General features: G+C 34.5%; 42 protein-coding genes and 2 tRNA genes (2 of these 44 running past the window's edge). 22 read left to right on the top strand and 22 right to left on the bottom strand.

Annotated features, from left to right (window positions below; genetic code table 11):
- A protein-coding gene (locus AC1DY0_RS06290) for a GNAT family N-acetyltransferase (RefSeq protein ID WP_477187785.1) crosses the window boundary here: on the bottom strand, nt 1–967 show its 5' portion. 182 nt of this gene lie to the left of the window's left edge; 967 of the gene's 1,149 nt are visible here — the first part of the coding sequence; it begins with the start codon at nt 965–967; its stop codon lies beyond the left edge, outside the window.
- Between the two features lie 361 nt (nt 968–1,328).
- Here AC1DY0_RS06290 and AC1DY0_RS06285 point away from each other — a divergent pair, with 361 nt between their 5' ends.
- Nucleotides 1,329–1,607 (top strand): 4a-hydroxytetrahydrobiopterin dehydratase, encoded by a 279-nt coding sequence (locus tag AC1DY0_RS06285; protein WP_477187784.1) that lies wholly within the window; start codon nt 1,329–1,331, stop codon nt 1,605–1,607.
- A 60-nt stretch (nt 1,608–1,667) separates the two neighbouring features.
- On the opposite strand, the gene AC1DY0_RS06280 is transcribed toward AC1DY0_RS06285, so the two are convergent.
- A complete protein-coding gene (locus tag AC1DY0_RS06280) occupies nt 1,668–2,156 on the bottom strand; it encodes a DUF1761 domain-containing protein (protein ID WP_477187783.1) in 489 nt (162 codons plus the stop codon).
- 188 nt (nt 2,157–2,344) lie between these two features.
- On the opposite strand from AC1DY0_RS06280, the gene AC1DY0_RS06275 reads away from it, so the two are divergent.
- The 12 genes from AC1DY0_RS06275 (at nt 2,345) to AC1DY0_RS06220 (ending at nt 22,191) form a co-directional block, all read left to right on the top strand.
- The gene (locus AC1DY0_RS06275; protein ID WP_477187782.1) at nt 2,345–3,199 is read left to right on the top strand and encodes a leucine-rich repeat domain-containing protein; all 855 of its coding nucleotides are present in this window, start codon (nt 2,345–2,347) and stop codon (nt 3,197–3,199) included.
- A gap of 796 nt (nt 3,200–3,995) precedes the next feature.
- Nucleotides 3,996–7,124 carry a SusC/RagA family TonB-linked outer membrane protein gene (locus tag AC1DY0_RS06270; protein WP_477187781.1) on the top strand — a complete coding sequence of 1,043 codons (3,129 nt, stop codon included), beginning with the start codon at nt 3,996–3,998 and terminating at the stop codon, nt 7,122–7,124.
- 18 nt (nt 7,125–7,142) lie between these two features.
- Entirely contained in the window at nt 7,143–8,612 is a 1,470-nt protein-coding gene (locus AC1DY0_RS06265; RefSeq protein WP_477187780.1) for a RagB/SusD family nutrient uptake outer membrane protein, read from the top strand.
- A gap of 19 nt (nt 8,613–8,631) precedes the next feature.
- A complete protein-coding gene (locus tag AC1DY0_RS06260; RefSeq protein ID WP_477187779.1) occupies nt 8,632–10,548 on the top strand; it encodes an arylsulfatase in 1,917 nt (638 codons plus the stop codon).
- Between the two features lie 72 nt (nt 10,549–10,620).
- Nucleotides 10,621–12,528, top strand: coding sequence for an arylsulfatase (locus AC1DY0_RS06255; protein ID WP_477187778.1), 1,908 nt, complete (start codon nt 10,621–10,623; stop codon nt 12,526–12,528).
- 421 nt (nt 12,529–12,949) lie between these two features.
- Complete coding sequence (locus tag AC1DY0_RS06250; RefSeq protein ID WP_477187777.1) at nt 12,950–14,017, top strand: sterol desaturase family protein; 1,068 nt, start codon at nt 12,950–12,952, stop codon at nt 14,015–14,017.
- A 5-nt stretch (nt 14,018–14,022) separates the two neighbouring features.
- Nucleotides 14,023–14,739 (top strand): thioredoxin domain-containing protein, encoded by a 717-nt coding sequence (locus tag AC1DY0_RS06245; RefSeq protein WP_477187776.1) that lies wholly within the window; start codon nt 14,023–14,025, stop codon nt 14,737–14,739.
- Between the two features lie 348 nt (nt 14,740–15,087).
- Complete coding sequence (locus AC1DY0_RS06240; protein WP_477187775.1) at nt 15,088–16,170, top strand: formylglycine-generating enzyme family protein; 1,083 nt, start codon at nt 15,088–15,090, stop codon at nt 16,168–16,170.
- A 35-nt stretch (nt 16,171–16,205) separates the two neighbouring features.
- Nucleotides 16,206–17,468, top strand: a complete 1,263-nt coding sequence (locus AC1DY0_RS06235; protein WP_477187774.1) for a YeiH family protein — start codon at nt 16,206–16,208, stop codon at nt 17,466–17,468.
- A 271-nt stretch (nt 17,469–17,739) separates the two neighbouring features.
- Entirely contained in the window at nt 17,740–18,567 is an 828-nt protein-coding gene (locus AC1DY0_RS06230; protein WP_477187773.1) for a leucine-rich repeat domain-containing protein, read from the top strand.
- 710 nt (nt 18,568–19,277) lie between these two features.
- A complete protein-coding gene (locus AC1DY0_RS06225) occupies nt 19,278–20,198 on the top strand; it encodes a family 2A encapsulin nanocompartment shell protein (protein ID WP_116796008.1) in 921 nt (306 codons plus the stop codon).
- Nucleotides 20,182–22,191, top strand: coding sequence for a family 2A encapsulin nanocompartment cargo protein cysteine desulfurase (locus AC1DY0_RS06220; protein ID WP_477187772.1), 2,010 nt, complete (start codon nt 20,182–20,184; stop codon nt 22,189–22,191). Before AC1DY0_RS06225 ends, AC1DY0_RS06220 begins: the two co-directional genes overlap by 17 nt.
- 53 nt (nt 22,192–22,244) lie before the next feature.
- On the opposite strand, the gene AC1DY0_RS06215 is transcribed toward AC1DY0_RS06220, so the two are convergent.
- Together AC1DY0_RS06215 and AC1DY0_RS06210 are read right to left on the bottom strand one after the other, a co-directional pair.
- Complete coding sequence (locus tag AC1DY0_RS06215; protein WP_477187771.1) at nt 22,245–23,414, bottom strand: acyltransferase family protein; 1,170 nt, start codon at nt 23,412–23,414, stop codon at nt 22,245–22,247.
- A 142-nt stretch (nt 23,415–23,556) separates the two neighbouring features.
- Nucleotides 23,557–24,429, bottom strand: coding sequence for a LytTR family transcriptional regulator DNA-binding domain-containing protein (locus AC1DY0_RS06210; RefSeq protein WP_477187770.1), 873 nt, complete (start codon nt 24,427–24,429; stop codon nt 23,557–23,559).
- Nucleotides 24,430–24,761: 332 nt separating this feature from the next.
- Here AC1DY0_RS06210 and AC1DY0_RS06205 point away from each other — a divergent pair, with 332 nt between their 5' ends.
- Nucleotides 24,762–25,067, top strand: a complete 306-nt coding sequence (locus AC1DY0_RS06205) for a hypothetical protein (protein WP_477187769.1) — start codon at nt 24,762–24,764, stop codon at nt 25,065–25,067.
- Nucleotides 25,068–25,316: 249 nt separating this feature from the next.
- Here the strand turns inward: AC1DY0_RS06205 and AC1DY0_RS06200 are convergent, their stop codons facing one another.
- The 5 genes from AC1DY0_RS06200 to AC1DY0_RS06180 all read right to left on the bottom strand — a co-directional run bounded on the left by AC1DY0_RS06200 (nt 25,317) and on the right by AC1DY0_RS06180 (nt 35,203).
- Nucleotides 25,317–25,772, bottom strand: a complete 456-nt coding sequence (locus AC1DY0_RS06200) for a hypothetical protein (RefSeq protein WP_477187768.1) — start codon at nt 25,770–25,772, stop codon at nt 25,317–25,319.
- Nucleotides 25,773–26,387: 615 nt separating this feature from the next.
- A complete protein-coding gene (locus AC1DY0_RS06195; RefSeq protein WP_477187767.1) occupies nt 26,388–28,403 on the bottom strand; it encodes a hypothetical protein in 2,016 nt (671 codons plus the stop codon).
- A gap of 90 nt (nt 28,404–28,493) precedes the next feature.
- A complete protein-coding gene (locus AC1DY0_RS06190; protein WP_477187766.1) occupies nt 28,494–29,930 on the bottom strand; it encodes a trehalase family glycosidase in 1,437 nt (478 codons plus the stop codon).
- Nucleotides 29,931–30,199: 269 nt separating this feature from the next.
- Complete coding sequence (locus AC1DY0_RS06185) at nt 30,200–31,894, bottom strand: RagB/SusD family nutrient uptake outer membrane protein (protein ID WP_477187765.1); 1,695 nt, start codon at nt 31,892–31,894, stop codon at nt 30,200–30,202.
- Nucleotides 31,895–31,945: 51 nt separating this feature from the next.
- The gene (locus AC1DY0_RS06180) at nt 31,946–35,203 is read right to left on the bottom strand and encodes a SusC/RagA family TonB-linked outer membrane protein (RefSeq protein ID WP_477187764.1); all 3,258 of its coding nucleotides are present in this window, start codon (nt 35,201–35,203) and stop codon (nt 31,946–31,948) included.
- Nucleotides 35,204–36,953: 1,750 nt separating this feature from the next.
- On the opposite strand from AC1DY0_RS06180, the gene AC1DY0_RS06175 reads away from it, so the two are divergent.
- The 3 genes from AC1DY0_RS06175 to AC1DY0_RS06165 all read left to right on the top strand — a co-directional run bounded on the left by AC1DY0_RS06175 (nt 36,954) and on the right by AC1DY0_RS06165 (nt 40,733).
- Nucleotides 36,954–39,152, top strand: coding sequence for an alpha-galactosidase (locus AC1DY0_RS06175; protein WP_477187763.1), 2,199 nt, complete (start codon nt 36,954–36,956; stop codon nt 39,150–39,152).
- A 562-nt stretch (nt 39,153–39,714) separates the two neighbouring features.
- On the top strand, nt 39,715–40,092 hold the full coding sequence (locus AC1DY0_RS06170) for an ankyrin repeat domain-containing protein (protein ID WP_477187762.1): 378 nt from the start codon (nt 39,715–39,717) through the stop codon (nt 40,090–40,092).
- Nucleotides 40,093–40,193: 101 nt separating this feature from the next.
- The gene (locus AC1DY0_RS06165) at nt 40,194–40,733 is read left to right on the top strand and encodes a hypothetical protein (RefSeq protein WP_477187761.1); all 540 of its coding nucleotides are present in this window, start codon (nt 40,194–40,196) and stop codon (nt 40,731–40,733) included.
- 510 nt (nt 40,734–41,243) lie between these two features.
- On the opposite strand, the gene AC1DY0_RS06160 is transcribed toward AC1DY0_RS06165, so the two are convergent.
- From AC1DY0_RS06160 to AC1DY0_RS06150, 3 genes are all read right to left on the bottom strand, one after another.
- Nucleotides 41,244–41,798, bottom strand: a complete 555-nt coding sequence (locus AC1DY0_RS06160) for a porin family protein (protein ID WP_477187760.1) — start codon at nt 41,796–41,798, stop codon at nt 41,244–41,246.
- Between the two features lie 88 nt (nt 41,799–41,886).
- Complete coding sequence (locus tag AC1DY0_RS06155) at nt 41,887–42,912, bottom strand: helix-turn-helix domain-containing protein (protein ID WP_477187759.1); 1,026 nt, start codon at nt 42,910–42,912, stop codon at nt 41,887–41,889.
- A gap of 505 nt (nt 42,913–43,417) precedes the next feature.
- Nucleotides 43,418–44,113, bottom strand: a complete 696-nt coding sequence (locus AC1DY0_RS06150) for a pseudouridine synthase (RefSeq protein ID WP_477187758.1) — start codon at nt 44,111–44,113, stop codon at nt 43,418–43,420.
- 354 nt (nt 44,114–44,467) lie between these two features.
- Here AC1DY0_RS06150 and AC1DY0_RS06145 point away from each other — a divergent pair, with 354 nt between their 5' ends.
- Nucleotides 44,468–45,904: an MBOAT family O-acyltransferase gene (locus tag AC1DY0_RS06145; RefSeq protein WP_477187757.1), complete on the top strand. Its 1,437-nt coding sequence runs from the start codon at nt 44,468–44,470 to the stop codon at nt 45,902–45,904.
- A gap of 3 nt (nt 45,905–45,907) precedes the next feature.
- Nucleotides 45,908–46,873: an SGNH/GDSL hydrolase family protein gene (locus AC1DY0_RS06140; protein WP_477187756.1), complete on the top strand. Its 966-nt coding sequence runs from the start codon at nt 45,908–45,910 to the stop codon at nt 46,871–46,873.
- Nucleotides 46,874–47,373: 500 nt separating this feature from the next.
- Here the strand turns inward: AC1DY0_RS06140 and AC1DY0_RS06135 are convergent.
- Both AC1DY0_RS06135 and AC1DY0_RS06130 read right to left on the bottom strand, forming a co-directional pair.
- Nucleotides 47,374–47,446, bottom strand: a tRNA-Met gene (locus tag AC1DY0_RS06135).
- Nucleotides 47,447–47,481: 35 nt separating this feature from the next.
- Nucleotides 47,482–47,554, bottom strand: a tRNA-Met gene (locus AC1DY0_RS06130).
- A 117-nt stretch (nt 47,555–47,671) separates the two neighbouring features.
- On the opposite strand from AC1DY0_RS06130, the gene era reads away from it, so the two are divergent.
- The gene (gene era / locus AC1DY0_RS06125; protein WP_477187755.1) at nt 47,672–48,553 is read left to right on the top strand and encodes a GTPase Era; all 882 of its coding nucleotides are present in this window, start codon (nt 47,672–47,674) and stop codon (nt 48,551–48,553) included.
- 254 nt (nt 48,554–48,807) lie between these two features.
- Here the strand turns inward: era and AC1DY0_RS06120 are convergent, their stop codons facing one another.
- On the bottom strand, nt 48,808–49,374 hold the full coding sequence (locus tag AC1DY0_RS06120; protein ID WP_477187754.1) for a hypothetical protein: 567 nt from the start codon (nt 49,372–49,374) through the stop codon (nt 48,808–48,810).
- A gap of 74 nt (nt 49,375–49,448) precedes the next feature.
- Between AC1DY0_RS06120 and der the strand changes: the two genes are divergently transcribed.
- Together der and AC1DY0_RS06110 are read left to right on the top strand one after the other, a co-directional pair.
- Complete coding sequence (gene der, locus AC1DY0_RS06115) at nt 49,449–50,759, top strand: ribosome biogenesis GTPase Der (protein ID WP_173503664.1); 1,311 nt, start codon at nt 49,449–49,451, stop codon at nt 50,757–50,759.
- Nucleotides 50,760–51,052: 293 nt separating this feature from the next.
- On the top strand, nt 51,053–51,979 hold the full coding sequence (locus tag AC1DY0_RS06110) for a hypothetical protein (protein ID WP_477187753.1): 927 nt from the start codon (nt 51,053–51,055) through the stop codon (nt 51,977–51,979).
- A gap of 72 nt (nt 51,980–52,051) precedes the next feature.
- On the opposite strand, the gene AC1DY0_RS06105 is transcribed toward AC1DY0_RS06110, so the two are convergent.
- The 7 genes from AC1DY0_RS06105 to AC1DY0_RS06075 form a co-directional block, all read right to left on the bottom strand.
- Nucleotides 52,052–52,282 (bottom strand): hypothetical protein, encoded by a 231-nt coding sequence (locus AC1DY0_RS06105; RefSeq protein ID WP_477187752.1) that lies wholly within the window; start codon nt 52,280–52,282, stop codon nt 52,052–52,054.
- A 122-nt stretch (nt 52,283–52,404) separates the two neighbouring features.
- A complete protein-coding gene (locus tag AC1DY0_RS06100) occupies nt 52,405–53,574 on the bottom strand; it encodes a chromate transporter (protein WP_477187751.1) in 1,170 nt (389 codons plus the stop codon).
- Between the two features lie 121 nt (nt 53,575–53,695).
- On the bottom strand, nt 53,696–54,451 hold the full coding sequence (locus AC1DY0_RS06095) for a DUF2490 domain-containing protein (RefSeq protein ID WP_477187750.1): 756 nt from the start codon (nt 54,449–54,451) through the stop codon (nt 53,696–53,698).
- 68 nt (nt 54,452–54,519) lie between these two features.
- Nucleotides 54,520–55,281, bottom strand: coding sequence for a phosphate ABC transporter ATP-binding protein PstB (gene pstB / locus AC1DY0_RS06090; protein ID WP_477187749.1), 762 nt, complete (start codon nt 55,279–55,281; stop codon nt 54,520–54,522).
- Nucleotides 55,278–56,117 carry a phosphate ABC transporter permease PstA gene (gene pstA / locus AC1DY0_RS06085; RefSeq protein WP_477187748.1) on the bottom strand — a complete coding sequence of 280 codons (840 nt, stop codon included), beginning with the start codon at nt 56,115–56,117 and terminating at the stop codon, nt 55,278–55,280. Before pstA ends, pstB begins: the two co-directional genes overlap by 4 nt.
- Nucleotides 56,118–56,128: 11 nt before the next feature.
- A complete protein-coding gene (gene pstC / locus AC1DY0_RS06080; protein ID WP_477187747.1) occupies nt 56,129–57,022 on the bottom strand; it encodes a phosphate ABC transporter permease subunit PstC in 894 nt (297 codons plus the stop codon).
- A gap of 97 nt (nt 57,023–57,119) precedes the next feature.
- Nucleotides 57,120–57,671 carry the 3' portion of a PstS family phosphate ABC transporter substrate-binding protein gene (locus AC1DY0_RS06075; protein WP_477187746.1) on the bottom strand. Its footprint extends 396 nt past the window's final position, so the window shows 552 of its 948 coding nt (coding positions 397–948); its start codon lies beyond the right edge, outside the window; its stop codon occupies nt 57,120–57,122.

Raw genomic sequence — 57,671 nt, 5'->3', positions numbered from 1 at the left:
CTTTATTTATAGAATATGCAATCATATCATAAAGCATATTTAAATACAGCATTTTTTCTCTTTGAACAGTATCGTCATAGCCCAAAAAATAAGTGTCTATTGTGTTGCCATTTTTAATTAATGTGTTGAAACCAATAAGTTTACCGTCCAAAAAATAACCATAGAATAAGAAATTGTCTTTTAACGTTTCCTTGAAAATTCTAAAATGATTCTTGGTTAGAAAAAATGTATTGAAAGGTGCATTTTGGGCAACATGGTGGTATAAGTCATAAATAGTTTCTTCATACCTAATAATGTCTTCCAGGTGTAATTTTCTTTTTTCAATTCCTTCTGCTTTTTTTCGCGCTCTTTTGTATTGGTCACGATACTTTTTGATCAAGGAATCGATGTAATCCTGCTCAGAATGCCATTCATCTCGGATGGCAAAGGTCATGTTGGGCTGAATACAGTATTTATAGTTTTTTTTAAAGACATCCGACTTGAAGTTTTCTACATCTTTTAGAGTATAATCTTTAAACGTGGTGATATGCACTTTTTTGCCCATCGATTTCAACTTCAATTTCAAATCTTCAGTTGCTTTTTTTAAGGCTTTAATACCTTCAATTGAAGATAAAGAATCCGAAAAAACAAATGAGTTTTGTCCTGTGAGCATGTTATTACCTATGAGCAAAACATGTGAAGCAAAATTTTTCAAGATAAATTTTCGAACAGAAGCCTTAACGCATCGATCTCTATCGCCAAAAGATTCCAATTTATTTAAATCCAAAAATTGGGAGATTGCTATACCTACTAAATTTTGGTCCTTAAAAAGACCAATATAATGACAAATCATATTGCTGGGAGCCGACTTTTCAAGAATTTCAAAATACTCTTTGGACAAAAAAATATTTTTAGAACCTAGATCATTCCAGTTTTCTGGAAGTTGGGCATTGGTCTCGTAAATTTTATATGAAAGTGTTGTTTTCAAATTGAGTAAGTATATTTTTTCAAATTTAACCAATTTATATGGAATTGTTATTAAGTTTCTAAGTTGGATTTGGAGCAGAAACATTTCGCACTTTTTTCGGCATTGTCCCGCTATTCGTTACAATCTCCCGAAAAAAAACCGGGAGGATTTTCACTTCACACGAGCGAAGCGAACTGGCGAAGCAATCGGGGCTAAAGGGAAACATTTTGCTAGTTTGGTATTATCTAAAAAAAGAAAAACATAAATAAGCGAACTATGTTTTGAATTTTATGAATTCTGTAATTATTCTTTTTCAAAATCTTAGAAACTTGATACTTTGAATCTCAGCATCTTTCCCTAACTTTATGCAAAAGAAACGATTATGCAAACATATACAGAAGAATCAGCAAGCCCCTTTTTGGAGAATTTAAAAGAATGGCATTTTAAGGAAAATGCGATAGAAAAGGATTTTAAATTTAAGAATTTCACACAGGCACTTGGTTTTATAGTGCAGGTTGGTGTATTGGCCGAAAGGATGAATCATCATCCAGAACTTTTTAATGTATATAATAAAGTGAATATCCGCTTGAATACACACGATTCGGGAGGGGTGACAACCAAAGATTTTGAATTGGCCACTCAAATTGAAGGTTTGTTCTAATAAAAAAAGCCTTATTTCTACACAATATAGAAATAAGGCTTAATTATTTTTGGCATTGGTTTACATCCACCCACAAACCAAAGATCCTATAATAGTCAAGGTGACAATCCAATACCCAGCATGGATAAAAATATATTTCCAAGATTTTCTTTCGAATAAACCGTTAATACCAATTATTGGAAAGGCAAATAATAAGCCAGATATAAATCCGTGTAAAGCGCCATGTTTGAATGTTCTAAAGGCAGTCCCATAATCTGCCATAAAAGCTTTGAAAGAAGGAAGTGCTTCATTAATTTTCATTCCACCACCAACCATTCCTATCGCTCCTGATTGATGGATTGTTAATGACATTTCGGTTATGACAATAAAAAGAGAGAAAATATAGGTTAGCCCAAAAATCTTTAGCATATTTCCTTTTTGCAGTTCCTCTTGGGTGAGGCCAGTTTCTTTCATCCAAATGCTACCGAATACTTTTGGGTTGTACCAAACAAATCCAACTACTAATGTTGCTAATGCACTTACAAAAATTGCTATCCAATTCATTTCCATAATTTAAGGTTTTAAGGTTATACATCAAATGTAATTAATTTTTTGTTATGTATTTGAAGTCGTCTAAATTCAAATTAAGTAATATAAATAGTATATAAATAACAATAATGTGTATTTAATCGATTATTTTAGCATTTAATGGAATTTTGGCATTACTTTTGTTTTGTTAAACGTAAAAATAAAGGATTATGAAAAGTATCGTTACATTATTTCTTACAGTTGTTTTTTCGATTTCATTATTGGCAAACGTTCCTAATTCTGAGAAAAATATTTTGATAAAATTGAATCAAAGTACAAATGGTAGCCAATGGAAAGTAAAATGGGATTTGAATGCCCCAGTTTCGACTTGGCATGGTGTTAAAATTCAAAATGATAAAGTAGTTGGAATTGATCTTTCCAATAATAACCTGGTCGGTACATTGCCTACAGAAATTACAGATTTTAAAAATTTGGAAGAATTGAATCTGTTTAAAAACCAAATTTCGGGAACAATCCCTGAAAAGATTGGGAAACTGAAAAACTTAAAAGTATTAAATCTTTCTTTTAATAAGTTGTCTGGATCAATACCAAACTCCATTTGTGAAATTCCGCATTTAAATACACTGATGATTTTCATGAATCAGCTTTCAGGGGAATTACCTAATCACATTGGGGATTTAAAAGAATTACAAGTTGTGTCTTTATTTAATAATGAATTATCGGGTCCGCTTCCGGCTTCATTATATGAACTAAAGAATCTAAAAGAATTGGTCTTAAGCAGTAATAAATTTTCGGGGCAAATTAGCTGGAGCGTAGAAAATTTAAAAGCACTTGAAAATTTGAGTTTGTTTGATAATAAAATGAATGGACACATCCCGTACACCATAGCAAAATTAGATAATTTGCAAAGTGTTAATTTATCTTATAATTCTTTTTCTGGTGCGGTGTCCCAAGCTTTAGCTCAAAAAGAGGGTTTTAATCTTACTATGATTAATGAATCTGGTGTTGCATTTCAATTGGAAGTTTCAAATAATGCAAAAGGAGTTTTAGCAGCGGATGAATAAGTTATAAGTTAATATAAATAGAGTTTGTTAGTTAGTTAGTAATATTGATTTTTCATGGTTGCCAAAGCGCAGTAATTTAGTTTCTAAATTATTGCGCTTTTTTTTTGGGATACAACTTAATTGATACAATTTTTTCTTCCAAATTTGAATTTTGCCAAGCTTAGGTTTTATTTTAGGGTATTAAAAAAATGCATTTTACTACACCTACTAATATTTTTTTCAGCATAATCAATTTTTTAATAAAATATAATTTATTGATTTATAGAGTTTTGTGTGTTTGTTTAATGATGATTAACATTTTTTTAGTAAATAGTTGTATTTTTTTTTGGTGGTTAATAATTTTAACTTACTTTTGTCTATAGAAATAGTAGAGTTTAAAAAAACGATATTAACACTAAAACTAAAATTGTGAAGACAATCAAAAACATCCCTTTTTTGATCATGCAAGGATCTATCTCATTCGACACTCTTCGTCGAATGTGTTGTTGCTGTTAGAGTCTTCGATTTATTCCATTTTACATTTTTACAATGTTCAATTTCAAAATAATTTATTCAATTCGATATAAATTATTTAGACTCTTTGATCTATGGATTTTTTTAAAATAATACCCAATTCAAATACTAATACTAATCAAAAAGAAATAAAATGAAAAAACGAATGTGTTGTAGATAAAAAAAAAGCCATTTCTGCGGCAACAGAAATGGCAGGCTTAAAAAAATGTTATCGTTAGTCGGAAAATGAAAATTGATTGAAATCAGTTTTCAAACTCCTTATTTATTAAACCAAAACAAAGTAATGAAAAAAATATTATATAATCTTTTATGGATTGGCATTTTTCTGGTTTCATTCGGAATTTATGCCCAAAATACTAAACCGCTTATCCAGTCGAAACTAGACGGAACTGTAGTCAATAAAATCACAAATTTGCCTGTTGCAGGAGCTACCGTGACTATTAAAGGAACCACGCACGCAGTGTTAACAGATTCGGAAGGTAAATTTTATTTTCAAACGGGTCAAAAATTTCCTTATACCTTAGTTGTAACTTATATAGGCTATAAAAAAACGGAATACATTGCTGATGGAAGCCCTGTTACCATCAATTTGGAAGAAGACGTTCAAGAGCTCAGTGGGTTAGTAGTTGTAGGTTATGGTACTCAAAAGAGAAAAGACATCACTGGAGCCATAGCCTCTGTTCCCAAAGCAAATTTAAATCAAGTTACTTCTTCTGCAGATAATTTATTGAGGGGAGCCGTACCTGGGGTAGTAGTTACTCAAAGTTCAGGGAGACCTGGCGCCACTTCTAGTGTTCGTATTAGAGGAGGTAACTCAATTACGGCTGGTAACGAACCTCTTTATGTTGTGGATGGAGTATTGATTTACAATGACAATAATAATGGTACTGCAGGAGTGAGTAATGCAGGTGCGGGAGTCAATGTACTTTCTACGATTAATCCAGCCGATATTGAGTCCATTGAGGTATTGAAAGATGCATCCGCAACCGCAATCTACGGATCTCGTGGTGCGAATGGAGTAGTTCTTATCACAACCAAAAAAGGAACCAAAGGTTTGGATACCATCTCGTATCAGGGATATTTTGGAGTTCAATCCGTATCCAAAAAACTAGATTTACTAAATGCTTCGGAATGGGCAAGTTTGCGAAATGACGTTCAGGCGAGTATAGGCCAGGCTCCGTCATTTTCACAAGCACAAATTGAAGCCCTTAAAACTTCAGGAGGGTATGATTGGCAATCTGCTGCATTTAGAACCGCCCCAATTCAGAGTCATCAATTAACATTTTCAGGAGGGGATGATCGCTCCAGATATGCTGTTTCTGCAGGTTATTTTGACCAGGATGGAGTTGTGATTGGAACCGATTTCAAACGAATTTCTCTTCGTGCCAATTACGAGAGAAACTATTCACAAAAATTTAAATTTGGTGTGAATGTCAATTATTCCAATTCAATATCAAATGGTATAGGAACTAATGGTGGTTCAGCCGCAGGTAGACAGCCTAATCCATTAGTTGTTGCCTTGTACACACCGCCTGTTGTTCCGATTAAAAATGCCGATGGTTCTTATAATCTTACAGATAACCCTTATTCGACTGCGGTTAATGGAATTATAGGTAATCCTATTAATGATTTGGAAAACACAGTGAACGAAACCATTATTAATAGAACATTGGCTAGTTTATTTGGCGAATATAAAGTAAACAAAGAAATTACGGCTAAAGTCGCCGTTAGTGGAGATGTCATTAATACCAAACAAAATTACTATGCTCCATCTACAACAACAACAGGAGCAGGAACCAAAGGATTAGCTTCAGTTGGGGACAGATTGGTAAGTTCAGTATTGAATGAAAACACTTTGAATTACAATACTCACTTTGGAGAAAAGAACAAGTTTTCTGCTTTGGCAGGATATACGCTTCAGTATACCCAAGGAGAGGTGGTTAATGCAGGTGCAAATAAATTTGTAAATGATGCCAATACCTACAACGCTTTACAGGATGGTGTTGCGGTAAAGCCATATAGTGAAGCATTTGAAAGTGTATTGAAATCTTGGCTGGCCAGAGTGAATTATTCTTATGATGGGCGATACAACCTTACCGTATCTGCTCGTGCAGATGGTTCTTCAAGATTTGGTTCTGAATCGCTTTGGGGTTATTTTCCATCAGCAGGTTTTTCTTGGAACATTACCGAAGAAGATTTTGCAAAAGACCTTAAAGTTATAAACGACGCAAAACTTAGATTTAGCGTAGGAACTACAGGGAATCAAGAAATTGGAAATTATCTTTCTTTAGCACAAATAGGTTCAGTTAATTATGCTTTTGGAGGTACAATACAAACAGGATTGGCACCAACACGTTTGGCAAATCCAGATTTAAGATGGGAAAAAACTTCGCAATATAATGTTGGTTTGGACTTATCGCTTTTGGATAGAAAAATCAATTTTGTTTTTGATGCCTATTATAAGAAAACAAACGATTTGCTTATAAATGTCCCTGTTCCGTTGACTTCGGGTTATTCTACTGTTCTTCAAAACATTGGTGGAGTTGAAAATAAAGGTATTGAAATTGGATTGATTACCGAAAACATAAAAACCGAAAATTTTTCTTGGAACTCAAACTTTGTGTTTTCAGCCAATAGAAACGAAGTAGTCGAAATTGGAAATGGTGTCGATCAATTCTTTCCAGTGGTTCCAAATGGTTCTTTGCTGCAACAACAGCCTGTTACGGTAAAAGTGGGATTGCCTTTGGGAACTTTTTGGGGATACAAAACCAATGGGATCTTTCAAACGCAGGAAGAAATCAATACACAACCAAAAATAAACAGTCTTGCCAATACAAAAGTTGGGGACAGAAAATATGTGGATACCAATGGAGATGGCGTGATTACCGCTCTTGATAAAGGGGATCTTGGAAGTTCGCAACCAAAATTTGTTGGAAGTTTCAGCAACACTGTTGCTTATAAAAACTTCGATTTACAATTTTCTTTCCAAGGAGCTTACGGAGGCAAAGTATTTAACGCGCTGAATCAGCAATTGGAAATCTCTACTCTTGGAACCAATGCTGCCGCTACTTTATTGGATCGTTGGACTCCTACGAATCCAAGCAATGAAATTCCAAGAGCTTCAAGTTCTCCGCTGGGAATTGTTTCGGAACGCTATGTGGAAGATGCCTCTTTCTTGAGATTAAAGCTTATCACATTAGGATTTACATTTCCTAAGAGTGTTTCTTCAAAATTAGGAACCCAAAGCATTAAGTTTTATTTATCTGCTGAAAACTTGGTTACCTGGACGAAATACACAGGCTATGATCCAGAGGTAAGCTCCTATGAACAAAATAATTTATATCCCGGAATTGACTTTGGTGCTTATCCAAATTCTAGAACATTCATTTCGGGCGTGAACGTAACTTTTTAAGTAAAAAAATATTAGACGATGAAAAAGATAATAACATTCCTATTAAGTGTCACTATACTAGTATCGTGCACGGAGCTGGAGGTAACACCAGACTCCTTTATAACCGAAGAAAATTTCTTCAAAACACAAGATGATGCCGTTGCGAGTGTAACAGCAGTTTATGCCTCATTGAGCATTGATCCAGGTGAGCAAAGCCTATTTGGTAGAAATCTTTATTTCTTGACCGATATGGCATCAGATTATGCTGCCGCTGGTGTTTCTGCTACGAATCCCCAAGTAAGAGCTTTGAGTAGTTTGACTCACGACGCAACTTCAGATCGTGTTCAAGTGGCTTGGCGTCAAATTTATAACGGAATCAACAGAGCCAATATAGCTATTGACAATATTCCTAAAGTAAATGGTACGGAGGTTGTTAAAACTAGATTGATTAATGAAGCAAAATTCATCAGAGCGTTACTGTACTTTCAGGCAGTTCGTCTTTGGGGAGGAGTTCCAATCGTTTTACACGAGGCAACTTCCATTAATGTGGAGAGTCTAAAGTCAAAAAGAGAGACTGTAGATGCCGTTTATGCACAAATTATTTCGGACTTGACAGATGCAGAAAGTTTGCCTAAAACTTATGCCGCCAATGAAGCTGGGCGTGCGACTTCGGGAGCAGCAAAAGCGATTTTGGCCAAAGTATATTTGACTAGAAAAGATTGGCCAAACGCTATTCTTAAATCGAATGAAGTCATTAATGGTGGTTATGGATACGCGCTTTTCGAAAATTTCGCTGATATATTCAATAAAGCGAAAAAGAATGGGAAAGAACATATTTTTTCTGTTCAGTTCGAACCAAATCAAGCTGGGAATGGTTCTAGCGGAAGTACTTTTCAAGCGACTTCTTTTACAGGATTTACGGCCACTGAACCGGCAGATATTATCTCGGATGTTGCCTTGTTTTATGACATCTACGCAGAAGGAGATACAAGAAGAGATGCCAGTTATGTAAAACAATTGCCTAATCCTGCAACAGGAACGCTTTTTACTTTTCCTAAACCGATTTTCAAAAAATATCTGGACCTTACAAACATAGCGACACCTTCCAATGTGGCGATTAATTTCCCAGTGATTCGCTATGCAGATATCCTTTTGTCTTTAGCGGAAGCGACCAATGAACAAAGTGGACCAACAGCTGAGGCACTAGAAGCCGTGAATCAAGTAAGAAGAAGAGCTTTTGGAAAAGCAATTTCGACTCCTGATGCAACAGTGGATTTGGTAGGACTTACAAATGTGCAACTAAGAGATGCTATTCGTGAGGAGCGCAAAAAAGAATTTGTACAGGAAGGGCAAAGATGGTATGATTTAGTGCGTTGGGGAATTTTGGTTAGCGAAGTGAAAAAAGTAACTGCCAAAAACTCTGTTTCCGAAAGAAACAATTTGTATCCAATTCCTCAAAGTGAACGAAATATTGACCCAGTAGGGTTACCACAAAATCCAGGCTATTAATTACTAAATTATAAAAACAATGAAAAATATTAAAATCAGTTCAAAATTTAAAAGCCCTCAAAAAGGGCTACTAGTTACTGCTTTGCTTGTTGCACAATTTGGCTTTGCCCAAAATAAACCGGATGCAAACTATAAAGGCGTTATCGGTAAAACATTGGCGGAGTCCAAAGAATATTGGCCAGAGCCTGTAAAAGCGCCAGCTGGTGCGCCAAATGTAGTGTGGATTTTACTGGACGACGTAGGATTCGGAGCTTCAAGCGCTTTTGGAGGTTTAATTCAAACACCAACTTTTGATGCTTTGGCAAATAATGGGCTTCGATACACTAATTTTCATACCACGGCAATTTGTGCTCCAACTCGTGCGGCATTATTGACAGGTAGAAATTCAGGAAGAGTTCACGTTAGTGGCTTTTCACACACTATTCTATCGGCAGGTTTCCCAGGTTGGGATGGAAGAATTCCATCGGATAAAGGAACGATTGCCGAGATTTTAAGGGAGAACGGTTATAACACTTTTGCAGTGGGTAAATATGGAGTGACTCCTGATGAGGATGCTACAGATGCAGGACCATTTGACAGATGGCCAACAGGAAAAGGATTCGATCATTTTTATGGATTTTTAGGATCACAAACGGATCAGTACAATCCTGACTTAGTGGAAGATCAAGTACACGTAAAACCTGATGGTCGCCATTTAAACGAATTAATTACCGATAAGGCTATTAGTTATATTCAAAAACAACAAAAAGCGGCACCAGGAAAGCCTTTCTTTTTGTACTATGCGCCAGGAGCTGCTCATGCACCACATCAAGTGGAAGCTTCTTGGAGTGATGCCTATAAAGGAAAATTTGATGAGGGTTGGGACGTTTATCGTGAAAAAGTATTGGCTAATCAAAAGAAATTGGGTGTAATCCCTGCCAATGCAATATTGCCGGAACGCAATCCTATTATTGGTGATTGGAAAAAACTGACTCCAGACCAAAAGAAAGTGTATGCCAGATTCATGGAAGTCTATGCAGGTTACCTTACCTATACGGATCACGAAATTGGAAGAGTGGTTAATTATTTGAAGGAAAGTAATCAATTGGATAATACCTTGATTTTTGTTGCCATTGGAGACAATGGAGCTAGTAAAGAGGGTACTCAAGTAGGAACAATTAGCCAGAATCTATTTGCTCAAGGAGTATCTGAGGAACAAAATCTTCAGAGCAATTTAGCTAATATAGGAGAAATTGGAACTGCAAAAGGACTCAATACAAACTACCCATTAGGATGGGCACAAGCCACCAATGCACCTTTTAAAAATTGGAAGCAAGATGCACAGTCAGAAGGAGGAACACGTAATCCTTTGATTATTTTTTATCCAAAAGGGATTAAGGAAAAAGGAGGAATTAGAAACCAATACAGTCACGTAACGGATATTCTTCCTACTACATTGGAAATTGCAGGAATTAAAGCCCCTGAAAAAATTAAGGAAATTAAGCAAGACATTATTCAGGGTTCGTCTTTATATGCTTCGTTGAATGATGCCAAAGCCGAATCATTACACAAAGTGCAGTACTATTATATTTTTGGCAACAGAGCCATATACAAAGATGGTTGGAAAGCGGGCGCAGCACATGCAAATCCTTTTACCTCACCAAATACTGCCGGTAAAAATCAAGCACCAGCACCAAGCAATTTTGATAATGATGTTTGGGAATTATACAACCTAAACGAAGATTTTAACGAGCGTGTGAATTTGGCAAGTAAGTACCCTGAAAAATTAGAGGAACTTAAAAAATTGTTTGATGAGCAAGCCAAAGAAAACAATGTCTACCCGTTAATTGATTGGCAGGATGTGTTAGGCAGAAAAATCCATAACCCAACTGGTGACAAAAATCAAAATCTTCAGGAGTTGATTCATAAAGCAACGCAATCAGGCACCACCAATTAATATTTAATCTGGAATTCAGGTCTTTTTATTAGAACTTAAAAAGGCCTGATTCTTAAAATTAATGAAAAAGAAATGAAAAATTTTATATACAATAGTGTAATTAAAGACCAGAAAAAAAGTATTCTGATTGCTACTTTGCTTGTTGCACAATTTGGCTTTGCCCAAAACCAGCCAGACCCAAACTACAAAGGGGTTATTGGAAAAACATTGGCAGAATCGAAGGAATATTGGCGTGAACCGGTAACTCCCCCAAAGGGTTCTCCAAATGTGGTTTGGATTGTTTTGGATGATGTAGGATATGGGGCTTCCAGTGCTTTTGGCGGTTTGATAGAAACTCCGGTATTAGAGAGTTTGGCCAATAATGGATTGCGTTATACCAATTTTCACACCACGGCTATTTGTGCGCCTACACGTTCTGCTTTGTTGACAGGAAGCAATTCTCATAAGGTTCATGTTGGAGGATTTTCGCATACTATAATGTCTGCGGGTTTTCCGGGATGGGATGGAAGATTACCTGCAAAAAACGGAACGATTGCAGAGATTTTGCGTGACAAAGGGTACAATACTTTTGGCGTGGGTAAATATGGTGTAACTCCAGATGAAGATGCAACAGATGCCGGCCCTTTTGACAGATGGCCAACCGGAAAAGGATTCGAACATTTCTTTGGATTCTTGGGTTCAGCAACAGATCAGTACAAACCAGATTTGATAGAAGACCAAGCACACGTTACTCCAGATGGAAGACACCTTAGCGAGCAAATTACAGACAAGGCGATCAGCTATATTACTAAACAGCAAAAAGCGGCTCCGGGTAAACCATTCTTTTTGTATTATTCCCCGGCTGCAGTTCACGCACCGCATCAGGTAGCTGCAAAATGGAGTGATGCCTATAAAGGAAAATTTGACGATGGTTGGGATGCATACCGTGAAAAAACACTTGCCAATCAAAAGAAATTAGGAGTTGTTCCTGCCAATGCTGTATTGCCTGAACGTAATTCACTTATTGCAGACTGGAAAAAATTAACGCCAGACCAAAAGAAAGTTTATTCAAAATTTATGGAAGTCTATGCTGGATATCTGACTTATACCGATTACGAAATTGGAAGATTAGTTAATTATTTGAAAGAATCCAATCAATTGGAGAATACTGTTGTTTTTGTTCTAATAGGTGATAACGGAGCCAGTAAAGAAGGAACGCTGCAAGGAGCTGTCAACAGACAAACCTATGTAGTTGGAGAAACAGAAGAGCAGGTATTTCAAAATAATTTAAACCGAATTGGTGAAATTGGGACACCTCAAACGTATGCCAATTATCCTTTGGGTTGGGCACAAGCGACTAACACTCCATTTAAATCTTGGAAACAAGATGCCAATTCTGAAGGAGGAACCCACAATCCTTTGATTGTTTATTATCCAAAAGGAATTAAAGAAAAAGGGGGAATCAGAAACCAATACAGCCACGTAATTGATATTTTGCCAACAACTCTTGATATTCTTGGAGTAAAAGCACCAGAGTCTATAAAAGGAATTAAGCAGGATACCATCCAAGGATATTCATTTTACAATTCTTTGAATGATGCCAAAGTAGTATCGGATCACAAAATTCAGCACTATTACATTTTTGGGGCCAGATCCATTTATAATGATGGTTGGAAAGCTGCCGCAGCACATCACCCAAATTCAATTGAAGTGAAAGAGGCATTGGCAGACAAATCTAAAGCGAATGTTTTGAATGCTGATTTTGACAAAGATGTTTGGGAATTGTACAACATCAATGAAGATTTCAATGAAAGAAAAGATTTGGCCAAGAAATATCCAGAAAAAGTTGCCGAGTTAAAAAAACTGTTTGATGAGCAGGCCAAGAAAAACAACTTGTATCCATTAATAGATTGGTCGGATGTTTATCAAAGAAGAATACATAAAACACCAGCTACGGAAGGACAATCTGCCCAGGAATTATTGAGCAAAGCAAATAAGTAAAAACTATTTCAGAGCTGTTAAGTTTGAAGTTGACAGCTCTGATATTTAAATGAGGAGAGCAATGTTTGCTACTAATATTTTAAAATGATAATTAAATTATATAAAGAACAATTTAATTGTTCTTTAAAACAATTAAATGTTTTTAAATATTAATTAAATTTTTCTAAAGAACAATTTAATTGTTTTAAATATTAATTAAATGTTTTTAAAGAACAATTAAATGTTTCTAAATAATATTTAATTGTTTAAAAAAAATAATAATTAAATAGTTTTAAATAATAATAAATATTCACATATGAAACTGATAGATTTTATAACCATTGGAAAAAAGATTGTCGTTGGGGCGATTGTCTTTTTCGTACCGTTAGTCATTTTGGCTGGAGGCTTAGCATTAGTTAATCAACTTTTAAAATAAGAAATCATGGCATTAGATCAAAAATTAAAAAGAAAACTAACAAGAGATTTAAGTATAAGTCTTTTGATTTACAGTTTGCCGGTATTGGCAATATTCCTTTATTTTAAATTAAGCAATGGTGATGTGAGTCAGTCGCATCTTGTATTGCCTTCATTTTTAGAATTCGCAAAACCTGCATTCGAAAACATTCGAACTTGGGGATTAATCGTTTTTATGCTTGTTTTAGGAGCAGTTGAATTTGCCGCAGGTTTATATGATGACCAATGGACTGGGACGGAACGAAAAATTGACATCATTTGTTTTTTGGCACCAAAACTGCTTTTGCCACCTGTGGTTGCATTTTTTAGTTTAACCGCTTTACCATATTTAATTCCAAATTTGGCAAATGCCCTTTCTTGGGTTCCGTTTTGGGGAGGTTTTTTCTTAATTGCAATTGCCGATGATTTAACGCAGTATTGGTACCATCGCTTGCATCATCAAGTGCCATTTTTATGGCGTTTTCATAGAACACACCACTCAGCTCCTTATATGGGAATGGCGATGGCTTCAAGACAAAATTTTATTTATACAGTTCTTTTTTCCCAAATTTATTTGACGGCTACGTTGACTTATTTAGGGTTGGGATTACCGGCTTTGTTTGTTTTGGTTGTAAAAAGTTTTATCACTTTGGGTGCACATTCTAGTATTGCTTGGGACAAACCATTTTACAAATACAGAATATTGCATCCAATTGCCTGGGTTTTGGAACGATTAATTTCGACTCCGGCTACGCATCATGCGCACCATGCAGATACAAGCGGTGATGGAGTAGGGCACTTTAAAGGTAATTTTGGAAATATGTTTTTCCTATGGGATGTAATTTTTGGGACAGGTTTAATTACACGTAAATTCCCTAAATCATATGGAACGAAATCATACAAAAGTGAAGAGTGGTATGCACAATTTCTTTGGCCAATATTCAAATCCAAAAAAGAAGGAAGTCCTTTAGCAGATGGTGTGCTTGCACTGCCAATTTCTCAAAAGCAGGAAACTGTTTCAACAAATCAAAACATATACGAGCCAGTTCAATCTTAATGATTATGAAAAAAAATAAAATATTCAAAAACAGTATTACTGCAATTGTCCTGTTCGTTGCTTTGGGTGCTTTCGCGCAAAATCAAAATACATTTACGTTGCAGTTAGCTTCTTTTTCGACAAAAATTAAGGAGCAGACAAAACCTCAGATAATTGATGCCAGAAGCCCTGAAGAGTTTACAATAAACCATATCGAAGGTGCGGTTAATTTTAATTTGGAAACGGCGGATTATACTAAATATGTGGCTCAATTAGACAAGTCAAAACCGGTGTTCATCTATTCGATTGGGGCAGGAAGAAGCGGACAATTAGCCAAAGAATTATTGAAAAACGGTTTCTCGGAAGTACATGATTTAGAAGGTGGGATTGCTGCTTGGATAGGTGGAGGGAAACCTTTTTATTCCAATTCAAAAAGTAAATTGTCGTTGGCAGAATACCAAAAGATTATTTCTGATAACAATACGGTTTTAGTTGACATTGGATCTAGATATTGTGGTGCTTGCAAAAAAGTAAAGCCAGTTTTGGAAACCATCAGAACTGAATATGGAGCCAATTTAAAAATTGTAGAAATTGACTTAGAAGAAAGTCCACAGGTCATAGCCGATTTAAAAACGGTAAAGGTTTTTCCAACTTTGATTTTATATAAAAACGGAAAAATCATTTTCAAAAAAGAGGGCTTGGGAGAATTGAAAAAAGATGTTGACTTGGCTTTGGCCCAATAATAATAGTAAGATAAAAAATCATCAGTTGCTCCCGAAAGTGGCAGAGAGTGGAATTAAATTAAGTTTTTTGGTTATTTTGACCGAATGAAGATTTGAGCATTATCAAATAGCTAAAGTGAATCACATGATGAGCAATAAATGTGATTTCTTTAAATGATTGTGAAAAGCTGTTGGAAATTCGGAAGAAAGTTTTAGGTAGGTTTGGGCTTAGTTTTAATTGCATTGCACTTTCGGGGAGACGGATGATGAATAATAAAAATATGAAATGAGCATGAGTATAATTTGGTCGCTAGCACCAATTAAGATATGCGAATTACATATGACAGATAAAAAAATAAATATCTACATATGAAAATACATAGTTTAATAGCTGGATTTGTTTTGTCTGGCTTAAGTTCAGTTTTTGCGCAAGAGAGTAAAGCGGTTGCTGTTGTTGCCACAAAAGAGTGTCAAGCTTTTTGCAAGGCAAACACTTCCAAAAAAGCATTGTTGTTACAATCCATTAAGAATAATTCCAAGGGGAACGCTGTTGCTACTTCAACCAATGGTATGGTTTGGGTCGCGGCAGGGAATTTCAATATGGGAACTAATGATTATCCAGATGCAAAGCCTATTCATGAAGTAAGTGTCAAAGGATATTGGATTGATGAAAATGAAGTGACTAATGCCCAATTTGCGGCTTTTGTACGAGCAACAAATTATGTGACAATAGCAGAAAGGCCACTGAATCCAGCTGATTATCCAGGTGTGCCACTTGATAAATTGGTACCGGGTTCTGCGGTATTTTTGCCTCCTGCTGGCAAAGTACCTTTGGATAATATACAACAATGGTGGCAATATGTGCCGGGAGCCGATTGGAAACATCCTTCAGGACCTGAAAGCAATATCGAGGGATTGGAAAATTATCCTGTGGTTCAAATTAGTTATGTTGATGCGAAGGCTTATGCAGAATGGGCGGGAAAACGACTTCCAACCGAAGCAGAATGGGAGTTTGCTGCTAGGGCTGGAAGAACACCAACAAAATATTATTGGGGAAAAGATCTTAAACCAAATGGGAAATGGGTTGCGAATATTTTTCAAGGGAGTTTCCCAAATAATAATACAGCCGAAGATGGTTTTGTGGGTGCCGCACCTGTAGAATCTTTTTCAAAAAATCCTTTTGGAATATATGATTTGGAAGGAAATGTTTGGGAATGGTGTAGTGATTTATACCGTGACGATTATTATAAAAATAGCTCTGCCAATAATCCCAAAGGGCCCTCGACCAGCAATGATCCCGAAGAGCCTGGAGTAGAAAAACACGTGCAGCGTGGAGGTTCTTTTTTATGCAGCGATCAATATTGTATTCGGTATGTTGCGGGAAGCCGAGGAAAAGGAGAAACGACCAGTGCTTGTAATCACTTGGGATTTCGATGTGTTAAGGATAAATAATAAAGTTCAAGATCTAAATAAAAATTTTTAAAAAAATGTCACAAAACACAAAACAATTTGCCATTCACGAAGATTGGACGGTAGTAATCTTAGGTTTTCTGATTATTGGATTATCGCTTTCGGTTTTTCTTCTCCCAGTTCCAGTATTTAAATGGGCAAATTATACTGAACTTGTAGAGGATGTGTTTGGCTACGTTAATTTGAAAATTGTTTTACAGCAATTTATTTACCTAACGGCTATTGGAACTTTAGGAACTTTTCTAATAGGAAAGTCTGTTAAGGATTTTTTGCTGGGGTTTCCTGCCGTATATGTACTGACGGTTGTTGCATTGACAATTGCAGGTAATGGGCAGGTAAAAGCGCTTAATCTGGAAGCTGTAATTTTTAGTCTTTTTATAGGCTTATTCATTGGTAATTTCTTTACGCTCCCAACTTGGTTTCGTTCAGCACTTTCTACAGAATTGTTTGTTAAAGTTGGATTGATATTACTTGGTACCAGTGTGATTTTTTCAGATATTCTTAAGGCTGGTTTTTTAGGATTATTGCAAGCTTTAGTTGTAGTGCTGTCGGTTTGGTATTTTGCATTTTGGTTGTGCAAAAAGCTAAAAGTAGATGATGAACTCACTATGATGATATCCAGTGCCGTTTCTATTTGTGGAGTTTCGGCTGCAATTGCTACTTCTGGCGCCATAAAAGGAGACTCGAAGAAACTTTCCTATGTGATTTCTATGGTATTGATTACGGCTATCCCAATGATGATTTTTATGCCAATTATTGCAAAGTATTTTAACTTTTCAGAAGAAGTAACTGGCGCTTGGCTCGGAGGTAGTATCGACACTACGGGAGCTGTTGTTGCATCTGGTTCGCTGGTAGGAGAAACTGCTTTGAAAATAAGTACAATTGTAAAGTTTTCGCAGAATGTACTTTTAGGCATAGCGGCATTTGCGATATCCATATACTGGACATACACTAAGAATAAATCGTCTGAGGTTATTGAGTCTAAACCGACTTTGAGGATTATCTGGGAGCGCTTTCCAAAGTTCGTTATTGGTTTTATTGCTGCGTCATTGGTTTTTTCTTTTCTGGTTCCAATTGAAGTTAGGGATGCAACTAAAGACAGTTTGAAAAACCTTCAGAGTATTTGGTTCGCTTTGGCTTTTACCAGTATTGGTTTAGAGACAAATTTTAAAGATTTATTGAATTCAAATAGTAAAAAACCGTTCTATGCTTTCTTAATAGCACAAACGTTTAATGTTATCATTACTTTAATCATTGCCTTTATTTTGTTTGGCAAATGATGGAGTGTAATTAGCTGAGGAGAAAGACCAAATCCTCATGCTGTACAGTAAAATTAATTCTGTTTATCATACGGAACAGAGTTAATTGATTTTGGGTCATACTTGATTTTTTTTTTTTTGTAAGTGCAATAATTCATTTTTGAATTGTTGCACTTTTTTTTGTAAGATATATATTTATTAAATATTTTTCTGTGTTAATTTGTCGATTTTTTTTGTTGGTTAGCGAACTTTTTAATTATTTTTGAAGTAATGAATTTTTTAAACAAAGCAAATGAGTTATAAAATTACGCTACTTCTTACAGTCTTCTTTTCACTTTCCCTTTTTGCTAATGTTTCTCAGGCAGAAAAGGATGTCCTTATAAAATTAAACCAAACTACCAATGGTGCTAAATGGATTAATAAATGGGATCTTTCGTTGCCAATGGATAAATGGTATGGAGTCAAAGTTGTTGATGATAAGGTAATTTCCATAAACTTAAACAATAATAATTTGACAGGTCGTATTCCTGTTGAGATTAGTACATTGTTGAATTTACAGGAACTGAATTTAGGCACCAATTTATTGAATGGTGAAATTCCACTCAATATTGGTAATTTGAAGAATTTGCAAGTTTTGGACCTTTCGTTTAATAAATTAACTGGTTTTATTCCTGTTTCAATTTGTACTTTACCTAATTTAAAAACATTAGTACTCGATCGAAATATTTTATCGGGTGAGTTGCCTCCACAAATAGGGAAACTTTCGATGTTAGAGACTTTATCATTGTATGAAAATTCTTTTCAAGGACAATTACCTGTCTCTTTTTATGAGTTAAAATCTTTAAAATCAATATCTTTGTATTCTAATAGATTTACAGGAAAATTAAGTCCTGCAATTGGTAATCTAGTTTTGTTAGAAAATTTAAACCTTTTTGACAATGATTTTAGAGGGCAAGTCCCATTAGAATTGGAGAAATTAATCCATTTGAAAAAAATGAATATATCCTATAATTTGTTCTCAGGACTAGTTTCCAACAGATTGTCATTATTGGATAAATTAAATATGACCATGCGAAATGAAGTCGGAAACGTAGTTTCGTTACCCGTTATTAAAGGGTAATACTTCATTGCAAGGATTGAAGAGATCGAAAGTTGTTTGTTTTAATACATTTAGTTAGAATACCCTGTAAACTCATACATTACAGGGTTTTTCGTTTTTATATGTTATCCTAATTGTATATTATTTGGACAAATTAATTTCTGGATTAATAAACATTATTTGATTCTTACTCCTTTTCTTTTTTAGATGATGGCAAAAAGGCAGAATGCTCACTCTTAGCCCCGGTTGAAGTGGAAATCTTTATAAGTCTCGTCTTTTGGGACGAGACTTATAAGATTACCTTACTATACATTTATTTTCATAGGAGTTCAGTGAACTTCGTTTGTAAAGTAAAACGGGACGATGTTGACAAAAAAGCCTGATGTTTCTGCTCCAAAAACAATAATCGACCCTAGCTTATTGAATTCCCCTTCCTTTTTTAGTATTAAAATTTAATTTATTTAAACTATTGTTATTGTGGTAGTTGTATAATTGTGTTAAATTAGTGGAGAAAATAATACATTCTTTTTTTATGCAATCTTGATTACAAACAGTTTTTTGGGAGTTGTGCTTTTCTGATTAATGGTCAATGAAACTCCTCTTTAAAATTGGCTCTTTCCTTTTTTGATTTGGTTTGAAATTGCTTGACATGATTATGTACATGTTGCGTTTTTTTGAATCAACCTTGCCCGTGATTTAGTAATATTAGATATAACTTAATAAATAGAACAATGGCAGAATTAAAAAAACAGCAAACTGCGTTAGGAGACGCAGCAGCGAGACAGTTAGCAATTGCAACCCGTTCGGTTCCTCAAATGGGAACAATAACCCCAAGATGGCTGACACATCTTTTGCATTGGGTTCCTGTAGAAGCAGGGGTGTACCGTTTGAATAAAGTTAAAGATGCGACACATATCGAAGTGGATTGTTCGGCGAGAGATGAACGTTCACTTCCCAATACTTTTGTGGATTATATCGATAATCCCAAGGAGTATAATTTGGCAGCGGTTCAAACGATTGTTGAAGTGCATACCCGTGTTTCGGATTTGTACAGTAAACCATATAACCAAATTACGGAACAATTGCGTTTGGCTATTGAAACTATTAAGGAAAGACAAGAAAGCGAATTAATCAATAATAAAGATTATGGTTTATTGAGTAATGTGGTTCCTTCTCAAATTATTAAAACCAGAACAGGAGCACCAACACCAGATGATTTGGACGAATTGTTGACCAAAGTATGGAAAGAGCCTGGTTTCTTTTTGTTGCATCCGTTGGCTATCGCAGCATTTGGCCGTGAATGTACCCGTCGCGGAGTTCCGCCTCCAACAACTTCTATGTTTGGTTCCCAATTCCTAACTTGGAGAGGGATTCCGCTTATTCCTTCGGATAAATTACCGATTAAAAACGGAAAATCTAAAATCATATTGATGCGTACTGGCGAAAGCCGTCAAGGTGTAATTGGACTTATTTTACCTGGTTTGCAAGGAGAACAATCCCCTGGATTATCTGTTCGTTTTATGGGTATCAATGAAAAAGCGATTGCTTCCTATTTGGTATCGTTGTATTGTTCATTGGTAGTAACTGTTGATGATGCAATTGCGGTGCTGGAAGATGTGCAAATAGACAAGTACCATGAATACAAATACTAACAATCCTGGATTGCCGAATATTGAGGATTTGCAGCATTTAGCCAATGAGTTGTTCAGTGCTTTGCCCAACGAATTTCCAAAAGAGATTTCCTTGAGTCCAGATCATAATGAACATCCTCGTGCGACTAAAATAGCTAAAACACTCCTCACAGCCGGTAATTTAGGTCAGGTAGAAACCATTTTTCCAGTTAGTAGCCATGATACTTTAATGGCTCAATCGGGTTATGCACCGCCTGTAATTCCAAATCAGGCTGGAAGTCCTTTGGGTTTTTCACAATCTCCTCCATCAATGGGAGGTTTTGGTGGATCTCCATCGGTTGCTTCTTATGGAAATTTAGGGACTTTAGGAGTAGTTCCTAATTCTTTTTCGGGGATTCCCGATCCTAATTTTTTGGAACAGGACTTAAATGGTGTTGATATTTCAAAATATGCATTGGGAAGTGGAGACACACCGTTTGCTGTCGGTACGGGCAATAACGTGAATATGGAAAATCCGCAGACCGATTTCGCCGACATGAATTTGCAGAATAAAAAAGAAGAGTCATCCTATTTGCCATTTGAATATGAAGGAGCTTCTTTTGAAGCTGAATTAAAAGCGGCATTGGATTTGGTAAATACTAGTTTTGGGATTCCTTTGGAAAAAGACTCAGTTGGATTGGGACAAAAGAGCAGTTATTATTTTTTAGATCAAAACCCGTTTGCTTTTGATTCCAGAAAAACTGAGTTTTCATCTGTTGTGCCTATTCAACCACAATCCAGAAGCGGATGGGTTGGATCTAATTTTGATGCGAATTTGATCAAGAAAGATTTTCCGATTTTGAGCGAGACAGTAAACGGGAAACCATTAATCTGGTTCGATAATGCGGCGACTACCCAAAAACCGAAGGCAGTGATTGATCGTGTTGCCTATTTTTATGAACATGAAAATTCTAACATTCATCGGGCAGCACATGAATTGGCCGCAAGAGCTTCTGATGCTTATGAAGCCGCCCGTGAAAAAGTGAGAGTATTTCTGAATGCGGGTTCTGTGAATGAAATTGTTTTTGTTCGAGGAGCGACCGAAGGAGTTAATTTGGTAGCCGAAAGTTGGGGAAACCATAAACTGGTGGCGGGTGACGAGATAATTGTCAGCCATTTAGAACATCACGCTAATATAGTTCCCTGGAAACGTTTGGCTGATAAAAAAGGATTGGTTTTGAGAGTGATTCCGGTGGACGATGACGGACAAATTTTGCTTGATGAATATGCCAAATTGCTGAATTCTAAAACGAAGTTGGTTGCGTTTACTCAAGTTTCCAATGCATTGGGAACGGTAACGCCTGCCAAACAAATGGTTGAAATGGCTCATGCCGTTGGAGCCAAAGTGCTTTTGGACGGGGCACAGTCAGTTTCGCATATGAAAGTAGATGTTCGTTATCTCAATGCCGATTGGCTTGTTTTCTCTGGACATAAATTGTTTGGCCCAACAGGAATTGGCGTTGTGTATGGAAAAGAAGATTTGCTGAACGAAATGGAACCGTATCAATCCGGGGGGAATATGATTCAGGATGTGACTTTCGAGGAAATAAAATATCATATAGCGCCGAATCGTTTTGAAGCAGGTACCGGAAATATTGCTGATGCGATAGGCCTTGGCGCAGCAATTGACTACATTTCGAAAATAGGTATTGAAGCGATTGGACAGTATGAGCATTATTTGTTGGAATATGCCACACATTTACTCAAACAGATTCCAGGAGTACGATTGATAGGGACTGCTGCCAACAAAGCGAGCGTACTTTCGTTCACTTTGGAAGGTTTTACTAATGATGAGGTTGGAAAAGCGTTGAATAGGGAAGGGATCGCAGTGCGCACCGGACACCATTGTGCACAACCTATTTTAAGGAGAATGGGAGTAGAAACCACCGTTCGCCCTTCATTGGCTTTTTATAATACTTGTCAAGATGTGGATGTGTTTATAGAAACGCTCTGGCGATTAAAAACGGATAAATAGCAAAAACCTCAGGATTGTCCTGAGGTTTTTTCTTTGATTTTGTTGCTCTCTCTTTATAAAATAGAACTGGAGGATTGATGATGAAACTCAGGTTCGGATATTTTTTTTGTATTCTGTAAACCGAAAAGCGGTCGAACCAATAACCATCTTCTAATTAAGAATTCATATATTACCCACGACAGTAAAAAAGTTCCGATGGACATAATCGAGAATTTAAAGAAAGAATTCCATTGTAAATTCATTAAGTAATAACCCAAAAATACTGTTATCGTTTGGTGAAGGATGTAAAAAGGATATACTGCCTCATTACAGTATGTTAATGTTTTACTTGGTTTGTTGAGGTATTTTGAAGCATACCCAAACAGCGTTAGAATCCATGACCAAAAGGAGAAGACTTTGATTAAAGCTTCAGTAAAATGTCTAACGTAACTATCCTCAAAAGCGGTGATGATACACATTAGTAATGTAAAACCAATTATGCCACATTTTAAATAGGTCTTTCTGTTTGCTTCCACCGTTTTCCAGAAAGTTTCTTTTACGGAGATTAACAAGAATCCAAAAAAGAATAAAGTGATGCTATTGATAATGACAAACCAATCGCCAACCAAAGCATGAGTTTCTTTGAAAAAAGGCTCTATAAAAGCTTCGATCAGATAGAGCGGAACTATAAACCAATATAGACCGAATCTGGTACTGCTTATTTTTGTGGTAGTTCTTAGTATGAAATTATTTGGGTTGTTTCTTAAAAATATAAAAGCAGGAATAAGTACCAACGAGAATAGTAGTAAGTAAGGGATGAACCATAAATGATGCCAACTCAAGTTCCCAACGGGATATGTACCAATAAAGGCGTGCGAAGGCCAAAAGTCGAAATAACTGCCTTCGATCATTCTTTTTGAAAACTTTTCAAAATATACTTGCGGAGGCACGATAACCAACATTCCAAAAATTAACGGGAGTAGTAATTTTTTGGTTCTTTCAAAAGCGAATTGAGCTGCAGTTCTTTTCGAAAGGGCATAGGATGTTCCCATTCCGGAAATGACGAAAAGGATAGGCAGTCGCCATTGGTTTAAAAACAACATTGGATATTTAATCCATTCGTAGGTAATGTTATTTTTGATGTGCCACTCCCAATCCGGAGCTACAAAAAACATTCCCACATGATAAAAAATGAGTAATCCAAATACTATTACTCGAAGCCAGTCTAAGTCATATCTACGCATAAGTTCTAAAGTTTTTTGCAAATGTGTTAGCAAAAAAACAACACTGCAAATTCTTGTTCTGAATCGCAAGATTATGTGACGAAAGGCATTGTTCTGGGATGGTTGGCAAGATTTTGGGACAAACAACAAAGTGTTTTTATCGCTATGCAGTTGCAGTTTCGAACGATTGAATGAAGTTTCTGGAAACGGGAACGGTATCTGGGCAGTCTTTTAGTTGCACTTTATATCCTTGTGCATTTCCGGTAACCTTTTCGATGTGGTTTAGATTTAATAAAATTGATCGATGAGTTTTAATAATAAACGGAAAAGTACTCAACTGAATTTCCAAATTTTTGATAGGGATGCGTTTGATGAGTTTTTGAACTTTATCTTCTTTTTTGAGGAATATCTCAGCATAGTTTCCTTCCGCTTTGGCGTAAATAAAACTATGGCTTTCGAAAACAAATTTTTCCGATTTCACTTCTGTTTCAATAGTGACAGATGTGTTGTTTTGGATTTTCTTTGCATCAGTTATGGAGGAAGAAATACGGTCTGCTTTTTGACTATTTTTAAGTTGCTGTCTGTTTAAATTGATGGAAATGATGATAGGAGCAAGGAAAATACCAGCGATAAATGTATTGGAAATTTCTTCTATGAAATATCCCCAAGACCAATTCATGGGGTTGTCATAAATCACATCACGGATCAGAAATTGCGTGATTCCAGTAAAAAGAAGCAGAAAGAAAACTAAGATGCATTCGTTTTTGATTTTCCAGTCGTCAGTCGCTTTTGGAAACAGTTTACAGATTAATGCAATGCACAGCAATACTAATATAGGGGAGAAGGAATGGACGCAGCATATCCAAAAATAATGCATTTTCTGTTCTTGAGGGTTTACGTCAAAAGGCTGGAGCATGTAGTTGAAAAAAAAAGAAATCAAAAAAAATACAGCTGTTATTTGGAGAAGTTTTTTGCCTTCATAATAAAACGGATATGGCTGTTTCAAAAAGTTAAGAAGTGATGTTTTTTGATTCATTTTTTATTTGTCTTATGAGATGCTATAATTGCTAACCTATTTGTGTCTTGCGGAATTGTTGATTTTAGTTTAAAACAAATATATGTATAAAATCGTACTAACCGCAACAATTAATAAGCTGTCAAGCGTAGTTCATCTACCGAATAATTTATGAAAATTTTACATACTTAATTTCATTCGTAATCATTTTATTAATTAGCTTTGTTATAAACTGATAATTTAACGGTCGTTATTATATCATTTTCTTATTTTTAAAAGCTTTAATAAAGAATTCAACGAATATAGAGTTGAGACGATAAATTTAATTTAACCACATTTTAATCTTAAATAATATGGTAGTACAGTATCAAGGGGAGCAAAACGGAATCCCGACAACATTCACTTTAAGAATCATCGGGAACAATCTATCGAAAAGTAGTTCGAATTACCAAATTGATTTATTGGTAGGCGACAAACAGTTACCGACTTTTACGACATTAATTCACCAGAGTTTGTCTAATTGTTTAAAAGAAATTTACTTGTTTAGAAAACACAATGGTATCAAGTTTAATGCTTCTTCAGAGAAAGTAGCCCCTAAATTAGTTCCTTATGATTTGGTTTTATATAACGCTCACAAGCAAGGCTTGTTCGCTGCATAAAAAAATTTCTTAATTTCATAAAAAGACTGTTCATGATTTGAACAGTCTTTTTTTTGTGGGGTGGGATGGAGATTGTTTGCTAAATTTTTGATCTAAATTATTGCATAGTACAATATTTAAGAATTCAATAAATAAAAATAATTCAGATTTCTCTGGAGCTTTCAAGTAGTGGAACAGGACTCAGATCGTATTAATATGTTAATGTTAGTAATTGTACATAAATCTATATATTTTAAAGAATTCTTTGTTTTATTTCTTACCAAAATGATAGCATAATCCGTACAAAAAGGTATCCACTACATTATCAGCACCAACAATAACTCCTATATTTGGTGTAATTCTTACTTCTAGTGCCCCTCCATAGGCAAACTGAATTGTTGTATTTTCCGCATCCATTTGTTTTAAGCTGGTACCGCCCATTTTTACTGTTACAGTAACCCTTTTAAATTCTCCTCCTAATGAGCCATATATTCCATAAAATGATTTTTCATCATTCACTGTGTCAAATTGAGTTCTTTCAAACGAAACTCCATATGTTAGGATGTCAGTATATGAGACCCCTATTTCATAAGAGTCTGGTGCTGCTAATAAACTGACTTGAGTGCCTGGATAATAGTTGTCATTATCTTTAGCATATTGTTCTCTTTTTGATTGTGAGTTTGCTTGTGATGTTATTAAAATCATTAGTAATAGTAATTTTTTCATAACTATTCGTTTAAAATGTTACTAAAATCATCTTCTTTATTTTCCGATATGTGTTTTTGTAATTGTTTGTCACTAATGGAGTAGGCATTTTTAGAGAAATAATCTAAAAATTAAAAGTAAGTTCTGGGGTGACTGTTGCTTTAAATTCCTCACTCAATTATATATCTATATAAAGTTAATGTATTAATAGTCAATTACATAAAAATTTAAGTACAATTTAACTGCCTAAAATTATAAATGGTAAAAATAATTTACAAGCAGATATATTTTTTGTTATTTTATTTATTTGTGGAGTGAAAAATGTGCTTGAAAATAATAGATTAGATGTTTTTTATAAGGAAGAAGTAGTGGTATATAACGAAAAAAGCTCCAGATTTCTCTGAAGCTTGTCTTAGTAGCTCGTAATCTTGAAAAATCTAACGAGTTTCTGGAAGATTATTATAAAAAATATTTGTGTGAAATGATCTTTAAAAAAGTGATTTTTTAAATTTAAACCTACACACTTTTTTAGGATGGCGTTAAAAAAGGAATCACTTTATTGATCCATAAGATGATTTTTATTAGATTCCTTCAAGATTCAGGTAAAAATGATTAGTTCCGAACCCCAACTTTGATCTATTGAAGATTGATGTTTATCATCTCTCCGTCTTTAACAATTTTATTGATTAATGTTTTCTTGCCATCAGATACTGTAATTTTTAGTTTTTTATCGACTCTTTCAACGGTAATGTCAAAATCATGTTCAAATGCATAGATATGACGCAATTTCATCACTGGCCAGGATTTAGGAAGGCGTGGTGTGAAATCGAAACTGTGTAAACCTGTAGGACGGATGCCAAATAATCCTTCGGTGAAAATTCTGCAATACAAGCCACTTTCTGCCGAAAGGTGACGTTGATCTCCTTCTGGATAGGCTTCTACAGGGTAAGGAACATGATCGCCCAATAAACGACGGTTTGAATAATAATGTAAAAATTCAAGCGCTTTGTCTGTTTCTCCTGCTGCCAATACACCTCTCAACGCATATAAAGTTGATCGATCCCAAAATATTTTGTCACCTGCAATACTGGCAAGACCATCTTTAGTCCATAATCTTGGTGAAAATAAAGCGGCTATAGTTCCGTCTTTTCGATCATAGATACCCATTGTGAGTGGGGTACATATCCATGCTCTTAGAATGTCATTCTCTTTGTAATATTTGTAGGTCTCAAATCCTTCTACTTTAGAACCAAAATACTTTTCAATAGCTGTTCTTAATTTTTCAGCTTGAGCTTTGTATGTTTTAAGTTGAGCTTCGTCTTTTCCTAAAGCTTCACCCAAATAAACTGCTGAATTAAGTGCATCGTAGTATAAAGAAGAAGTGTTAAGGTTTGCTTTTCCGGCAGGAAGACGTCCTTCTAGTTCATCAGAATCAGAGGTTACTACACCATCAGTGTTTAATTTTCTGTGACAGTATTCAAGACACCATTCAATTAATGGCCATAATTGTTTGGCCTCATTTACATTTCCTCTGGAAAGGGCATAACGTGAAGCTCCATAAGCAATCATTGCTCCATCACCACGGTCACCGGCTCCATCCCAAATATCAGTTCCCTCTGCAACGATTGAACTTGGAATTGGTTTATATTCTTTGTTGATGAATCTTGCAAATTGGAGGTAAGCGTTTAATGATGCTTTATTGCCATATTCGTACCCTAAATAAGGAAAGAAAGGCCCAATATATTCTGCTTGATCGTTAGCCCATATAGCGGCGTAATAAGATTCTCCTCCTGGGCCGTGCATAGGACCGCCTTTGGTTTCGAAAATACTTTCTGAAGCTCTGATTTTAGCAAAGGCAAATTCTGTATTCAAAACCTGGTCAGGTGTTTCTAATACAAGTTTGTTCCATACTTCATGGATTAATTTTAAGCGTTTGTTTTTTTCTTCATCTATATTTACTGCTGGAACTTGTTCATTTGCTTTAACCCCGGAGTAGAAAACAGAAAAACTAATTGTTTCATTTGCTTGAAGATTAAAATTCCCTTGATTAAAAATATCTACGTGTAGAGCGTAACTGCCTTCTGTTCCTTTTGCTGGATCTGAAGTGTAAACAGCATTTGATTTTGGAATTTCTACCGCGCAGGTTTTTCCGGAGATGTTTTTAATGGTATAAATTTCGCAATAGCCTGCCAAGGTTGTTGATGGGAAATACTGTCTGGTTAGTTCAAGGATGTTAGCGGCTTTACTCTTAACAAGCAATGTTCCATTGAGAGTTAATGAAACTACTTTTTCTGCTGTGATAGGTTTGTAATTCACCGTTACCAAATCAAAGGCATCTTGCGCAAATTGTCGCGTAAGACTTGCGTGGGTATTATTGGGAATGGTTCTTAACATTGGCCACACTAAGCTGCGGGTGGCATGGAAGGAACCATCTGCAGCTACACCGTATCGGAGAACGCAAGAGATTTTTTTACCACTCATTTCGATATGATCATCATGGGGAATGTTGCTATTTATTTGCCAAGAAATAGAACCATCTTGATCGATTTGCCAGCGGCGGTCTTCCTGCGAAAATGATTTACTCGTTATAAAGCAAAAAGCTACAACGGCAAATAAAAAAGGTCTTCGTTTTTTCTTAAATGATTTGTTCATGAAATTTATTTTTAAATTGCTATTATCTATTATATTAGTAGCGTTTGGATGAGTAATTTTTTTTGGATAAATATTTTGCTTATTTTGTTATTACTTGCATGATGCATTTATTTTTTGTCCTGAATTTACTGGGACATCAACAAATGTATATGAATTCCCGTTATCATCTTTCTTGTGATTGGCAACAATTTTTTCATTATTTATAAATACCGTATCATAACTTCCGGAAAACATGGCTCTCCATTGTACAGGAATGTTGCCTTTGTTATGAAGCGTTGTTTTTTGACTTTCTTGTTTTAAAAATAGCACCGTGTTTAAAACGGGTAAATTGTCCACTTCGGATATTACTCCACTTTTTCCGCGATATAAAGTAGTTACCGTCTTTTTTGTGGCATCAGGTTCTATCCCCATATAGCCATGTATAATACCCTCAATTACACTATAGGAAACTTCAGGGTATTCTCTTCTTTTTGTAGTAGGATCTGTTAAGTATAAAATATATTCATAGGCTTTATCTCCAAATCCATATTTGTACAGTAAAAAAGGAAGATAAGATGAACTCTCAACATTTGCTTTTTCTGAAATAATGTGTTCAATCATTTTTTTAGTTCGGTTTGTATCTTTAAGAGCATCAAACCATAATAAAAAGAGTTCGCTGGGATCCTTACTAAATTTACCGTCACTAGTATAGATAACATTATAAGTTGAAGCCGTGCTATCCCACCAGATATTCTCTATATTTAGCTGATATTTTTCTGCTTTTCTTTCGTAGAATTCTGCTTTTTTAATATCACCGTTTAGCTTTAAGATAGAAGAGTATGTCATCAATCCACGGTAAATTGCAGCGACCAAATCTACTCCCATTATTAATTTCGGAATTCCTTCAGAATATGATGGCAGACCGCGACTACTGTGAAAAGCGTTTTTACTATCGAAAGTAACACTGGCATTTGGAAATTCTGGTCTTGTTAATAATGAGTCTGCATCTAGTATCCAACGGTCTATATATTTGGTTGCGGATTTTTCGAAGAAATTTTCAAATTCTGGTTTTTTTATATAGGCTTCATCGCCTGTCCATAAGTACAATCTCCAACAAGCGAACATTACATCAAAATTACTGCCAAGGTTATACCAAAATTCCTTGTCATTCCTATAATCTTCAGGGGCGGGTTTTCCATTTTTGTTGATTTCCCAGTACGAACACCAGTCTTTGTTTTCTGAAATGTTTTTGGCGAAAAGAGAAAGCATGTTTTTGTTTTCTTTGTTCAGTCCCAGTATTTCAGCCCCGATGCTTTGGTGTGATACATCCCGCATACAAAAAGCAGATCGGGTTGGAAGTGCGGCTTCGTACCATGGTCCAACGGGGTCATTAGAATCTCCTTTGTAACTAAGAGCCATACTCTTTGCGCGGTTAAAAGCTTGTTCCATTGCTGTGTCTGAAGACTTGAAAGTGATCGTTCCGCTTTGTCCAAGTGCATTAAAAAAGAAACAGCAATTTACAACTATAATTATAAAACCATTTTTCATGTAGCTATTTTCTATTTGAATTGTTATTTAAAAATGTGTGGGTTATTGAGAACAGATCTCGTAAACCTAGTCATTAGGTGTAATAAATCCTTAATGTCTACTTTTGGTGCCTACGTGTCATTTTAGGTTTGTGATTAAAGCTTTAAAAAGCAAACCCACACAATTTATATGGTGGGTTTGCGGACTCATCAGTTTTTATGAATTTTATCTTATAACTGATACTAACAAAATATTAAATTTAAAAAAGTGAGCGCATATAAAATGCAATCTTAATTGTATCCTGGATTTTGAGCAAGATCAGTTCTGTTCATTTCAGTTCTTGGAATTGGTAATAAATATTGTTTAGGATTGAAAATTCTAGGTTGTACTTCTTTGTAAGTATAGGTCTTTGATCCATCGCTATTCTTGATGATAGATACTCCCATCAAAGGTTTGTTTTCTGTTATTTCAGCTATTTTCCAGCGACGTACATCATAATAACGATGTCCTTCTAAGCATAATTCAACTTGTCTTTCATTGCGGATTTTATTTTCTAAGGCAGTGCCAGTCAAGCTGGCTAATGGAACTGTTATACCGGCACGTTCTCTAAGCTTATTTAAATACTCTAGAGCAATACTTTCATTTCCAAGTTTGAATTGTGCTTCAGCATAATTAAGATAAATTTCGCCTAAACGGGAAACTGTCCAAGCTTTGTTTGTTTGCCATTCTGCTCCATTAAAATTATACGTAGTGTCACAATATTTGCGGAAATTATAACCGGTACGACTATAATTCCAATTATCCCATCCTTCATGAGAATCGAGTCCATCTTTGTAATATTCTGCTACATTTGAATGTCCTGCATCATAACGATCTTGGCAGAATTCTGGGCGACCATAGCTACGTCCGTCGTATATAATATTTTTGTAAAAACGAGGATCTCTGTTTACATATGGCTTTTGAGGATCATAACCTGATGTAGGATCTGTTATGTCTTTACCATCTCCTGTTCCGAAAGCATCTACTAAAGCTTGACTAGGTGCAAATGAAGACCAACCATGAAAGCCATTTGGAGAAAGGAACGTTTCAACAAAATTATTAGCATCAGTTTTCTCAGTCAAACGAGCTAGAATGATTTCTGAATTATTGGTAGTGAAAAGATCTGCATAATTTTTGGTATAAAGATTATAGAGATTTAGATCAATTACAGCTTTTGCAGCATCAGATGCTTTTTGCCATTTTGTTACGTCATTATTTGTATTCCATTGTGGACTAGCAGCATAAAGTAAAACTGTTGATTTTATAGCAAGTGCGGCACCTTTTGTCACTCTTCCAAAGCTAGATGTGGTTAATGGTAGTAAAGCAGCTGCCTTGTCTAACTCTGTTACAATAAAATTAACAGATTCATCATATGTACTACGTGCTACTTTATAATTGCTGTTTAAATCAAAAGGTTCAGTAATTATTGGAACTCCTCCATAATCTCTAGTTAATTTAAAATAGGCATAAGCTCTTAAAAAAAGGACTTCTCCTTTTAATTGGTTACGCTTAGCTTCATCTCCAGGAACATTGTCAATCTTAGATAAAAATATATTGCAATTTTGAATGGTAGAATAGGTTATTGACCATATGTCAAATCTGCTTAAATTATCTGGCGTCGTTGCCCCATTATTAATGTTGGCTGTTCTGTAATCGTTAAATTCATTATATCCTTCATCACAAGCAGCATTTAGAGCCCAAGTACGATTTGAGGTTTGGTCCCAATTGTGTTGAGTGCTTGGTAGTACAACATAGAGTTGGTTGGCAAAAGCTTCAGCCAGTTTTAAATCACTCCATACGGTTGCATCGGTGTAAGAGTCCAATGGGGCTTTGTCTAAAGGGTTTGGTTCACAAGACACGAGGGTCGTAATTGCCATAAAAAAGGAAGCGAGTATGATTGTCTTACTCTTTATATTTACTAGTTTGTTGGGTTTATAATTTTTCATGTGTAGTTTATGTTTGTTTTTTATAAGTATCATATTTTATTTGAATCATTATTATAATTCTAGAGATAGACCTATTCTGTAAACACGGGTTTGTGGATAATTAACCCCAGTCTTGTTGTCAGTTTCTGGATCTAGGTTGTATCTTTTCATGTTATCTATAGAAAACAAATTACTTCCTCCAGCATAAAACTTCATATTTGATATTCCATATTTAGAAAGTAATTTTTCTGGTAAAAAATAAGAAATCTGTAATGATTTTAAGCGTAAGAAAGAAGCGTCTTTTAACCATAAGTCTGCATCGACATTGTTTTTAATATCATCGGAATTGAATGCTGCGGGGTAAGACGCATTCGGATTGTCTACAGTATATCTTTCGTTATATAACCATTGAGGAGGAGCTGTAATAGAACCTTGTGCTTGCGGACTTACCATTTGTTTAGCCTTTGATTGTCCAGACCAAAGCAAGTCTATAGATACTCTTTTGTATTCAGCTCTCATAGGGATACCGTAAGCTATTTTTGGCGTAGCTGATTCTTCAATTCTAACCATATCATTAGATGTGATTTGACCATTTTTGTCTGTGTCTTTTATCCAAAGATCTCCAGGTTGTACTCCTGATAAATGTGGTGAATTGTCAACTTCGGCCTGTGTATGGTATATGCCGTTGGTTTGGTAAATTAACCATGAATCAACTGCTTTTCCGGTTGCTTTTTGCCATTCTGGGACATTTGGAGATTCGTCACGAAAGACTACTTCACTTTGTGCATAGGTAAGATTAAAACCAAGGCTGTATTTAAATTCAGTACTTGTTTCTGCGAAATTAACAGACCAATCAACACCTCTGTTAAGAGATTCTCCAATATTTTCTTTTGGGAGTGATAATCCAGTGTATAAAGGTACAGATGCGTTTCTTGTTGCCAAAATATTGCTTCTTGTATTGCTGAAATAATCAAAAGAAGCGGTCAATCTGTTGTTTAAGAATGCAAAATCAAATCCAATATTTTTTGAAATTTGTTCTTCCCAAGTTATATTTGGATTTGGGGACGCACTAAGAGCAATATTACTAGATACTTTATAATCACCAAAAGCAGTGAGAGTTTTGTAGAAGTCAGATATTTGGTATCTTGTCAAGAATAAATATTGGTTCGGATTATATACGTTATCAATCCATTCCCCCATGTCGTCATTCCCCATTTTTCCCCAAGAAGCTCTTATTTTAAGTTGGTCGATTCCTTTTACATTATCTTTGAAAAATTTTTCTTCGGATATTTTCCAACCTGCTGATATTGCTGGGAACAACCCCCATTGGTTGTCTTTAGGGAAATTGAAAGATCCGTTATAACGAGTGGAAATCTCAGCAAAATATTTGTTGTCATAGTTATAGGCTAAACGACCTAAGTAGCTTTCCCTTCCGTCTTGGTATGCGCTTCCGTTGCCTTGTTGGCCTTCGGTAGATCCTGTGAAAATTTGATCTAATTGATCACTCAATAAATTTTTTCTATAGGCCCATGTTTCTGTTTTGTCCTTTGTGTTTTGCTCATATCCCACAAAAGCATTAAATCCATGTTTGTCGAATTTGCGATCGTATGCTAATTTTAAGAAAACAGTGTTTTGATTTGCAATTTGCTCGTTTTGATAAACAGATGTTTCACCAGTGCTATTTTTTACGTTATTGTAGGTGTCTGTTGTTTTGTCATAAGTATATGCATCCCATTGTTTTTTGAATTTTTTCTGACTACGAACATTATAATCAAATGCTGCATATCCACTTAACGACAATCCTTCAGTGATACGTGGTAATTTTAAGTCAAATCCTAATGTTGGATTAACAACAAGGTTTATGACTTTATCATAACCGGGAGCAGACGAAGACATTAATATTGGGTTATTCCCTCTTGAAACACCAGCAGATGGAAATCCATTTTTCCAATAAGCGGGAATATATGGATACATACTTACGGTTTCGTGCAGGATACTACCGATACCAGCTACAGGGTATAGTCTGTCTTCTTTTCGGGTAGCAATATCTAAGTTAACTTTTAAGTTTGCAGATATATTAACATCAATGTTTGATCTTAAGTTAAACTGTTTGTATCTTTCGTCGCTATCTCTAAGGTTACTTTCTTGATTTAAATATTGACCAGAGAAAAAATACTTAACTTGTTCATTACCTCCATTTACAGAGAGGGATTGATTAGTTTGTGGTGCGTCTTTTCTAAATACTTCTTTATACCAGTCTGTGCTTGTATAATTAGGATCATTACCTGCTTTATATTTGTCTATTTCGGTTTGTTCGTATTGAGGATCTGACCCTTTGCGTTGATTGATTTCATTATAGTAGGTCATGTATTCCCAAGAGTTAACTCTTTCATCCCTTCTGGTTAATTGTTGGATGCCATAATTCCCGTCATATTTAATTACTGGGGCGCCAATTTTACCTCTTTTTGTGGTAACTAAGATTACTCCATTTGCAGCTCTAACACCATAAATTGCAGCTGATGCATCTTTTAAAATGGTAACTGACTCAATGTCGTCTTGGTTTATCCTATTTAAATCACGGTCAGCAATACCATCAACCACAACTAGAGGAGATTTACCTCCTCCAAATGAATTGAATCCTCTAATTAAAATATTTGAGTTATCATCACCAGGTCTTCCTGAGCGATTATTTGCAATTACTCCAGATACACGTCCGGCTAACCCATTTGAAACGTTTGCAGATGCATTTTGGGTTAAGGCCGACCCTTTAACAACTCCAATAGCTCCTGTCGTAGCTCCTTTTTTCTGAGTACCATATCCTACAACAACGACTTCGTTTAAGGTTTGGTTTTGTTCTTCTAGTTGAATATTTATAGTGCTTGTTGTATTGGTTACAGCGACCTCCTTAGTGGTGAAACCTGTAAATGAAACGACAAGTATACTATTTGAGTCTGGAACATCTATTGTAAAATTACCATCGAAGTCAGTGGTCACCGCATTTTTTGTTCCTTTTACAAGTATAGTTGCACCGGGTAATGGTTCTCCTTTTGCGGCTGTTACTTTACCTTTAATTGTTTTTTGTACTTTGGATAAAATGTCCGAATTGTTTGTTTTTTCCAGTTTAGAAATTGACAAATTTGTTCTTGTTCCATTGCTCCCAGTGGTTGGAGTGTTATTTAATTTCAAGAAAAAGTTAATGTCTTTTGATTCTGTTGCTGCCGAAACTTGTAATGTCATGGCTAAAAAGAACCCGGATGTTAATTTGGTAATCTTCCAGATTTCAGAAGTAAGCCAATCGTTGGTTGGTTTGTCTTTGGTTATTAATTTCATAATTTTTAAAAAATGGTTTTGGTTAGTAATGTACTCTCAAGTTTCTCTTAATTTATCTCCTGTTTCCACTTTGAGAAAACAAACAAAAATGCAATGAGTGCTTACAGATTGTTCCTGAAGAAGAGATAGATGTGAGAACCAAAATTATAAATGTTTCTATACTAGTACATACCAGTACCTACTAGTTTTTTATGAAATGTTTAAAAAACATGTAAAATTTAAATTAATATGGAAAACAAAGTGGGTAATATATGAATATAATTCATGTAACGTGTGATTTATAGAAATAATGAGTTTTTCTGAATTTTTCATGACTTTAAAAAGCAACTTTAGGTTTAACCTAAAAGAGGAAAAGAAGGGTTTTATTTTTTAGAATAATAACATAAAATGAAGAAGAAAAAATATTAGGATTGCGATGTAATAATGGTTTTTTTTTGGTTTACTGAATAGCAAACTTTGCACTTTGGAAGCTGAATCATTTTTTCTTAAATGAATATAAAATGATGTTACTTTGGATCTTTTTTTTAGGAATTTTTGCTAAAAAGGGTTGTCTTTTAGGCTTTTAAAAGTGGATAATATAGTATTAAAAACAAAATTTTCAGGATGTTCATTATTGCTTAGGATAATTTTGGTTTTTCAACCATACCAGTGATTAAATTTGGTAAATATGTAAGTTTAAGCTTGTTTATTTTTTTGTTTTCTTAACTTCAAGTTTTATTTTTTGATGTTAAAATATAAGAAACGGAATAAAACGCACAATTTTATTAGTCGGTAATCTTAAAAATTGATTTTTTTAGCTGTTTTTAAAATGTATGTAGTTTAAATTGAACTGCATTTATTTATAAAAAGAAGCATAAATAGTTTTATTGGTTTTGAGATACTGGAAAACTAGGATTCTAGTTTCGAATAGTTTTGGTCTAATATTAAAATTTCATTTACTGGTAGGGTTTTTTATAACAGCCGCTATTTTCGATAAAATTAATGGGCATTATTCTTTGTTTAACATAATTGCATTAATTTTCAGAACATTTCATGATTAAAATATTGGTGATAAAATGCCCACCCGAACATATTTACAATGTCTTTTGAAAACAAATTCAAAAGGTCTTCTTGAAAACTATTTTAATACGAAGATTTGTTTTTTCTAAGGTTACTTCCAAGGGATTTATGTAACGGCTTTTGTTAAGGATGACATAGGTAATTTCTCTTTTGGTTTAATTTTTAAATAAGCTTGTAGTGATGTCTTTCAAGAGAAAGAAAAAAGAGAATACATACTTCTTATACAGTAGGCAATTTTCCAATTTCTTTTTTCAACTTTTATTCGAGTTTGCTTTTTCAAAAACATGAATTATCTGTCTGTATTTTTATAATTCTATGATTATTTTAAACTTGAATTCTTTTCATAATAATAAACTTTTCTTTGCAAAATGTATAAAACCGGTAGGTACTGGTATGGATAATAATTTCATTGTTATATTTTTGAATTTCATTTTTTATTAAATAAATAATGGAATTCAAAAATATGTCGCATTATATTGTGAATTTCATAATATAACCTTCATAATAATATTGAATTCATTCTTGTGATTGATTGTTGGATACTGCGAAAGAGATCTGTTGATGATACAATTTTCAACCCAAATCATCATAGTTGAATTCATATGTTTCTAATTTTTATAAGTGTTAATGCTAAAGAAATTTTAGAAACTAAAAATGAGAAATAATCACTAACTATTGCTAAATAATTTTTATGAAAAAAATAATACTTCTATTAGCACTTACAACCCTGTTTTGTAAGGCTAATGCGCAAGATGGTCAAATTCAGATTGAAACGGAAAGTACCGCTTTGATTTTAAAAGCAGGAAAGAACGGCTTGCTTTATCAGTCTTATTTAGGAACAAAGCTGAAAGGTAATTCGGGATATAATGCACTTTCAAAGGAAAACACGAAATCATTTGTGATAAATGATGGAAACCCGTTGGTTAATTTAAGACATCAAGCGTATCCAACATATGGAACGGACAATTTATTTGAGTCTGCGATTCGAATGACTCATAATGATGGGAATCCATCACTGGAATTAACTTATGTAAGTCATCGCACAGAAAAAATTGATGGGAATACTACTGAAACCATTATCAAATTAAAAGATCAGGTATATCCAGTAGAAGTAACGCTTCATTATAAAGCTTTTTATAATGAAAACGTAATTGAGCAATGGACAGAAATTCAGCATCACGAAAAGAAACCCGTTATGTTATATAATTATGCATCTTCGATGTTGCACTTTGATGCGGATCATTATTGGTTAACTCAATTTCATGGAGATTGGGCCAAGGAAGTTCGTATGCAGGAAAGTGAATTGACTAGTGGAACTAAAGTTATCGACTCAAAATTAGGAGTTCGTAACAATATGTACCAAACGCCAGTTTTCTTTTTGTCTCTTAATTCTAAAGCTGATGAAAATTCGGGAGAACTTGTGGCAGGAACGATTGCTTGGTCGGGTAATTTTAAGTTTGCTTTCGAATTAGACAATAAAAATTCCCTTCGAATCAGTTCTGGGATCAATCCATTTGCTTCAGAATACAGTCTTCAGCCTGAAAAAATATTCACGACGCCTTCATTTATTTACACTTTTTCAAATAAAGGAAAAGGGCAGGCGAGTCGAAACTTGCATTCATGGGGTAGAAAATACGGAATTAAAGATGGAGAAAAACCTCGTTTGACATTATTAAACAATTGGGAAACTACCTTTTTCAATTTTGATGAAAAAAAATTGACAGAGATGTTTTCGGATTCAAAAACGTTGGGTGTTGACATGTTCTTATTGGATGATGGTTGGTTTGGGAACAAGTATCCTAGAAGTGGTGATAAATCAGGTTTGGGAGATTGGCAGGCAACTAAGACGAAATTGCCTAATGGTATTGGTTTCTTGATGCAAGAAGCAGAGAAAACTGGGGTTAAATTCGGAATTTGGATTGAGCCGGAGATGGTCAATCCAAAAAGTGAATTATACGAGAAACATCCGGATTGGGTTTTAAAATTGCCTAATAGACCAGAAAGTTATTACCGTACCCAATTGGTGTTGGACTTGTGTAATCCGCAAGTGCAGGATTTTGTATTCAAAATCGTAGATGACATTATGCAAACCAATTCGGGTGTGGCTTTTTTTAAATGGGATTGTAACCGGATGATGACCAGTGCTTATTCAACTTATCTAAAGAATCAACAGTCGCATTTATTTATTGAATATACCAACGGTTTGTATAAAGTTTTAGACCGAATTAAAACCAAATATCCAAATCTACCAATGATGCTTTGCGCAGGTGGGGGAGGTAGAACGGATTATGGATTACTCAAGTATTTTACAGAGTTTTGGGCAAGTGACAATACTGATCCATACAATAGAGTGTTTATACAATGGGGATATTCACAGTTTTTTCCAGCCTTTTCAATCTGTAATCATGTAACATCATGGGGAAATCAATCTATTAAATTCAAAACCGATGTGGCCATGATGGGTAAATTAGGATTTGATATTAATGTGAAAGAACTTAAAGAAAAAGAACTTAAATACTGTCAAGATGCAGTTGCCAATTATAAAAGATTGAGTCCAGTAATTTGGCATGGTGATATGTACCGAATTATTTCTCCTTATGATGAAAGCCGTGCAGTATTAATGTATGTAAATGAGGCAAAAAATAAGGCAGTGTTATTCTCTTACACGCTTCATCCGCTTTATGATCCGCAATACAATTCTGTTCGTTTTCAAGGTTTAGATCCAAATAAAACTTATAAAATAGAGGAAATAAACTTGATGCCGGAAGCAAAAAAATCTCTTGAGGAATCTGGGGATTCCTTTACGGGAGATTACTTAATGAATGTTGGTTTACGCGTTTCTTCATCTAAGGTAGAAACGAGTGTCGTTCTTGAGATTACGGAAATATAGATAAAGTAGGGTCGTCTCTCATGCAATAGTTTTATTACTAAAAAAAGCTTCAGATTTCTCTGAAGCTTTTTTTAGTAGCCCTAATGAAACAATTCTCGAACCGTTTTGTGGATGATTTAAAGATATTGAAAGGACAAAATGATTAATTCAAAATTTTTAGGTTTAAGAAATGTTGAGTTAATACACTTATGATACCGCTTAAAAAAAGTTTTATTGAATTATTAAGTTTTAGAAAAAGAAATTACCCGATAGCGAACTGACGAAGTAAATCCGCCATCGTACTCGAAGATATATCCAAGCGTTTTGGTATGCAAATAAAATGTAGGCAAAAAACAACTACATATCTGAGTTAAACTAATACATTCCAAATTAAACTGATTTTTATACTCCTATGCTTTTTTAGATTAATTCATAAAGTCAATAAAACAATTGAAATTGTTAATTAAAAGTTAATTTTAAGTACTATGTGATACACAATACCTTTTTTAGGATATATATTTGCATAGGATATTATTATATGATCCAAACTATTTAATCAATCATCAATCAAAAATTAATTATTATGAAAAAATCAATCATTTATTTAGGAGTTGCTTTAATCAGTGCAACATGTACTTTATCAGCATCAAATCTGTATTCATTTCCGAATACTTTAAATGAAGTTAATTCCTCTGAAACAGCGTCTCCATTGAGCATTGCTATCTGCAAAGGAGATGTAAACATTGTTAAAAAATTTATAGAGTATGGTACAGATGTAAATGAAGTATCAAACGGAATGACTCCTTTAATGGTGGCTTCCCGTTACAACAAAACCGAAATTATTAAACTTTTATTATCAAAAGGAGCCATCCTTAATGCAAAAGATGAAAATGGATTTACTGCATTAAAATATGCAGAGTTATCTAATGCTCATGAAGCCGTCGAATTTTTAAAACAATAAATAGTATAAAAATTAAATGAGACATTATTTATAAATGGTGTCTCATTTTAAATCAATCAATCAATCAATCAATCAATCAATCAATCAAAAAACCATTAATCATGAAAAATTCAGTTTTAATCTTAGGAGTTGCATTAGTGTCATTTTCAAATATTTCTAATGCAGAAAACACAGTTAACTTGCCATACCATTCATTTGAGAACATCATTGTGTCAGATGGTACTACCGAAATACAAAACAATGAGACAGGAAAATTTGAAAGACCTTTTTTAGCCGAAGAAGCTGAGGTATTCAATCCTGAATCAGTAATTGCCTATAATCCGAAAACAATAAAAGAAATTATTTCCGAAGACAATAAAATTGTAGAAGTTGCAGTTTCTGATGATTTAGATTTTATGGAATATGAAGAATCAATGCGGGAAATAATTGCTCAATCCGATTTAATTATAGAGAATACGTCTTCTGATAGAATCTATCCGCTTTACATCGAAAGAACAATATCTGATGAAATAACAGAGATGGAATTAATTATTGAAAGTAATGTTACAAACGAGGTACAATCATTAGACTTCCAAAAAATCAATAGTGATTCTATTATGATTAATTCAATTAATACTAAAAAGTTTCTTGGGATGAATTAATACTGAGAACTGTAAAAGTAATTTATTATTTAAGGGGATTTTAAACATTTTTATGAAAGACGACCTGTAACCGCCTGCGTTGCAAACGCAACGATTAAACTTCTAATTTAAACAGGTACTCGTTTCAAACGAGTACCAGTGGGAGGTATAGTAAGTTTAGGATTAAAAATTATATTTGTATAGTTAAACAGGATTTATTTAATAACCTGTATAGTCATTTCAGGACGAGTCAAAAGCATAGATAAAGCATAGATAGTGTATGGATAGTGTATGAAAAATAGGGGAGTAATTTTTAGAAGCATACATAAAACAATTTAAACGAAAAAAGCTCCAGATTTCTCTGAAGCTTTCTTAGTAGCTCTAACGGGACAATTCTCGAACTGTTTTGTGGATGATTTAAAGATATTGAAAGGACAAAATGATTAATTCAAAATTTTTAGGTTTCAAGAAATGTTGAGTTAATACACTTATGATACTGCTTGTAAAACTTTTTTATTGAATTATTAAGTTCTAGAAAAAGAAATAACCAACAGATAATTGAAATACTCCGTTTTTATTTTTACTGGAAGAATTCTCTAAATTATTAATATCAGTTAATCCCAGATTATATCTTGCACCAAAATTAAGTCCGTTGTCAAGTTTATAGCCTAAGCCAAAATTAACACCAAAATCAAAAGTATTAAACGAATCTTTTACATCTGTCTTTTCATTTTTAGCAGAAAGTAAAAAACCTATTTGCGGTCCAGCTTCAATACTCAATCCTTTTGTTAAATAATATTTTCCCATTAAAGGAATGTTCAGATAACTTAAGGCAATTGTATTATCATTGAAACTGTATCCCTGACCAGAATACATTAATTCAGGTTGAAAAGAAAATTTATCGGAAATTGGAATTTCTGATAAAACACCAAAATTAAATGATGTTACGGCATCAATACCTTTTGTATTATCTCCGCTGATAGATGCAAAGTTCAAACCTCCTTTAGCACCAAATTTAATTTCTTGGGCATTAACATTTGCAAATCCTAAAACTGTAACAACAGCTAGTAATAAAATTTTTTTCATAAAAATTGTTTTGAATTATTTGAAGCCAAAATTCGTTTAAGAAAAATTAAAAAAGGTTTCAAAAGCTTAAAACTGTATAAATTGGCACCTATTTGCTGGTATTTTTATATTCATTGGGTGTCTGACCAGTAACTTTTTTAAAGGCTTTATAAAAAGTTGTCTTTGAAGTAAACCCTGATTCTAATCCCATCGCCAACAAATTATAGTTTTCATATTCAGAATTTGAGATCATTTCCTTGACAGCTTCAACCCGGTATTGATTAATGTAATTGGCAAAGTTATCTCCTGTTATTGTGTTTACGATTTGTGAAACATATCCAGCGCTTATGCCTAGTTTTTCAGCGACTTTTTCTCTGTTTAATGTACTGTCAGTATAAATGTGATGATCTTTGCAAAGAAGTTCTAATTTTTGAAAATAAAGATTATCTGCCGTGATAGATTCCCTATATTCTTCTGGGGTACTATTTTCTACAATTTGCAGATTGCTATACGAAAGAGCTAAATCTGTATTTAGAAAATTATAAACAGCATCTTTGTTTTTGGCCAGTTTGTATTTGTAAATGCCTATATAAGCTGTCCAATGAATTATGAATGTTGCAGATAAAGCCAGAACGCTCATAGTGGAAGAAATGTCATATTGAAAAAATAAGCCGGCTAGACAGGTAATAAGCCAAGCGAATAACAATGATGAAATAATTGTTATTAAGATAATTATCCATTTTTTTTCCTGTGAATTTTTTATGCGTCTTATCATAAAATGAGAGTAAAACGACAGGAATGGGATGAATGTAACTGCTAAAATAAGATGAATTAGACCAAGTGTATTGATTAGATCGAGGCCTGACTGCGGAATAGTATAAATTCCCGCAACATAATCAAGATCTTGTATAATATTAAGGATAGCGGAATAAACAAATGGAATGAAACACAAATAAAATTTTCGCTTGTTTTTTACAGTATCATCAATCCGGTTTGTGATAAACAGGAATAGGAAAGCAGGTATTAGAAATACCCACTCGATGTGGTCAAAAAAGCGTAGAAAAGGATAGAGAGTAAATGCATCTTCAATCTCAAAAACATGATTCAGTAAAATAATTGAAAGTGTAAATATCAAGTATGCCAGATATTTATTTGAATTACTATTGAATAAGGAAGACTTTAAAATAATTAGGCCTAAGACTATTCCCTGAAAAATCGCAATATTTAAAAGTGTTGTATAAATCAATTTTTTAATATAAAAGTTGTTTTTAAGATTCGCTTTGGAATATCATGGTAATTAGTCATTTTTTAAAACATAGTTTATTTCATACGAATTGATAAGGCGAATTTATATTAATAGTGATGACTTTTCTTAAGGGATTAAGAAATGATTAACTAAAATGATCCGCTCCCCGAAGAGTTCTCGTGTAAGCTGTGCGAATGTTTCCTGATTTTGCAACAGCAATCTGAATTAGATATTAATTTATAAACTTAAATAAACGAAAAAAGCTTCAGATTTCTCTGAAGCTTTTTTTAGTAGCGGGAACAGGACTCGAACCTGTGTCCGCTAATCTTTATACTGAAAACTATTGTTTCAAAAGACAATAATAATTTAAAACAATAATTGACAAATTGTTATTCTATTTATACTTACTCAAATCTAGATTAAGAATAGTACCTACTCTGCTAAACTCTTCATTAATCTTTGCATTCAAGATTAGTTGTTCATTTTTTATTGGATGATTAAAAATTAACTGATGTGCATGAAGCATCATTCCTTTTAGCTCATAATTCTCCAACCATAATTTATTTTGTTTGTTGCAACCATGTGGACGACTTCCTAAAATGGGATGAAAAATATGTTTGAAATGTTTTCGTAATTGATGCATACGTCCAGTTTCAGGAATCGCTTCAACCAAACAATATCGAGATGTTGGTTGATTATTAAATTCTAACTCAACTTCGGCATTTTGCAAACGGTGAAAGTATGTTATTGCATTTTGTTTAATGTCATCATCATTGGTTAAATCATAATCAATCGTTAGTTCTTCGGGTGACCAACCACGTAAAATTGCTAAATATTTTTTTTCGACTTCGCGTGTGGCAAAGCGATCATTCATAATTTTCAAAACCTCTTTATTCAATGCAAATAGCAAGACACCAGAGGTTTTGCGATCTAAGCGATGAATAGGATAAACGTGTTGCCCTATTTGATTTCTCAATTCTTGAATAGCATAAACTTTTGCATCGCGCGCATAAAATGATTTGTGAACCAACAATCCACTTGGTTTATTAATTGCAATAATATATTCATCTTGGTAAAGAATTTCTAACATTCGGCAAAAATAAAAGAGATTTAGATTAAAATCACTTTTATGACTTATTTATTTCTATACTTCTTTCCACAGCTGGCGCGAACGTCCCGATCGTGAACGCAACGAGATGTTGACAAAGAGGGTTAAAACGAAAAAAGATCCAGATTTCTCTGAAGCTTTTCTAGTAGCGGGTAATCTTGAAAAATCTAACGAGTTTATTGATGATTTTTATAAGATTGTTTGTGTAAGTGAGTATTTTTAAATTAAAATGTTATTCTTTTTAAATAAAAAGAAACTGAATATGATATATTTGCGATTTTATGTAGGTTTCAGTAACCAATTTAGCCCATTTGAAAATCTTAATAAGCCTATACTATGCTTTTTAATTCTTTAAACTTTGCAATATTTTTGCCTCTAATATTTATACTTTATTGGTTTGTAGCGAAAAAATCTTTGAAACTTCAGAATATTCTACTTTTAAGTGCAAGTTATTTTTTTTACGCTTGTTGGGATTGGCGGTTTTTATTTTTACTTGTTTTTTCGACTTTATTAGATTATTACACGGGAATTAAAATGTCGGAAGCAAAAAATAAAAATAATAAAAAATTTTGGTTTTGGTTAAGCATATCTATAAACCTCGGATTTCTTGGTATTTTTAAATACTATAACTTTTTTGCCAATTCCTTTGCTGATGCAATTTCCAATTTTGGTTTTTCAGTAAGTCCATGGGCTTTAAAAGTGATTTTGCCTGTCGGAATATCCTTTTATACTTTTCACGGGTTATCATATGTGATAGATATCTATAAAGACCGAATAAAAGCTGAGAAGAATTTTGTAGATTACTCTCTGTTTGTAAGTTTCTTTCCTTTGTTAGTAGCTGGTCCAATTGAACGAGCAACTCATCTTTTACCACAAATAAAAAGCGAAAGGAATTTTGACTACTCAAAAGCAGTTGATGGATTGAAACAGATTTTGTGGGGATTATTTAAAAAAGTAGTAATTGCTGACCAATGTGCAGAATACGTCAATACAATCTTTAATAATTCGGCAGAGTATTCAGGAAGCACTCTTCTTGTAGGTGCAGTCTTTTTTACATTTCAAATTTATGGTGACTTTTCAGGCTATTCCGATATCGCTATAGGTACTGCAAGGCTTTTCGGAATTGACTTATTGAGGAATTTTGCATTTCCATATTTTTCTAGAGATATTGCTGAATTTTGGAGGCGGTGGCACATCTCTTTATCAAGCTGGTTTAGAGATTATTTATATATTCCGTTAGGGGGAAGTAAAGGAGGAATGTGGATGAAAATTAGGAACACTTTTATAATATTTCTTGTAAGTGGTTTTTGGCATGGAGCAAATTGGACTTTCATTATCTGGGGATTACTGAATGCATTGTTTATAATGCCTTCAATAATTTTTAATACCAATAGAACTAACCTTGACATTGTGGCTCAGGGAAAATGTTTTCCAACGATTAAAGAAGTATTCTCAATGCTACTCACTTTTAGTTTAACTGTTTTTGCATGGATTTTCTTTAGGGCAAATGATATACATTATGCATTCTCTTTTATTTCTGGAGTATTTTCATCAACGCTATTTACGATACCAACTTTGAGGCCTTTTAATCTATTTATGTTGGTTATTATATTTTTGACAATAGAATGGATGGGGAGGGAACAACAATATGCCATTGCGAAAATGGGGATGAAATTTCCTAAAGTCATAAGATGGGGATTGTATTATGCAATTGTTATTGCAATTATATGGTTTAATGGTAAAGAACAGCAATTTATTTATTTTCAATTTTAAGTTATGAAGAAGTTTTTTAAAAACTTATTGATTTTTTCGTTTATCCTAATAGTTCCAATTGGAACTATTGATATATGGCTTAGAAATATGAATACTCTGCATAAAGAAAAGCTTAATGGTTTGCATAAGAATTCAATAAATATTGAGGTTTTAATATTAGGAAATTCACATGCAAATTATGGAGTAAACCCCAAGATGTTCTCTTTGGAAGCTTATAATTTAGCTAATGTTGGCCAAAGTATTTATTTCGATAGGCGATTAACAGTTTCAAATATAAAAAGTTTATCGAAGTTAAAATATGTATTTATAAGTGTTGATTATCATACGTTGTATTTTTCAAGTCAAGGGGAAGTTTTAGATTTATGGTCTTATTATGCTAGTGGAATTAGATACAAGAAGAATAACTATTTAAAAGAGGATATTTCTCCTTTTCTTTTTGGATACACCCCTAAAGTTTCTTTCTCTTTGTTTAAAAAAGCAATTGACCGAAAAAAGAAAAAAGTTATTGATTTTGATGTTGAAAACGGGGTTAAAATTACCGATTCAATAGTCAAAGGTTTTATTCCATTTACGGGGAATTCTACTTCCTTTAATGAAAAACATTATGAATCTAGGGCGGAAAGCTTCTACAATAGTTATAGAACATCGGATAAAAAAGAAGTTCTTATTGATTTGGAACACTTTATTCAGGAATTGAAAAAAAAGGGTGTTACTCCAATACTTTTTGCCACACCAACTTTTGGAGATTATAATGTTTTTTTGAATAAACATGTTATCCTTCAAAATACAAAATACATAAATTACTTAACTGCCAAATATAATCTCGAGTATTGGGACTATTCAAATTCAGAACGTTTTAAAAAAGAAGATTTTTATAATTGTGACCATTTAAATATAAAAGGAGCAAATGTATTCTCTAAAATTCTAAATGATAGGTTGGTTAATTACATATCTAAAAGGTTGCCTTAAAACCAAAACCCCGCTTTTCGAAGTCTACTTTAAAACAAATGTTCTTAAAACTCTTATGCGATGGCGAATGTATACTGACTTAATGCCCGCAAAGTTGAGATGTAAAGAGCATCGATTAAAAACAAGAAAACCTAATACTGGATATGATTATGGAATTAGGTTTTTTACTTTCTAATCAATTTGTAATTATCATGGCTCAGGCAATCCTTATAAAGCTTTCGGATACATAACAGGCATCTGGATTTTGCTTGTCTTAGATTTTTAGCACCTTATCCACAATCGTATTATTTCGATGATTGTTGCGGTAGAGGAGATATTGAGAATAAAATAAGGTTTTAAAAATTAGTGTTTCCAGAAGGTTTGTCCATTAGGCCACAAAATAGAGAATATCTAACCAAAAAAGTGAACGGTATTTTTGAGTTAATTCCACTGTTTACGGGAGGTGATGAAAATGATAAACATAAAAAAAACCCATCAAAAAGTTGATGAGTTGTTCTTAGTAGCGGGAACAGGACTCGAACCTGTGACCTTCGGGTTATGAGCCCGACGAGCTGCCTACTGCTCTATCCCGCGATGTGCGTTTTGTAATCTCAATAAGGCTACCTTAGTAGCGGGAACAGGACTCGAACCTGTGACCTTCGGGTTATGAGCCCGACGAGCTGCCTACTGCTCTATCCCGCGTTGTTTCGGGTGCAAAGATACGCCGAATTTTGATAAATCCAATGAAAACTTTAAAAAATGTTTTATTTCCTGTATTGACTTGATATGACTACCTTTGCAGCATAAATTTAAGTAGAAATGTCACATAAAGCAGGTTTTGTAAACATCATAGGGAATCCAAACGTTGGGAAATCAACGTTAATGAACGCCTTTGTTGGTGAAAGATTATCAATTATTACGTCAAAAGCACAAACAACACGTCATAGAATTCTAGGAATTGTAAACGGGGAAGATTTTCAAATGATCTTGTCTGATACGCCTGGAATCATCAAACCGGCCTACGAAATGCAGGAATCGATGATGAATTTTGTGAAGTCCGCTTTTGAAGATGCCGATGTTTTAATCTATATGGTAGAAATTGGTGAGCAGGAATTGAAAGACGAAGCTTTTTTTAATAAAATTATCCATTCTAAAATTCCGGTTTTGTTGTTGTTAAACAAAATTGACAATTCGAATCAAGCTCAGTTGGAAGAGCAAGTTGCTTTTTGGACTGCCAAAGTACCAAATGCAGAGATTTATCCAATATCGGCGTTGCAGAATTTTAATGTCCCTGAAGTTTTTCAAAGAATTATTTCATTGTTACCAGAATCGCCAGCGTATTACCCAAAAGATCAATTGACGGATAAGCCGGAACGTTTCTTTGTGAACGAAACTATCCGTGAAAAAATATTATTGAACTACAGCAAGGAAATTCCATACGCAGTAGAAATTGTAACCGAAGAGTTTTTTGAAGATGAGAATATCATCCGCATTCGTTCTTTGATTATGGTGGAACGCGAGACTCAAAAAGGAATCGTTATTGGACATAAAGGTGCTGCTTTGAAAAAAGTTGGAATGGATGCCCGTTTGGATTTGGAGAAATTCTTCGGGAAGCAAATCCATATTGAATTGTATGTGAAAGTGAATAAAAACTGGAGAAGCAACGCGAATATGTTGAAGCGTTTTGGTTATAATCAATAAATGTTGATTCGGTAATTCGGTTATTTGTTTAATCGAATGTTGGAATGTAAATTTAAAGTAAAAAAATATAAATCAGTATTGGAATTTGTTCTAATGCTGATTTTTTTTAGCCCAGATCGAAATGGAAACCCCGCAGTGAAAAAAGGTTGTTGTTCCTGTGGTTGCTGAGCGACCGGAGGAAGCTCCTGCAAGCGCATTGGAACAACTCCTTTTTTGAACGAGGAGTTGTAATGGAGAGCTGGATTGGCTACTAATTATTCGGATTCTAGGATTTCTAAAAATACTTTTTCGATATCGTTCATTTGTTTTTCTCCGTTGCTTCGAATTTGTTTGGCGATGATGTAGAGTAGGAACCAAGCGAAAACCATGAGAGACATCACAACGAAATCGCCTGTTGTGTTTTTTTTTAGAATATAGTCGGAATAGGCGATGCCGCAAAAAATGATGAATGTTCCCGCTATCATGAAATGCAAAAACATGAAGAATGTCCATAAATCGGGGTCAGGTCCAAATAATCCTCGGATGTGGGTTTGATTGTCGCCTTTGGATTCCATTTCGAGATGCAAATGTGGTGACCAATAGGCTTTTTTGGAGCCTTTGATGTTGATCCAGATGTGGTATTCTTTTATTTTTAGAATGAAATCCGGGGAATTGGTAGTGGTAAAATGAATGAATTTTTGGCGTAGTGAATCGATGTCCTGATTGACTTCTTTATAGAATCGCAAACGCAAACGGATCTCATTATTGGTGTCCATAAAATTAGAAATGAAGCGGTTAAGTGAACAAGCAGTGGCGAATATACCAAAAAAATTGATATTCATGGTTTTAAACACTACCTTTGCAACCCGAAACTGGAAAGCAGTATTCGGGAGAAATAAATATTTGAATTTATATTATGAACAATATTGTTGCGATAGTAGGAAGACCTAATGTAGGGAAATCAACCCTTTTTAATAGGCTGATACAAAGAAGAGAAGCTATTGTGGATTCGGTTTCTGGGGTAACCAGAGATAGAAACTACGGTAAAAGCGAGTGGAACGGAAAAGAGTTTTCTGTGATTGATACGGGAGGATACGTTCGTGGATCGGATGATGTTTTTGAAGGTGAGATACGTAAACAAGTAGAATTGGCTATCGACGAAGCCGATGTTATTATATTTGTGGTTGATGTTGAAGAGGGGATTACCCCGATGGATGATGTTGTTGCCCGTTTGTTGCGTAAAGTGACTAAGCCTGTTTTATTGGCTGTAAATAAGGTAGATAATGCCATGCGTGAAAAAGACGCTCTTGAGTTTTATAATCTTGGTTTAGGTGAATATTTCACATTTGCCAGTATTTCGGGAAGTGGAACTGGGGATTTATTGGATGCTTTAATTGAAGCTTTTCCTGTAAAACCAGAGCCTGTTCAGGAAGAAGTGGTTTTGCCACGTTTTGCTGTAGTAGGTCGTCCAAATGCAGGAAAATCAAGTTTTATCAATGCATTGATTGGTAAAGAACGTTTTATGGTAACTGATATTGCGGGTACTACTCGTGATGCTATTGATACAAAATTTGACCGTTTTGGTTTTGAATTCAACTTGGTGGACACGGCAGGTATACGTCGTAAAGCGAAAGTGAAAGAAGATTTAGAGTTTTACTCTGTTATGCGTTCGGTGCGTGCAATTGAGCATGCAGATATTTGTATTTTGGTTATTGATGCTACTCGTGGATTTGAAGGACAAGACCAAAGTATTTTTTGGTTAGCCGAAAAGAACCGTAAAGGTGTTGTAATCCTTGTGAATAAGTGGGATTTGGTTGAAAAAGATACTATGTCAACTCGTGATTATGAAGAGAAAATTAAAAAAGAGTTAATGCCATTTACGGATGTGCCTATTCTTTTTGTTTCGGCTTTGACCAAACAACGTTTGTTGAAAGCATTGGAAGCGACTGTTCAAGTTTATGAAAATAGACAACAACGTATTCCGACTTCAAAATTCAACGAATTCATGTTGAAAGTGATTGAAGCATATCCACCACCTGCAACCAAAGGGAAATATGTAAAAATTAAATATTGTATGCAGTTGCCAACTCAAACACCACAGTTTGTGTTTTTTGCCAATATGCCACAATATGTTAAGGAACCTTACAAACGTTACCTTGAAAATAAGATTAGAGAAAACTGGGATTTCTCAGGGGTTCCAATCGATATCTATATTAGAGAGAAATAAAAGTAGAAGGATTTGTTTTAGTTTATGAGTTATAAAGTCATATTGAGAACATAATCTTTTGGAATTAATAAAAAAAACCGCTCAGATTTGAGCGGTTTTTTTGTTTTCAATAATAAACTATTTTGGAATTGATAATTTGAAGTTTTTTTTAAATAACTATAATGAAATCAAATTAGGAACTTTTTTTAATAAGGTATTATGGCTATAAAAGTTTTAATTTTGTGTTTTTAAACATTATAATTATGTATTTTAGCATTGTTTTGGATTAAAATTGTTTTAAAAATAAAAAAATTATGAAAAAAATTTTACTAGGAGCTATACTATTATTTAGTGCAATAAGTTGTTCAGAAGATAGTGCGAAACAAGATGAGGTTGCTAACCAAGAAACTTCTATGAATATTCAACTTAGTGCGCAAAAAACGAATATCACTGGAAAAGACGTAAAGCGAGGGATACTTCCTGTTACTGTTAATTCGGTTGTGATTAATGTTGATCCATGGACTAGTGCAAGTGTGGGGCAAGGGGTAATTGACGGAACTAGACTTCCAAGCATCTTTAATTTTAGTGTTGTTTCAGATGATACTGTTGGTGCTTTGGACGGATTCGAAATAAAAAATTTCAGTACTGGAATTTCATTATTTACAGTTAGTGCCAGTTCTACCACCAATGGGGAAACTATTAATTATGGTTCTTTTACAGGTGAATCTAGTACATCATCTGTGAATGATTTATTCATAAAATGGGAAGCAAGACCTGTTGCCATTAAATACACTTCTACACCACAAACAATTGATGTAATAGCGGGAATCAATACTCCGGTTTCATTTACATTAATACCAGCAAATGGTCGAGTAGTATCGGTGTTTCAATTATCTGATGAATTAAAGGATTGGAATTATACGGCAAAGGTGCAAACAAATTTTAATGATGTACTTAGTGCTACAGATTTTTTTGATATTGATAAAACTCATAATGCTGTCACTTATATTGATGGCGTTAACACTTATCATGGTGCTATACTAAAACATATTATTATTATTTTTGATGATAAGGGCGAGAAAGTAGCTGAATACCCTGTTGCTATAGATGTGACAAATGGAGAAAGCAATAATACGATATACACTATACTTTCGGATCAAATTCCAGAAAGCAATAAATTACAAACAACGATATTAGTTCCTGATTTCAAATCACCGCCAGCAAGCGAAAAAGATATTTAATTAGTTAAACAGAAAGTCCCGATTTTATCGGGACTTTTTTTTTGTCTTTTTCTTTTCTGTAAATACGATTTCTTAGTGCACTAAATTTTTCTTAGAGTTATCTTGATACCAATCTTTAAATTTTTTATTTGTTTTGTATTCCTCATCATGCAAAACGGTGAAAATCAAAAATAGCAGTAAGCATACGCCAATAAAATAAAGCCCCATTAAAACTGGGAAAAAAAGTTTTGTTTGGCATAGCACCGCAAAAACTACAAGGTAAATTGTAGTTAACCACGACAGTTTAATTGCAAAATTTTTCATGACCTTAACTTTTCTATTAAAGTTACGGTCTATTTTTACAAAATTTAGTTAATTCATCATTAATCAATTCTTAAAATTGGATTGATAATCTAGTGGAATTTAGGACTACTTTTTTTATAAAATTATATCAGTTTGAGTAAAACTCCCAAAAGAGCAGCAATACAGATTATATGGGGTTCTTGTATTTTTTTGACATAAATCAAAATCAGAACTGTTCCTGTTGCTATCAGTGCCGTGGGTATATCTACAATTGTTCGGAGGGAAATTACTATTACCGCACCCACCAAAGCACCAATTACTCCAGCAGTTATTCCGTCAACAAATGCTTTGATGCTCTTGTTTTGTGAAATCTTTTTGAAATATGGTGCAGGAATAACGGTGAATAAATAACAAGGGAGAAAAACGCCCAAAGCTGCAACGCTCGCACCAGTAAATCCCGAAACTAAATAGCCGATGAATCCCACAGTGATTACGACGGGTCCAGGGGTAATCATTGCTACAGCCACGGCATCGACAAATTGATTTTCTGTTAACCATCCATGCTCGTTGACCACTCCAGCATGTAAAAAGGGAACAATAGCCAATCCGCTTCCAAAAACAAATGCTCCAGCTTTAATAAAAAACCAAGTAAGGTCTCCTAATTTTCCAAGTTCTATCGCTGAGAATCCAGCTGTTGAAAGAAAAAAGAAGGAAGCAGTTTTAGGACGTTTAATCCATTCTGGTGGTGCTTTTACGATCATGTAGATAAAACCCAAAGCTACAAACAAAAGCAATTCTTCTTTTTGGGTTACAGCCGTAAGAATGGTCGCGACAATGTAAAATATCCAGAGAAGCCAATTGTTTTTTATAGCAGAAATTTCAAATTTGCTAATGGACTTCATAGTCAGTTTATACGAACTCAAAACAATTATACCAATTACCGCAGCACTTATACCATAAAAAATAGCTTGCATCCATGGCAAACCACCATACGCTTGGTAGGCAATGCCTAATAAAACTACCATTATAAAAGAAGGGATAACAAAAGCCAATCCAGAAAGGGTAGCTCCTAAAACACCAAAGTGTACAAATCCAATATAAATCCCCAATTGTGCTGCCAAAGGACCTGGAGCTAATTGGGACAGTGCCAATCCTTCTTTGAAGTCGGAGTCGCTAATCCATTTTTTATCCTCGACTAAGTCGCGATGCATGTAACCAACCAAAGCCACAGGGCCACCAAAGCCAGTTGTGCCTAGTTTGAGGAAATATTTTAGTAAATCAAATAAGGTGTAATTAAGTTTTTCTGTACTCATGTTTTTTTTTGTTTTTTTGAATGGTTTGGTTCAAAAGAAAAGACATTGTATTTTCATAAAAAAAGAAACAAAAGAAAAACTTATAGATCAACTTTACTTTGGAGTTGGACTCCTTAAAATCTTAATTGGCTTGTATTTTGTGCTTTTCTTTTAGTTTTATTTTATGGAAAAAGGTAAACCTAATAATGTCTCTGTCAAAATAATCAACACCACTCGCGCGTTGTTGGAAACTGTTTAAATAACCCAATTCTAATGCTATATTTTTGTTGACACCATATTGCAAAGCAGCGTAAATCCTGTTTTGGTCAAAAGGGTTTTTAACGACATTTTCTCCAGCATTGATCATCAATTCATCATATACAATGGCTTTTAAATACTGATGTTCCTTTTTCCAGCAGGAATATTCCCCTTGAAGACGGTATCTGAATCTCCAATAGTAAGTAGTTCCTGGTAGCAATCCCTGTTTATCGGCATTGTGAAAAAAACGTTCTTCCATTTGAAAGCGTTGATTTAGGGTAAAGCTGCCATATTCCTGTTTCCAAGTAATGTCCTGCTGACCTCTGTATTCAGGTACTCTAAAATCATAAGTGACTTCGGGAACTTGGGTTGCAACGGAGAAATATGCATATCCGGCACCCACTTCGATGTTGTTATTAATTTTATAACGTCCCTGAATCCGCATTTCATATAAATTTTCTTCAACAGGATTCATGAAAATCCGATTGTCAAATTCAGTATGAATGGACCATTTATTATTTAATGTCAATTGGTTGTAGTATCGTGTCCAAAGTAAACTTTGATGATCTACATTTTTTTCGGTCTGTGCTTTGGAAACAAAGCATACTAACAAAAGGCAAAAGATTCTGATGGTTTTCATGAAGTCTATTTCGGTTTTTGGCAAATGTACATAAACTCTATAATTTATATAGAATTTATTTTTTACCACTAAACCAAAAAGCCTTTTACATAGTCCTTGGTTAGTTTTTCTTTTGGATTCAAAAGAACTTCTTCCGTTGGACCGAATTCTATAATCTCTCCCATATATACAAAACCAATGTAATCCGACACTCTTCGGGCTTGACGCAAAATGTGTGTGACAAGTACAATCGTGTATTTGTCTTTTAATTGCATAAATAATTCTTCTATAGCTTGTGTTGAGATTGGATCCAATGCCGATGTTGGTTCGTCTCCCAAAATAATTTCAGGTTCAATCGCCAGTCCTCTAGCTAAACATAATCGCTGCTGTTGGCCAATGGATAATCTCGTAGCAGGAGATTTTAGTCTGTCTTTTACTTCGTCCCAAAGATTAACACCACGAAGGTATTTTTCAACAATTTCGTCTAGGGATGCTCTGTTGTGGTTTCCATGAATACGTTGTCCATAGGCAATATTGTCATAAATGTTCATTGGTAATGGGAAAGGTCTTTGCGACAGTAAACCCATTTTTTTTCTGATGTGGGTGACTTCGGCCTTTGGATCGTAAATGTTTTCTCCGTCTACTAAAACTTTACCGTCTACGCGAACATCATTTTGACGGTCGAGTAATCGGTTCATGGTTTTAAGCAAGGTCGTTTTTCCACAACCCGATGGACCAATTAACGAGGTCACTTTCTTGTCTGGAATGTCAAGATTAATGTTCTTTAAAATATGGTTTTCACCAATGTGAACATTTAAATTTTGGATACTTATGTGTGGCTGAATGATCATATTTTATTTTTTGAAAGATTTTTGCTTGCTATTTTTGCAACAATGTTGATAATTAAAACAATAATGGTAAGGATAACTGCTGCGGCATATGCTCTATTTTGAACCTCTTGAATAGGACTGCTCAATTGGAAAAATATGGACAGTGGCAAAGTTGCAGCGGGTTGGTCAAGGGAAGTTGGGATGCTATCTGTAAAGCCTGCTGTAAAAAGTACGCAGGCGGCATCGCCAATAGCTCTTCCGAAAGACAATAATATGGCTGTGATAATTCCAGGAATGGATTGTCTTAATATAATTTTTGCAGTTTCATATCGTGTTCCCCCAAGTGCAAAAACAGCGTTGCTCATGTCTTCTGGAACAACTCGAACTACTTCATCTATGGCTCGCACCAGGATTGGGATTATCATTAATGTTACTGTAATAATTCCCGCCAACAATGAGGTTTTTAGTCCCATATAGACCATAATGGCAAATCCAAAAGCGCCATATACAATTGATGGAATACCAAACAGGATATCATAACTCAATCGGGTAATCGAAGCCAAAGTTGCATTTCTTTTGGCATACACATTAATGTAAATAACAATTGGAAGACTAATTAAAAGTCCCAATAAAGTAGAACCTATAGTGATATAAATCGAACCCACTATGGCATTTAGAATACCGCCTCCTTTACCAATGTAAAAACCACCTTCCGGAATTTTCGAAACCATATCCCAACTCAAGGAACCAATTCCTCTTGAGAAAAGGGTGTACAGTATCATGAACAAGGTACTGCTAATGATGATAGTGCTTAATATCATCAAGACTTTGAATATATTTTCTTCTATTTTTCTCATTTTGATACCTGTTAGTTATTTCTTTTTTCGATTCTATATAAAATAATTCTCGACACCGCATTGAATAAGAAAATAATGGCGAATAGGAGCAACGCCGCAAACATTAATGCTGAATCGTACATAGGAATGGACATCATTTCTCCATAATTATTTGCGATAAGTGCTGGTAGGGGATAAGCCGAATCGAATAGACTATGTGGAACTTGAGCCAAATTGCCGCAAACCATCAAAACGGCTATGGTTTCCCCAAAAGCTCTGGAAATTGCCAGAACTACAGCAGCTACAATTCCATCAAAAGATTTACGTAGAACCACTTTTTTGGTAGTTTGCCATTGTGTAGCACCCAATGATAACGATGCGTTTCGTAAGTCCTGTGGTACATTGTCAAACACCTCAATTACAATGCTGATGATAAGAGGGAAAATCATTATTGCCAAAACGATTCCTCCCGCCAACACAGAATAACCTGTTGTGAATTCTACGAAATGTGGTGCTATTTTATCCTGAATCAAAGGGACAATTACCAAGACTCCCCAAACACCATAAAGTACAGGCGGTATCCCCGATAATAATTCGATTAAAGGTAAAACCAATTTTCGTACTCTAATGTGAGCATATTCCGAAAGGTAAATTGCTGTTAGCATTGATAAAGGCAGAGCAATTATGATGGCAATTGCAGTTACCCAAAGTGTGCCAACAATAAAAGGATAAAATCCGAAGGCTTCTTTGAAAGGTTTCCATTCGGAGGAGAATAATAAATTATAAAGTGAAGTACTGTTTAAAATGGGTATAGATTTGTAGAATAATCCTAATGCAATCAACACAACTGTCGAGATAGACAAGAGGGTAAGCATCAGGAATATTTTACTGATGAATCGATCTTTGAGCAATCTTATATTTTTCATTTAATTATAGTAAACCACCCTATCAAAAACTGTTTTTAAACCACTCATGGTTTTTAGTTCTTGTTTTAGGGTGGATGTTTTATTTATTGGAAGAATATTACTTTACCTTCTCTAGTTCTTTTTTTAGTTTTTCTTTTGAAAGCTTGATGTATCCCGCTTCTGATACAAATTTTTGACCATCCGTAAGTATGTATTTTATAAATGCTTTGACAACGGCATTGTTTGGTTTTCCAGTGGTTACAAAATACAAATCTCTTGCAGGAGGTGATGGGTATTTACCAGTGACAATGGCGGCAATCAATTGGTCGATGTCATTATAAAAGTTTTCATCTGCATCTAATTTTCCGTTATTGTTAAGATCGATCGGAACTGCAACAATTCCATTGGTTGGTTTATTGGTTTTATTATCATAGATGTAAACGATGTTATTAAAACCTAATCCAGAAGGATCTCTTTGTACTGCTTGTGCCAATCCGGGGTCTCCAAATACGGCAACTCCTTGTAAATCTTCTTGTTTTTTGCCAAAATAACTCGCCCAAGTTTCGGCAGCTCCAGCGGCATCAGATCTTGTGTAGACATGAATTGGAGAAGTGCTTTTGAAACCCAAAGTATTCCACGTTTTGTATTTACCTGTGATGAAAATATTGTT

The sequence above is a fragment of the Flavobacterium sp. P1_E4 genome (assembly GCF_056405915.1).
Note: the sequence above shows the minus strand (reverse complement) of the source record. Positions and strands in the feature narration are given on the sequence as shown.

Excerpts from the sequence above, each read along its gene's own strand:
- AC1DY0_RS06285 (WP_477187784.1), top strand. The coding sequence starts at position 1,329 with ATGCAAACATATACAGAAGAATCAGCAAGCCCCTTTTTGGAGAATTTA.
- AC1DY0_RS06280 (WP_477187783.1), bottom strand. The coding sequence starts at position 2,156 with ATGGAAATGAATTGGATAGCAATTTTTGTAAGTGCATTAGCAACATTA.
- AC1DY0_RS06275 (WP_477187782.1), top strand. The coding sequence starts at position 2,345 with ATGAAAAGTATCGTTACATTATTTCTTACAGTTGTTTTTTCGATTTCA.
- AC1DY0_RS06270 (WP_477187781.1), top strand. The coding sequence starts at position 3,996 with ATGAAAAAAATATTATATAATCTTTTATGGATTGGCATTTTTCTGGTT.
- AC1DY0_RS06265 (WP_477187780.1), top strand. The coding sequence starts at position 7,143 with ATGAAAAAGATAATAACATTCCTATTAAGTGTCACTATACTAGTATCG.
- AC1DY0_RS06260 (WP_477187779.1), top strand. The coding sequence starts at position 8,632 with ATGAAAAATATTAAAATCAGTTCAAAATTTAAAAGCCCTCAAAAAGGG.
- AC1DY0_RS06255 (WP_477187778.1), top strand. The coding sequence starts at position 10,621 with ATGAAAAATTTTATATACAATAGTGTAATTAAAGACCAGAAAAAAAGT.
- AC1DY0_RS06250 (WP_477187777.1), top strand. The coding sequence starts at position 12,950 with ATGGCATTAGATCAAAAATTAAAAAGAAAACTAACAAGAGATTTAAGT.
- AC1DY0_RS06245 (WP_477187776.1), top strand. The coding sequence starts at position 14,023 with ATGAAAAAAAATAAAATATTCAAAAACAGTATTACTGCAATTGTCCTG.
- AC1DY0_RS06240 (WP_477187775.1), top strand. The coding sequence starts at position 15,088 with ATGAAAATACATAGTTTAATAGCTGGATTTGTTTTGTCTGGCTTAAGT.
- AC1DY0_RS06235 (WP_477187774.1), top strand. The coding sequence starts at position 16,206 with ATGTCACAAAACACAAAACAATTTGCCATTCACGAAGATTGGACGGTA.
- AC1DY0_RS06230 (WP_477187773.1), top strand. The coding sequence starts at position 17,740 with ATGAGTTATAAAATTACGCTACTTCTTACAGTCTTCTTTTCACTTTCC.
- AC1DY0_RS06225 (WP_116796008.1), top strand. The coding sequence starts at position 19,278 with ATGGCAGAATTAAAAAAACAGCAAACTGCGTTAGGAGACGCAGCAGCG.
- AC1DY0_RS06220 (WP_477187772.1), top strand. The coding sequence starts at position 20,182 with ATGAATACAAATACTAACAATCCTGGATTGCCGAATATTGAGGATTTG.
- AC1DY0_RS06215 (WP_477187771.1), bottom strand. The coding sequence starts at position 23,414 with ATGCGTAGATATGACTTAGACTGGCTTCGAGTAATAGTATTTGGATTA.
- AC1DY0_RS06210 (WP_477187770.1), bottom strand. The coding sequence starts at position 24,429 with ATGAATCAAAAAACATCACTTCTTAACTTTTTGAAACAGCCATATCCG.
- AC1DY0_RS06205 (WP_477187769.1), top strand. The coding sequence starts at position 24,762 with ATGGTAGTACAGTATCAAGGGGAGCAAAACGGAATCCCGACAACATTC.
- AC1DY0_RS06200 (WP_477187768.1), bottom strand. The coding sequence starts at position 25,772 with ATGAAAAAATTACTATTACTAATGATTTTAATAACATCACAAGCAAAC.
- AC1DY0_RS06195 (WP_477187767.1), bottom strand. The coding sequence starts at position 28,403 with ATGAACAAATCATTTAAGAAAAAACGAAGACCTTTTTTATTTGCCGTT.
- AC1DY0_RS06190 (WP_477187766.1), bottom strand. The coding sequence starts at position 29,930 with ATGAAAAATGGTTTTATAATTATAGTTGTAAATTGCTGTTTCTTTTTT.
- AC1DY0_RS06185 (WP_477187765.1), bottom strand. The coding sequence starts at position 31,894 with ATGAAAAATTATAAACCCAACAAACTAGTAAATATAAAGAGTAAGACA.
- AC1DY0_RS06180 (WP_477187764.1), bottom strand. The coding sequence starts at position 35,203 with ATGAAATTAATAACCAAAGACAAACCAACCAACGATTGGCTTACTTCT.
- AC1DY0_RS06175 (WP_477187763.1), top strand. The coding sequence starts at position 36,954 with ATGAAAAAAATAATACTTCTATTAGCACTTACAACCCTGTTTTGTAAG.
- AC1DY0_RS06170 (WP_477187762.1), top strand. The coding sequence starts at position 39,715 with ATGAAAAAATCAATCATTTATTTAGGAGTTGCTTTAATCAGTGCAACA.
- AC1DY0_RS06165 (WP_477187761.1), top strand. The coding sequence starts at position 40,194 with ATGAAAAATTCAGTTTTAATCTTAGGAGTTGCATTAGTGTCATTTTCA.
- AC1DY0_RS06160 (WP_477187760.1), bottom strand. The coding sequence starts at position 41,798 with ATGAAAAAAATTTTATTACTAGCTGTTGTTACAGTTTTAGGATTTGCA.
- AC1DY0_RS06150 (WP_477187758.1), bottom strand. The coding sequence starts at position 44,113 with ATGTTAGAAATTCTTTACCAAGATGAATATATTATTGCAATTAATAAA.
- AC1DY0_RS06145 (WP_477187757.1), top strand. The coding sequence starts at position 44,468 with ATGCTTTTTAATTCTTTAAACTTTGCAATATTTTTGCCTCTAATATTT.
- AC1DY0_RS06140 (WP_477187756.1), top strand. The coding sequence starts at position 45,908 with ATGAAGAAGTTTTTTAAAAACTTATTGATTTTTTCGTTTATCCTAATA.
- era (WP_477187755.1), top strand. The coding sequence starts at position 47,672 with ATGTCACATAAAGCAGGTTTTGTAAACATCATAGGGAATCCAAACGTT.
- AC1DY0_RS06120 (WP_477187754.1), bottom strand. The coding sequence starts at position 49,374 with ATGAATATCAATTTTTTTGGTATATTCGCCACTGCTTGTTCACTTAAC.
- der (WP_173503664.1), top strand. The coding sequence starts at position 49,449 with ATGAACAATATTGTTGCGATAGTAGGAAGACCTAATGTAGGGAAATCA.
- AC1DY0_RS06110 (WP_477187753.1), top strand. The coding sequence starts at position 51,053 with ATGAAAAAAATTTTACTAGGAGCTATACTATTATTTAGTGCAATAAGT.
- AC1DY0_RS06105 (WP_477187752.1), bottom strand. The coding sequence starts at position 52,282 with ATGAAAAATTTTGCAATTAAACTGTCGTGGTTAACTACAATTTACCTT.
- AC1DY0_RS06100 (WP_477187751.1), bottom strand. The coding sequence starts at position 53,574 with ATGAGTACAGAAAAACTTAATTACACCTTATTTGATTTACTAAAATAT.
- AC1DY0_RS06095 (WP_477187750.1), bottom strand. The coding sequence starts at position 54,451 with ATGAAAACCATCAGAATCTTTTGCCTTTTGTTAGTATGCTTTGTTTCC.
- pstB (WP_477187749.1), bottom strand. The coding sequence starts at position 55,281 with ATGATCATTCAGCCACACATAAGTATCCAAAATTTAAATGTTCACATT.
- pstA (WP_477187748.1), bottom strand. The coding sequence starts at position 56,117 with ATGAGAAAAATAGAAGAAAATATATTCAAAGTCTTGATGATATTAAGC.
- pstC (WP_477187747.1), bottom strand. The coding sequence starts at position 57,022 with ATGAAAAATATAAGATTGCTCAAAGATCGATTCATCAGTAAAATATTC.